Origin of the sequence: Flavobacterium azizsancarii (assembly GCF_027980145.1) — a bacterium.
GTDB classification, from domain to species: Bacteria; Bacteroidota; Bacteroidia; order Flavobacteriales; family Flavobacteriaceae; genus Flavobacterium; species Flavobacterium azizsancarii.
The window spans coordinates 1-49618 of the sequence record NZ_JAMZNK010000043.1 but is presented as its reverse complement, the minus strand read 5'-3'; the positions used below and the strand labels follow the sequence as shown (position 1 = coordinate 49618).

Below are 49618 nucleotides of genomic sequence, written 5' to 3'. Positions count from 1 at the left end.
ATGAGAAAAGCAAATTTTTAAACTGAACAAACTTTTTTGTATTATTGTAATCTCTTTCAAAGTGGCACCATTTCAACCGAAATGGGTGGCACGGTCCGACCGAAATACCCAATATAAAGTAAATTATTTTTATTAGCAATAAAATCAGAATCGGACAGCAACACATTTAAATTTCTTTTCAAATATCATATATGATCTTACAAATTAAATTTAGATCGGAATTGAAATGTTAAAATTTTATTAAATTAATACGTACTTGATTTTTACAAATCATTATATCGATAAAATAGTACTTTTAATCGATATTTTTAATCATTAGGTAAAAATAATATAAGCATAATATTACATTTGTTTTTTCTCTTTATTTGTAAGCAATAAACAACCGTTTAAATAATTTACAATATGAAGAATCTTTTCTCTCTCCTCTTTTTAGGATATATTTCTTTATCACACGCACAGGATAAAATCAAATTCTCTTACGATGCTTTTACTGGGAGCCAAGTAAATAGAACTCTTTGCATCAACTGCTTATCTTCAAAAACTTCAAAAAACACTGAAGAAATTGAAGCTATCGAAGAAGAGGATTTATTGAAATTTTCTCCCACCGATGTTATTTCATACTATCCAAACCCTGTTAAGGAAGAGCTTTATTTAAAATGGGATCTAATCAATGAAAACTTCGTTACATCAATAGTAGTAACTGGTATTAATGGTCAGTCATTACTGTCTTATAAAAATCAAAAAGAAGTTAATTCTCAAAATATTCCTTTTCAAAATTTACCAACAGGTGTTTACATTGTATCGCTGACATACAATAATGGAGAACAAAAAACAATCAAAATTATTAAGCAATAGCATATGAAACAGTTTTACTTTTCAATCTTATTTTTTATCAGTTTAAGCTCTTTTGTTTCAGCACAGGTAAACCCAACTGGAAGTTCTACTGATGTTGGAATTACGGATGGAAATCTTTCCGTTAACCTTTCAGGAGGAGCATCTTATTCGATACCAATTCTTGCCCCCCCCGGGGATTAATGGTGTGGAACCGCAGATAAGCATTTCTTATAATAGTCAAGGCAGCGTTGGAGCTGCCGGATATGGATGGAATATTTCGGGGATATCTTCTATATCTAGAATACCAGCCACAAAATCTCATGACGGAATAATTGATGGGGTTGATTTTAATGCAGTAGATCGTTTCGCTATTGATGGCCAAAGACTTGTTTTAAAAAATATTTCTCAAACCTACGGAGCAGATGGCACTGAATATGAAACAGAAATATTTTCTAATATAAAAGTCAAATCTTATGGAGTTCATCCAAACGGTGCAAGTTATGGACCAGCTTTCTTCTTAGTCGAATATCCTGACGGATCAAAAGCATACTATGGCAATTCAACTGATTCAAGATCTGTAACCGAATGGTCCATTACATCCTGGGAAAATGTTCAAGGGATTAAAATTATTTACAACTACAATTCCACAAATAATCTGCTAGAAATTACTTCAATAAAATATGGCTTTACTGGCTCAACAGTTCCTATAAATGAGATAAAATTTATTTATGAATCCATCTCTCGTCCCGAAAGTTATTATGTTGGCGGGCAGAATATTACAAGAAACAAAAGATTGCTTGAAATCAACACCCTAAGCAATAATATCGGATTTAGAAATTATTTTCTTGAATATTTAACGACATCTCAAAGTTACAACCTACTGTGGAAGATAACAGAAAAAAACGGAGATAAAACTAAAAGTTTAAATCCAACTGTTTTTTCTTATGAGAATACTGATACTGCAATTAATTATATTTCAAATCCTACGATTTTAAATGTAGACAACCTTTCTTCACTCAATGCTTCTACAGTCACAGGAGATTTTGATGGCGATGGCAGTATGGATTTCATATTATATCCTCTAACAGGTGCCAGCGCTAAGAAAAAAATGTGGATGTTCTCAGGAATATCACCTAATACGAGTGCTCAGACTATGCCTAATTTCGGAGCTCCGCTATCTTTTTCCAATACATTTGATGAGATTTTTGCTGTAAACTATATCAATTATCAGGATTATCTAATGCCTCTTCAAGGTTGGACTGTGGTTCAGGGAAGTACTTTTACGACATACGCTTATTCTCCCTCATCTTCATTTGTTCAGCAAGATCAAAAAACATATACATTCCCTAGATTTATTCTGGACTATAACAATGAATGTGGAGGCGAGTCTCCGGATATTGTTAACCCAAATACGGCAAAAATACAGGCAAAAAATCTAACAACTAACGGAGCAGGGTCTATTCATTATCATTATGAAAGTGATATTCCACACGCCTACATCAGTGGAGATTTTAATGGGGACGGCTTAACAGATATTGTCGCTTACGAAAAATCATTTACCTATCCGTTTACTTCAGGATGTTCAACTTATGAATATACTTATCATGGTGGACAGCTTTTCTTTATAAACTTGGATAAAAGATTAACTACTAATTATACAAATACAGCGGGCAATCTATATCTTAGCTTTAGCAGCAAAATTTTTGTTGCTGACTTTAATGGCGATGGGAAATCAGATATTTACGTTTTCGATTCTGGATCTGTAAATGTATATACATTAGATTCTAACAATCAATTTACTATATTAGCTCAAGCTCAATTATACGATTCCTCCATTAATATCAACAGACCAATTATTATTGGCGATTATAATGGTGATGGAAAATCTGACTTCATGCTCCCAGTTGAGCAAAACGATGCATGGTATTTGTATAAATCTACTGGTACTGTTTTTATTAAAGAATATAAAATTATGGGAAACTTTATACTCAATGACCCATACAATTCATATAACTACTTTGCATCAGATTACGATAATGATGGAAAATCTGACTTGACAATAGTGCAAAACAGCCGGAACAGCAGTACAGGAACAGGCACGATAAAAATAACCGCAGTATCGGAAACCCAACTTTACACCTATACTACAAAAAGTGCAATAACTACACCGCAGTCAAGCATAGACATATATGCATTGCCAATATTTCTTCCATCAACCGATAAAAAAAATCCTCATTTTGAAATCGCTTTTATCAACAATAATAAACTTCATTTCTTTAATTCCCCTAAAAACACCAATAAGGATCGCTTGTTAAAAACGATAACCTATGGAAATGGCGTCCAGGAATTTATTACATACCAATCATTAGATCCAATTTATGAATACAGCTATAACAGTATTTATAACTCAAGTTTGACAACAGAAAAATATCCTTATTTTGATATAGTTTCTTCTCCTGATTTTCAAATTGTAACGTTATTGGAAAAAAAGAGTGCTTCTGTATCTAAGATGAAACGTTATGGCTATTATGGCGCTGTGACAAATTTAGAAGGCTTAGGATTTCAAGGGTTTAGATCTATTATGGAAACCAACTGGTATGATAACTCAAATCCCGTAACCTGTACTATTTCAAGTTCAAATATTAGGCTAAGAGGAGCAGAAACTGATAGTTACTTCTTGCCTTATTTAGCTTATCCATACCGTAATTTTTCCCCTTCAAGTTATACTACAAAATCAACCTTATCGTACACACCCGCAACTGCTGATCTTGCATTACAGGGAAATAAGGTTTTTAAAATACAAAATACAGGTTCAATTACAGTAAACACCTTAGATAACACAAGTGCTGAAACTACCAACATTTTTGACTCTTATAGTAATATTACTTATTCCAAAACGGAGACCAAGGAAGGATCGTCCAGTCTTCAAACCAATGAGACCAGTATGGTATATGAAACCCCAGTTTCAAATCCCCTCTATATACTAGGCAGGCCATCCAGTAAAACGCGAAGTAGTGTAGTGTCCGGGCATACCATGACAAGTAATGAATCATACACATACAATTCCAGTTACCTATTATCTGATATATCCAAAAGCGCAACTGGTACATCCACCATCACAGAACACTTTGATTATGACTCTTTTGGAAATATAACGAAAAGAATGATTTCCTCTGCATTATCAGGGGCAAGAAGTACCTGGTTTGAGTATGATACATCGGGAAGATTCATGACAAAAAAAACTGATAACGATGCATTAATATCAACATTTGAGTATTATTTAGATAGCGGTTTGTTAAAGAAAGAAACAAATCCATATGCCCAGTCAGTATCATATACCTATGATTCATGGTTTAAAAGGTTAACCGCTACAGACGATCTGTTAAATAAAACAGTGACGACAACATACTCCAAGTCATATAGTGCACAAAATGGATCGCAAACAACAATTGCAACCACAACTGACGTACTAGACGGCAGTTCTTCTGAGGATATATTTGATGATCTGGGCAGAAAGATCAGGGTAGGTACAAAAGATATAAATGGCACATTTTCTTACGTGTCGTTCGTATATGATATTTACGATCGAAATTATAAAATTAGTGAACCGTATTTTGGAGCAAGTGCATCTCAATGGAATGAAACCAAATTTGATATTTACAGTAGACCAATTGAAAATACATTATTCAATGGGAGGACTACAACTGCCCTATATGAAGGACTTGCTACTACTATTACAGATGGAGCAAACTCCAAAAAAATAACAAAAAATGCCATTGGGAATATAATTTCCTCATATGAGCCAACAGGAGGAACGATTGCCTATTCCTATTTTGCGAATGGGAATTTAAGGCAGACTAATTACAATGGCGTCAATATTGTAATGGAACAGGATGGCTGGGGGCGAAAAACAAAACTTACCGATCCTTCTGCAGGTGTTTTCAATTATAAGTACAATGATTTTAATGAGCTTACAGAAGAAAAATCACAAAATGGAAATGTAATTACTTCCATTATCCGCGATACAAGCGGCAGACCCTTAACCAAGACAATCGCAGGAGGTGGATCGAGCAGTGAAACTACATATGAGTATGATGGATCAAAATTACCAGTAACTATCACGTACGAGGATAAAAATGAACCTGCAGGGTCCAATAAAATTGTTACTACAATAATTTACGATAATGCCACTAAAAGAGCAACGTCTATTACTGAAGAAAAAGCCGGCATATCAAAATTTACACGTTCATTCGAATATGATGCACTAGGAAGGATTTCTATTGAAACAAAAACCGCTCAGGTAGGGGGGAAAACCAGTGCTATTGTTACTAAAAATGAGTATAAAAATGGTGAACTATATAAAATTTTAGATGCAAACAATAATGTACTTTGGCAAGTAAATACCTTTACTGCTAAAGGGCAAATAAAAGAAAGTGTATTAGGTAATGGAATAAAAGTGACCAATAATTACGATTCTAATGGCTATTTATCGTCTATACAACATGATAAAACGACAACTCCAACAGGGAATATTCTAACCCTTACGACCCTTTTTGACAAAAACACGGATAATCTAGACAATCGTGTTAATAGTGCTTTTGGAAATTATACCGAAACATTTAAATACGATGACATAAACAGATTAAAGAAGTTCACTAATAAATTGGGTATCGAAGAAACTCAAAACTATGATGCTTCAGGAAAAATAAGCAGTAATAACCTAGGTAGCTATGAATATGAGCCATCAAAACCCTACCAAAATACCTCTATCACACTGGCGCCGGAAGGTGTTGGCTATTATGCAAACCGAGAAGGGATTTTTAATGACAGTATGGAAGACAAAAATACATGGGGACCGGCAGCTTATCCAGACAATTCGTTTTATACATATGATAATTCCAATGCATATACGGGTGCAACATCACTAAAGATGACAAATAGTACTTCCACGGAGCAGTATGTACATAATGATAAATGGATTGCCATAGATAATGAAGTTCCGACAGAATACACATATTCGGCTTGGGTTTATTCTGAAGGCCCACAGGCAGAGATTTTTTTAATTATGAGAACACCGTCAGAAGCAGGATATTTTACCGATATCAGCAACCAAATAACAAATGTCACAAATCAATGGTATAAAATCGAAAAGACAGTTTTAATCCAGCCTAATATCAAAAAATTAAACATTCGCCTGGATAACAACGGTTATGGAAACATGTGGTATGATGATGTACAGATTCGTAAAACAAGTGATACACCAACACCAGACAGAAAATTAAACATAACTTATAACGCTTTTAAAAGCCCAATTCTAATTGACGAAACTGGTGTAGATAAAATAAATTTCCTCTACAATGACAACAATCAGCGCAGCATGATGTTTTATGGAAGTCAGCAAGTGGAAAAAATGGACAGACCATTACGAAAATACTATTCTGCTGACGGAAGTATGGAAGTTAAGCAGAATACAGCTACTGGTAATATCGAGTTTCTAACGTATATTGGGGGTGACGGGTATAGTGCCCCTATTGCAGTAAAAAGTGATGGCATAAATTCTCCAGAATATTTATATTTACATCGAGATTATCAAGGGAGTATTTTAGCTGTCACTGATTCAAACGGATCAATTGTTGAAAAACGTTTATTTGATGCTTCGGGAAGTGTTATACAAGTGCAGGATGGAGCAGGAAATCATCTTGCCGGATTAACAATTTTGGACAGAGGCTATACAGGTCATGAACACTTGCAGAGCATTGCACTTATAAATATGAATGCAAGATTGTACGACCCTATGATTCATAGGTTCTTACAGGTTGATAATATTATACAAGATCCTACTAATACGCAAAATTATAATCAGTATGGATATGTATTGAACAATCCGCTTTTATATACAGATCCAAGTGGTAATTTAGCACAAGGAAGTGGACCAGGCAAAGATTGTGTAGATTGCGGCTGGTTTGCAGCTATTGCTAATGGGGTCGCAACTATAGCCCAAAATTGGGATAATTGGCGAATTAAAGACTGGGCAAACAGAAATTTAAATTTCAATAAATGGGATGAATGGCGTAGGGAGAAACTTAGCCTTAGAAATATATTTGGCGGAGGTCATAAAAACTCTGGCCCTCCCCCACCTCCGCCTAATATGAGTAATTATGTGAGTTTGCCCAACAATATTTCTTACACATCAACACATCAAACTGGTAAAAAAGGACAGTGGAACTCTAATTTAGGCGATCAATTTAAATTAAAAACTTACGTGTCTTTGAGAATTGGTACGCAAAAAATGTTTGATGTGAATGACACTTTCTTCAATGGTAAAGATGAGGGACGAAACTATCAATTTAATTTAGGAAGATATAATTTAAATTTTAGACCTAAAGATAATAGATTAAGATTTATGTGGCCATCTGACCAATATTCTTCACAAGGTACCAGTTTCGGTATGGATGGAATAGGTTATCACTATAACGTTAGAGGACTAAAAGGAAAAAGTGCTGGCTTTGATGCTGCTTTTAGGCCAGGTGGCCATACTGTTTTGCTCGTAGGTAAATTTATTTTGGGATTAGTACAACCCCAGACGATACCTTTATTAGCTGAAGAAACGACAGTAGAAGCAGCAGCAGTAATTATTTATACTTATGCATTTTAATCACATGAAATTAAATAACTTCGCTTTAAATAAATTTTATATGAAAATTATATGTGTTATATTATTGCTTCTCATTTTTTTAGGTTGCAAAAAAGATCTAATTGAAAAAGAAATGAATTTAATGAACGAAATGAATTTTGTTCCAAGCAAAAGCATGAAAATTAAAAATTTGTTACCTTTTAAAAACGACCATGTTTGTATTGGTACCTATGTATTAAAAAATGACTCAATTATCTCACAATACGAAATTGAGTCAAAGTATTCATTAATAGTAATAAAACTTAAGAATGTTTCTAAGAATTGTGCTTTCAATAATCATCAATCAGCTAATTATCCGACACCGGGTTATTTTTCTACTATTAACGAAGGGTTGTACGAAGTCAATTTAAGTCCAGAAATACTTAAAGACGACTATAAAATTAATAGCATAACTTTTTTTTCAGATAATGAGATAAATTACCAAATAAATAATGACACTATAAAAAGCTTTAATCTTAATTTTAGTAAATATGTCATCAAAATTAATAATGAGGATGCAAAAGTAATATATAGTAAAATAGAATATTATGGACTAAAAAATATAAATGCTAACATAGTAATTTATCAAATTGAAGATGAAGCATATATTTTCATTATGACACCTTTGAAAAAAAACATTCACATGGACAAAAACAAATTGAATGAACATCTGTTCGGTAATAATTCATTAAAACAAAAGATTTAATTTGCAAAATCAAATTTCAAGATGCAAATGAAATAATTTTATGGAATCTCCCGTAAAGTGGTTAGAAAATTGTATGCTTCCCAAAACAACGAAAAAGTTTTAGGTTTCTCCGAAGCTTTTTTAGTTTATTTCGGAATTGTAAGATTAGAAATCTGCTCTATTATTTGCTAAATAATGTATTATTACACAGTACATCTTCTCAACTGATGGAGATTGAACAAGAATTTATGCAGCGATTTAGAAAATCAATTGTGATCCAAATTTTCTCTTTTTTATAGTGAACTTAAAAATATTTGTAATTCTCATGCTGAATCAACGAAAAGTATCAATATAGTCAATGACTTAAAAGGATATTGTGATTTAAATAAAATTCAGAAATATTTAAATTATTAAAAACTATTGATCTAGTGAAATTTGATCTGTGGGAATTTATAAATAATCTTAAATTGGTTAAAATAAAATTGTTCACGAAAATTCAACAATCAAAATTACAGATGGTGATTATGCATCAATTAAAGAATTTTCGAAAAATTATTTCTCGCTTAAATCAGAAAACCAAAATTCAGAGTTTTATACAATCATATTGGATAATCATAATTTTTTTATAGGATTGTCTAAGTATGGTTGAATCACAAATTCAAGATGTCATGAAAAATTACAGTCACAAATATAATTAAGATGTTTACAGCTATGCTATCTTAAAATTCTATTTCAAAGTGATTCTTAATTGTTTGATTTGGATCAATAATTTAATATTGAGGGGTATTTATTCTTTTTAAGTCTTCTTGAAAATGGTTCGAGAATTGTCTCGTTAGGGCTACTAAGACAAAGCTTCAGAGAAATCTGGAGCTTTTTTTGTTATGATCAAGATTGCAAGTGCGAAGTCAGGAGACATTCGCACAACGCTAATAAGAACTACTCTGCGGAGAGCAAGTTGATGTCCTTCATTATCTATTGTTAAAACACACATTTTCAACATATTTATAATCATACAACCAAGTTCATAATAATTAATCTTAATTTGAGGTGTATAGAATTCTGATCTGTCTGACCTTGGATTATTAAAATACTTCTCAATTATTTTTTTAAGATTCTCCAATTTTTCAATCTCATTAGTTTCCATAATATCTTATTATTTTTATTTGCATAGGTCAGGAAGTTTTTACAATAAAACAGGAACATATATGACTGGATTTATACGTTCCTGCATTTATGACTGTCTATTCATAAATATCAATAATCAATCTACTAAAACAAAAGAGTAGAAAAAATAATTAAGATTGTTGGAAATAATATAAAGGAGATTATAAAAGAAAAAAATCTTAAAGTAAGACATATTGCTCACGATTCAGATTTAGATATTGAAGCGTTAAGAAGATATATGTTAGGCAAACAAATTATGGGAATCGACAAGCTTATTCGAATCAGTAAAGCTTTAAATGTAGAGATATCAGAATTATTCCGAGAAATATAACCCGCTACTAAGACAAAGCTTCAGAGAAATCTGGCGCTTTTTTTTTATATACCATTTCTAAACTCCGCGAATTTTGATTTTTTGAGTTAAACACAAATTTTACAAGTACAAAACTATCTGTAAATTCAGCCTAAAATCCCAATCTCCCCAAAACACCCTAGCCATTCGTTGTTTATATTCTTTCGTTTATTCGTCAGTTTTTAGGCTTTAATAATTGTCTAATTGATGCTAAATGGCCAAATAAAACAATAGGTACTATAAATGTTGGCAACCAACTAAAGGGAAAATTTAAAATCGCAATATTGGGTTGCTCAAAAGCAAATTTTTGAATTGGTGACGGTGTCGAAAAGAGTGCGTTCACAACAATACTTATTAAAAGCCCAAGACAAATAAAATTCCATATTAAAATTACTTTTCGGCTTAGTTTTGCTTTTGTCAATCCAAAATATGCGACTAATGGCGCAGAAATCCCCGCTAGAATGTCAAAGTTTCGACCTTCAAAAGTCATCAACTCCGGAATTGCTTTGTTGAGAAAAAGCCAAAACAAAACTATTTCAACTGGTATTCTGACAACGTTTAGATATGTCAAATTCTTAAGAGGTAAACTGTCAATAAATTGCCTGCCTTTTGAAGTTGCAAACAATAAAATAATTATCAAAAGTGTCGGCAAAATTCCTATCAACATTATTTTTGGCGGAAAAGAATTTGTGTCAGAGTTGTAAATATTTTTGAATGTCAAAACCAACTGTATTGTCAACCAAATTGCCAAACCTATAAAAACTGTCGTTGCTTTTTTTCGTGTCTCTTCAGAATTTGAGCTTCTAATTGTCCAAATAAAAAGCAATAAAGTCGCAACTGTTGTCAGTCCGAAAGTCAACGAAATATATGTTGGTAAATTATCAATCATTGTCTATTTTTTCAATGTCTGCGGTGTCGTTTTACAATGACAGCTAACTTTCATATGTGCGATAAAACCATCTAAATTTGGATATATTCGATAACCAATAATTTACGAATCTAAAAACACTCAATAATGAAGAGATAGAAAAGCACCCAGGTTCCAATAAAAAAGAATCCAAGGTACATGTTATTTAAATTTTTCTTTAAATCCCTTTTAACTATAAGTCGATATAAAATCCATACCAAGAAAGTAATCGTCAAACCTATTACCATTACAATTCTTCCCATAATTCATTTTTTTTTGACAACACCTAATTTCAGTCGTCTGTTAGCTTTTTTTTATGTTGCCACTAAATTCTGGTATGATAAAGCTTAGTGAATCTTAAGTAAATATAATAATTTAAGATAACATTCACAAATACAAAGCGCAAAGCACAATACTAAAACAAAGGAATATTCTTTCAAAATAAAAATATTTTCAATCTTTATAAAAATTATTTTTTTAATAAAACAAGAGAAAAATCCTCGTTATCCTTTTTTTAATGTAAAAACAATCAATTATTAATCAAATAAATACACAACAGTTAACTTGATTTATTTATGATTAATTGTTTCTAAATGTGATATTTTTAAAATATCAATTCAAAAAAAAACCTAAAATCTGTTTGTATAATCTTAAAATTAGTTGCATTTTTGCACCCACATTAGAGAAGTAGGCCCGTTCGTCTATCGGTTAGGACGCATGGTTTTCATCCATGTAAGAGCGGTTCGATTCCGCTACGGGCTACTAAAAAAAAGCTCCAGAGAAATCTGGAGCTTTTTACTTTTACAGGATATAGCAAAATTTAAAATTCAGGTAAAATACAAATGGAAAAAGAAATAAAATTATATCGAAATTCAAAGAAAACAAAAAAATTATTACTTACTTCTTTAGGAGTCTGTCTTATTTTGCTCCTTGTTATTCTTTACAGTGCGGGAATATTTGATAATGAATTAAAAACCAAACCGCTTGTGTTTTCTATTGGAGCATTTTTAATCATGCTTATACTTTTATTAAAAAGCGTTCTGAGCCTAAAAGACAAAAGCCCGTTAATTGAATTAAACAATCAAAACTTTTACGGAAAAACAACACCAATGTCAAAATCTTTTGGAATCGTGAATTGGATTGATGTAGACAACATCGAATTAGAAAAAACCGGAGGAGATAATCTCGTTGTTGTTACGATTAACAATCCTGAAAAATACGAAGGAAGGCTTTCGAAAATGATGTGGAATATCGCCCATAACAAAAACACTAATCAGTTGACATTAATGTATTCAGCTTCTGAAATTGATATTGATGCTGATGCACTTTTTACCTCATTTAATACCTTATGGAAAGAAAGTACTTCATCAAATAATTAAAACTAAAATGAATGTTTTGCTAATTTGAAAAAATTCGAAGAGGTGAAACACTACTACAATAAAATTAAAAACAAAAAAAGACTATTCAATCGAACAGTCTTTTTTTTGTTTTAGTCAAATTAATAAGCTTAAGCCATGAATAAAGCTCCTTTATTATAATTGTATAAAACCAAATCGTAAGGCACTAAAAGTGGTGCTATTTTTTCTGAAGCTGCATCAAATTCTATCCCGTTATGTTTTCTGAATAAATAAATTTCTTTCAAACAATTTGATAAACTCTGATGAATCGATGTTGTAAAAGTTGGCAATTGCTTATCTCCTACCAATAAATCAATTTGATAATTAGAGCTGCTTTTAGACAAATTATTGCCTATGATTTTTATCGTAAATGTTGTTGCTTTTCCGTGTTGTTCACCTTGATATTGTATTACCATAATTTTATTATTAAAAAGGTTAGATTATTTTATACTTCTATTTATTTTTATGCAAATTGAAGAATTAAAGTTATGAAAAAAAAGCAAAAGTGTAAAAAATACAGTCTAAATTAAATGTTATTTTTTTTTTATGCTACATCAGCACTTCTACCCCAATTTTATCTTTATTCAGATTCTCATTTTTTTATTTTAATTTTGATTAACTAATCACAAAAACCTCATATTATGGAAATTAAACCTATTGCACTATTTTTATCTGCTCTTGTAACGCTTGTAGTTGGATTTATCTGGTACAACCCAAAAGTGTTTGGGACAATCTGGATGCGGGAAAATAATCTGACGCAGGAAGAACTTCGAAAAGGAAATATGCTCAAAATATTCGGATTGACTTATATTTTCTCTTTAATGATTACTGTTACGCTAATGTCATTAACCATTCATCAAACCGGTGCTATTGGTATGGTTGGCGGACCGCCGTTAATCGATAGCGCAAAACCATCCTTTGCTGCTTTTATGGCAGATTACGGAATGGCATATCGCACGTTTAAACATGGAGCGCTTCACGGATTCATGTCCGGATTATTATTTGCTTTTCCGATCATTGGAATTAATGGCTTATTCGAAAGAAAATCATGGAAATACATATTTATTCACGCCGGGTTCTGGGTGATAACACTAACTTTAATGGGCGGAATTATTTGCGCATATGCATAAATTCAAAAAAAATAAAAAATAAAAAAAGCCCGTTTGAAATAAAATCAAACGGGTTTTTCTTAATAATAACTTAAACAAAGTGAGTTGTTATAAATATTATCTAATTTTGAAAAAATTAGCTCACACTTTTGAATACAACTTATTCTTTTCAAATCTACAACAGTGCATCATTACTACCTTTAGAATGGAATTCACTGGCGGCAGATAATATTTTTTTGACCAGGGAATATCTCGAGGTACTGGAAAACTCTTCTCCGGTAAATATGATTTGTCATTTTATTGGGATTTTCAACGAAGATAAACTCGCAGGAATTGCCTTAACTCAATTTTTATTCGCAGAAAAGCTGGATTCTTTTGGAGAACGGGATCAATGTTTAAAAACATCTGTACGCAATTTTGCATTCAAAAACTTTGCTTCACATGTTTTATTCGTTGGTAACAATATGCTCACGGGACAAAATGCTTTTGCATTTGCTCAAGACATAAAGCAGCCTAAGGCCGTTAAAACACTTCACAAAGCAATTAACCAGCTTAAAAAAGACCTGAAAGCAAACGGAAGAAAGGTTCATATAACAAGCATAAAAGATTTTACAGAAAAGGAAATTGAGCCGCTACAAGCTGAATTTAAAAACAATTATACGTTTTCGACCCAACCCAATATGATTTTCGAAATCAACAAAAATTGGACAACTGAACAAGACTACATTGATGCTTTATCAAAAAAGTATCGCGACCAATACAAACGTGCCCGAAAAAAAGCGGAAGGAATTGTAAAGAAAAAAATGGCTCTGGATGACATTAAGAATTATGAAGATGTTATTTATGATTTGTATTTTCATGTGGCTAAGAACGCGCCTTTCAATACTTTTTTCTTAGCACGAAATCACTTTAGTTTTTTTAAAGAAATCATGAAGGATAATTTTTTGTTTTATGGCTATTTTCTAGACGAAAAACTAATTGGTTTCAATACGCTAATTAAAAATGGAACCGCGATGGATACCTATTTTTTAGGTTATGATGAAACGATTCAGCGTGAAAAAATGTTGTACTTAAACATGTTGTACGATATGATTGCCTGTTCGATCAATCAGGGTTTTTCAGAAATTGTTTTTGCACGAACTGCTTTGGAAATCAAAAGTTCTGTTGGAGCAAAACCGGTAAAAATGTATGGATTGATTACGCACAGCAACGCTTTGATCAATCATAACATTGCTAAACTTTTCAATTACCTTGAACCCAAGACCGATTGGCAGGAACGAAATCCGTTTAAATAAATAGCTTTTGCAAAGTTGGTTTGCGCATTTTTCTCATTTCGATAATAAAACCATTTTTTTTCAGGAGCTAATCCCGCTCCCGAAGCCCAATGTCATTTAATTTAAAGAAAATTTATAATGCTTTTGCCGAATGGATCTCGCGCAAAGTCGCAAAGCCGCCAAGTTGACATCCGTTTTCTTTGCGACTTTGCGACTTTTCGCGAATTTTTTTAGCCATAATTGTCCTTAAAAAAGCTTAACTTAATGACATTGACCAAAGCCTCGGGACCGGCACAAAAGGATTCCCACTTCTATCCTACCGTCTGGACGCAAATATTGTTAATCAGTTTTGAACATGAATTTGCTTCGCCTGTTCGACTTTCAGCCTCGGGTCACGAATTTGCACAAATTTTAACAGGTTAATTTAGTTTGTGAAATTCGTGTTTGTTTTATACTTGTATCCACACGGTAGACTTCTATCGGGGCTAGGGCAATCATTTTCATAATAATATTTTCGTATAGTTTGTCATCTCGACTGAAAGGAGAGATCACACGCAGAACTCGACAAAGATTGGTAACTTTTTTTATGGAATTACTTGTGTGATCTCTCCTCCGTCGAGATGACAAGATTGTGGTAACTTTCTGGAACGTAAATCTTTGTCAACTTTGTCGAAAGTGAAATTACTTTTTAAGGAATTGCAATTTTCATTTGTTTGTGCAAAATATGAATTTCTAAAGAAGTCTGTGCACCGCAATACTCACCGTCAATCTGAAAATTTACAGGATAATCTGTTTTTATCGTGGCTTTGTCTGTCGAAATAATCACTATATCATCAGAATCAATTGGCATATTACCAGTAATAATTTTTCCGATTAGTAATAAATCAAGATTCTTGAGGATCACCAATTCAAACTTCCCGTCATTCATAACGCCATGCGGATTGATAACAACTCCTGTTCCGTATTTTTGAGAATTCGCAATGACAATCATTCTTGCGGTATGCTCAACCGTTTTATTATTTGCCGAAATAGTTGCTACAAAAGGTTCTTCTGACTCTTTCAATGCCGAATAAGCCTGCAAGGCATATCCCCAAAAACCGCGTAAATTACTTTCTTCGTAATTCTTAACCAGATTGGCATTAACACCAATATCGCTTAAATGAATACTTTTTTTACCGTTGATACAGATCATATCCATTTCGATATAACGATTCAGAAAAGCAATTCTCAGATTCTCCTCAATGGTAGTAGGCAAATTCAGGTCGACAGATAAACCATTTGCCGATCCTGCAGGCAAAATACCTATAATTACATCAAACTCTTCCATGGCTTCAGCAACCATTTTTATAGTTCCGTCGCCACCGGCAACAATAATTCGTTCGGGTAAATATTGATTATAACGTTTTTGTATTTCTCTTTGATCATTTTTACCTTTGGTTTCATACACTTCCAGATCAAAATGATTTGTAATTGCAAACTCTTCAACTGCTTCAATCAAATCTGATTTATCCAAGTCTCCGGAAATAGGGTTTACAACAAATATGATATTCTTTTTCAAAATTTTATTTTTAAAGTCAATTAAAATAATTAATTTACAGCATCTATCTATAAATATACGTAATTAATGAAACCAATTTTACAATTATATCGAGGTTATGCCAATGAAGAGGAATTAATTGTAATGGGCCATGTTTTTAAAAGAACGTATGATTATGATTTCCAGAAGAAAAACCTAAAAAATGCACGTTCAATCATTAATCAGTTTAGGATAAAAACACTTGAAAATTTTGATATTTATCTAAAGTGCGGCAATCAGGAAATTCATACTAAAACATTAGACGACGGCTATTTTAAGTTTTGTATTCCACTTGAAACAGAAACTTCTTTTGGATGGATGGAATATGAAGTTAGCATTAAAGATGAAAATGAAACCATCACTGAAAAAGGCAGTTTTATTAGACCTCACAAAGGAAAATTAGGAATAATATCTGATATTGACGATACCTTTTTGATTTCGCATACTCAAAATTTCTTCAAAAAAATCTATATTCTTTTATTTAAAAATGTAAATGATCGTAAAGTCTTTACAGATGTTGTATCTCATTATCAGGCTTTGAGCTCAGCCGGAAGAAACAATAAAGAAGAAGAAAATGCCTTTTTTTATGTTTCAAGCAGTGAATGGAATTTGTACCGGTTTATCGTGAAATTTACTAAAATACATAAATTACCAAGAGCTGTTATTTTATTGAAAGATATTAGAAGAGGCATCACGGATTTTTTCATGAGCGGACGCGGAAATCACGATCATAAGTTTGATAAAATAAAACATGTTCTGGAGTTCTATCCTAATCTTAAATATGTTTTACTGGGTGATGATTCACAACACGATCCTATTCTCTATGAACGAATCTGCAAAATATTCCCTGTGACTGTAAAGGCGGTTTACATCAGGCAAACGGGGAAACATCAAAAAAAAGCAACTCAGGTTGTTTTGAAAAACTTAGAGAATTTAGAAGTCTCTGTTTGTTATTATAAAGACAGCAGCGAAGCGATTATGCATTCTAAATCTATTGGCCTAATTCAGTAGATTTTTTTGTTCCAAGTTTTAAGTTTCAGGTTTCACATCTGAAACCCTTCTTACAGCCCAGATTGAAGAGGAAAACCGGATTAGATCCAGAAAACAAAAAAAGCCTTTGTCAAAGCTCGAAACTTTAACAAAGACTTATTTAAACTATATGATTTAAGCTCAGAAACTGAAAACTGCCACTGAGACTAAAAACTAAATTAACCTTTAAAATTATCAATCTCTTCCTGAACAATTTCCCAGTCAAGAAGCAATTGATCTAAATCTTTTTTCTTCTTTTTGTATGCAGTAAAAAAAGAAGCATCTTCGATATGTTTGTTATAATTAGAAGCCAACAACTTATCATCGTGCTGAATGTCTCGCTCTAATTGCTTGATTTGACTTTCAACTTTACTCAATTTATTTTGTAATGCTTTCCCTTTTTTCTGATCTTCGTACGAAGTTTTATTGCTTTCTTTTGGAGCAGCAGCTTTAGCAATATCTTTTTTCTCGACTTCACGCATGTTTTCAAGATTGCGCTGTTCTAAGAAATAATTGATATCTCCTAAATATTGTTTGATTTTTTGATCTTTGAATTCGTAAACAATATTTGACATTCCCTGCAAGAAATCCCTATCGTGAGAAACTAATAATAAGGTTCCTCCAAATTTTTGAAGTGCGGCTTTTAGAACGTTTTTAGATTTGATATCCAAGTGATTCGTAGGCTCATCCATCAGCAAAACATTGATGGGTTGTAATAATAGCTTACAAAGTGCCAAACGGTTACGTTCACCTCCTGAAAGTACTTTTACTTTTTTCTCTACATCATCGCCACGAAATAAGAAAGATCCCAACATGTCACGCACTTTTGATCGGTTCGTGTCTGTAGCAGCATCTTCCATGGTTTGCAGCAGCGTGATTTCGCCATCAAGATATTCGGCTTGATTTTGAGCGAAATAACCCAATTGTACATTGTGTCCTAATTTGATATTTCCGTCGTATTCAAACTCGTTTACAATCGCTTTGATAAATGTTGATTTTCCCTGACCATTTTGACCAACAAAAGCAATTTTACTACCGCGTTCTACTAATAAATCAATGTCTTTTAAGATCACATTATCTCCGTAAGCTTTCGTTACATGCTCAGCTTCGACTACTACTTTACCCGGTTCTTTTGAAACAGGAAACGTAATATTCATTACTGAATTGTCATCTTCATCAACTTCGATTCTTTCTACTTTATCTAACTTTTTAATCAATGATTGCGCCATTGAAGCTTTTGAAGCTTTTGCACGGAATTTTTCGATTAATTTTTCTGTTTCTTCAATTTTCTTAGCCTGATTCTTCTGAGTCGCTAATTGTTTTTCACGAATTTCATGACGCAGTTCTAAATACTGTGAATATGGTTTATTAAAATCGTATGCTTTTCCTAAAGAAATTTCGATTGTACGGTTGGTAACATTATCCAGGAACATTTTATCGTGCGATACGATTACTACAACTCCGGGATAATTACGCAAGAAACTTTCTAACCAGATGATACTTTCGATATCAAGGTGATTCGTAGGCTCATCCAGAAGTAATACATCATTTGCCTGCAATAATAGTTTAGCAAGCTCAATACGCATTCTCCAACCTCCTGAAAAAGTTTCAGTCTGATTGTTAAACACTTCTCTTTTGAAACCTAATCCCAAAAGGATTTTTTCTGTATCTCCTACATAATTGTAACCTCCCAATAGTTCAAAACGATGGGTATAATCAGACAAGTCTTCAATAATCTGTCCGTATTCTTCACTCTCATAGTCAGTTCTGGTAACCAATTGATGATTGATTTCTTCTAATTTCTTCTCTACAATTTTAATTTCAGTAAAGGCTTCGTAAGCTTCTTCTAAAACTGTTCTTCCGCGTTCAAAATCAATATCCTGACGTAAAAACCCCATTCGGATATCTTTTTCCTGAGAAATAACTCCGGAATCAGGAGCAAAATCTCTTGCTAACATTTTTAGCATTGTCGATTTACCGGCTCCGTTTTTACCAACAAGACCTACGCGGTCACCGGCACCTAAACGAAAAGTAACTTCTTCAAATAAATATGTTCCTCCAAAAGAAACCGAAAGATTGTGTATATTAAGCATAATTTTGTGACTATTGTTACAGGCAGTAAAGGTTTTAAGTACTTTTTTTACTTTACTTTTTGAAAGTGCAAAAGTAAGACAATTAATTGAAGTTTCGACCCCGGTTTTAAAAACATATCTTTAGGACTCTTTCTGCTCTCCTATCTTATTTTGCGACCTTGATCTTGCTATTTCATTAGATAGTGACCCTAAAAAAACGGATGAAAGATCAATTAAGATCCTCCATCCGTTTTTTATTATATTATGATTTTTGCTTATTCTGCTTCTTTTGGCTCTGGCATCAAAATAGATAACACTACTGAGATCACCAAAATTCCTCCGATAACGATCAATGAATAAATTGATTCGATATGATAAAATGGAGCAATGATCATTTTAACACCAATAAACGAAAGGATAATTGCCAATCCGTATTGTAGTTTGCTGAACAAGTGAATGAAGTTATCTAATAAGAAAAACAATGCTCTTAATCCTAAAATTGCAAAAATGTTAGAGGTATAAAGGATAAACGGGTCATTTGAAATCGCGAAAATTGCAGGAATAGAGTCAACTGCAAATAGTAAATCTGTAAACTCAATTACCGCTACAACTACTAAAAGCGGTGTTGCTAATTTTTTTCCGTTTTCGTATGTAAAGAATTTATCGCCATCGTATTTATCAGAAACACTAAAAAACTTTCTGATCAATCTTGCCCCTCTTGTATTGTTGTAATCTTCATCATCGTCTTCATCACCAGCTGACCAGGATTTAATTCCGGCATAAACAAGGAACAATCCAAAAGCAGTCATGATTAAATTGATATCATATTTAAATCCTTCTAATCCGGCAAGGCTCAATAATTTGTTTAAGTATGTAAGCTCGATTAAGAATGCTCCTGAGAATATAAAAATAGCTCTTAGAACTAAAGCTCCTATAATTCCCCAAAATAAAACTTTATGCTTGTTTTCGTTTTGTACATCAAAAAATTTAAAGACTAATATAAAAACAAATAGATTATCTACAGAAAGTGCTTTCTCAATCCAATAGGCTGATTGAAACTCATAAAATTTGGCAGCGCCTGCAAAGTGATAAATTAAACCACTAAAAATCATTGCTAAACTTATCCAAACTAATGACCAGGTTATCGCTTCTTTATTAGTTACGACATGGCTTTTCTTATTGAAAATTCCTAAATCCAACAACAGCATGATTACTACCGCGACTGCAAATACTATTATTAAACCTGGGTGTTCTGAAAAAATAGGGTGTTGATTCATTTTTAAATATTAATTAAATTAGATTTGAAATTATTTATTAGCCATTGTAACTACTATCACTCTGCCGCCTTCTTCTTTTGAAAGCAATATTTTTTTACCATCTGTCAGCTCCAGCATTGTCCCAATAGGAATTTCTTTGTCTTCGGTAACATCTTTTAATGAGGTTAGTTTTTGATTGACAAATACCCATTTATCATTAAAAAATGTAAAGTAACCAACAGGAACTTTTTGCGCTGCGGTCAGTTTTTCATTTCTGGCAATATTACGATTAACGTGCCATTGAAACAAGTATTGATCATTATAAACCATCAATCTGTGATTTTCAGGTTTCCAGGTAGTTTCCTGAAATTGATAATACAAATCTAATACAGGGAGCGTGCCTTTGTGCGCCGTATTACAAAACGGGCATCTTGGTGTATTGGTGTTATCAAAAACATACCATTTTTGCTCGCAGGAAACATTATGGTATTTCTGCATTAAGTCTGTAGTTTTCAGCAACGCTATTTCCCATTCTTCGGCATTAGGCCTTTGCATCGGGTTGTGTAATCCGTCAATAAAAACTTTATCAAATAAGGTTTTTAAATAAGGGCCCGTGATGGTGTACGGCAATTTTGTAATACCTGCCCAAGGCAAATCCCATTTAGAGACCTGATTGAGTTTGGGTCTGTTTGCCGGATCTGTGGGATGTTCTATAAACATCGCTTTTTCGCCCATCGACAGCAAGTCATCTTTTTCTGTATCAAGATCATGCACCTTCCCGCCTTTTAACGGATGTCTATGCAATAAAAACATATAAATTAAAACCGGTAATGCATGCAAATCGGTTAATCTGTTTGGTAATTTTCTATTTGGGTCTGTTTTATTCAGATGTTTTGTCAGTTACTTTATTGTGATGTGCTACTAAAACCTGATCGAATTCTTTTAGATGTTCAGCATTTAAATTTTCTTCAAAATACTAAATTACAGAATCGCATGCTATTTTAGAACCTTTACTTGATACTTTTGCCGAACCTGCGCCATCAGAAACCGCTAAAACACTCCAGCCAATTTCCTTGAAATTTTTAAACGCTAAATCATCTTCTCTAACAAATTGCTGATATCAGGCAAAAAAAACTACCGAAATGACAAAAACTCTAATACTTTTTTCCAAGTAGAGTTGCAACAAAATAGGTATATTTGCAACTTATCTGCTTTGTAAGATTAATAAATAATAAATCTATCAATATTCGAAAGAATTATTATTCAAAAAAAGAAAAAAATCTTCGATACTACATCAAATAACACTTAGAAGAATGTTTAAAAAAGGATCAAAATTAAATAGTATTTTAACGGGAAGTTGTCCAAAATGCCAAAAAGAAAGCATGTATACAGACAGCAATCCGCTTCATTTGACTAAAGTTTTAAAAATGAATGACCATTGCAGTCATTGCGGATTTAAATATCAAATTGAACCTTCATTTTTTTATGGTGCGATGTATGTAAGCTACGGATTAAATGTTGCGGTTGGGATTGCGGCTTTTATAATTTCCTTTGTATTTTTCAAAGCTTCAATCGAAGAATCCTTTATCGCAATAGTTATTAGCTTAATTGTATTGTTTCCGTTTGTTTTAAGACTTTCAAGGAATTTATACATTAACATGTTTGTCTCTTATGATCCTAAGGCCGGTCAAAAATAAGAGTCTTTAAATATCTTTTATGAAATCGCTGAATATCAATTTCACGATCTAGAGGAACTTCATTTTCAATTTTATCAAATAAAGCTTTTGCCATTGCAGGCCCAAGCATTACGCCTCTTGTCCCTAATCCGTTTAGAATATGCAGCGATTGATGCTCATGGTGTGTACCAATCAAAGGCCTTCTGTCTTTAACAGTTGGGCGAACTCCACCAAAATGTTTTACAATTTCAAAATCGCAGGTTATAATTTCTTTTATACGCTCAAGAAGTTCTTGTTTCCCTTCTTCTGTAGGTAAATCTGTTTTATCCTGCCAGTTATATGTAGCACCAACTTTAAATAAATCATTACCCATAGGCAATATAAAAACGCTTGTATTTACTATAACATCAAGATCTAAATCCGGCGCTTTTATTACAAACAATTCTCCCTTTGTACCGTCTAATGGCAAATAATTAAAGAAAGGGTTTTTATGCAGACCAAAACCTTCTGCAAAAATAATATGACGGGCCCGGATATTTTTATATTGAATTCCGTTATCTAAAAACTCTACACAACTACTATCAAAAGACTCTTCTAATAACAAATTATTTTCTTGCAAATACTTTTTGTAATTATCCAGCAACAAAGCTGTATCTACATAACCTGTATGCAAAACTTCGCCATAATCGTATGGAGAATCAATACTATTATATTTTTTGGTAATTAATTTAGTAGATAGAAAAGGCGCCAGATTTATTTTGTCTGAAGCAGCAAACCAATTATTCTGTTCTTCGATCGAAAAGAATTTTCTTAAAATAGGGAGTTTAAAATTAAATTTCACCTGCAATTTATCTTCTATCTGACGGTAGAAATCGCTCATCAGTATTAATTGTTCTTGCGCTTTCCAAACCTCACTAAAACGTTTCAAAATAACAGGATTATATAAACCGCCAGCGACTTTTGATGAATTTTGAGATTCATTGTCAACAACTAAAATAGTGCTATTGTTTTTAAGGGCAACTTCTGCAAAAGAAATTCCTGCTAATCCAGATCCAACAATTAAATAATCTAACATGTATAAAAAGATAAAAATAAAAAAAACTCTCACTACAAAGGTAGTAAGAGTTTCTGTTATAATACAACCAAATATTTAGTAGGTCCACATATCTTGCTCGAAATTACGAATCTTCTCTTTTACTCTTTCTGCTTCCAACAGCTGACTTTGCGCATCATCTTTCATATACGCTTTGATCTCACGATCTCCATACATATTTTCTTCTTTATAAATTACCGCATTAAAATACCTCGAATTTAAAATTTGATCAAATGAAATTGGACGCGCTGAATTTTTATCATTAAATGCTTTTGCTTCATAAAGCACTTCTCTGGCATCTGGAAAGAAAATCCAAAATAGCTCAATATAATCTTTCTCGTCGCTATTCATTGTATAAACATCAGGAGTTACGGGACAAATTCCCAGTAAACGATATTTCAGTTCACTATGGCGTTTATCAAAATACCAATATCCTTTTATTTTATATTGTGTAACATCTGCAGCAGTTAAATCCTGTTTCAAAATGTATTCTGCCGGCACTGATCTTGTTGCCCCTACAGTTTCTTCAACATAAGAAACGGATTTCTTTTTCCCGGTACCTGTAATTACTTTTTTCTTGACTACACGCGATTTGTAGTCGTCCGGATATTGGTTGATTAATTCTCTTCCCGCATCTGTTGTATCAACACGGGATAACGCACCCTGAATATCTTTCAAAGATTTTTTTGTATTGAAATAGCTATCACTGTATACTTCAGTTATTTTACCACTTTTCATCCCTTTGATTAACACATCATAAAGAGAACGTCTGTCTGAACCAATATTAGCAGTATCTACAGGAAAATATAAAGGGAAATTAATTTTCTCATTTAAATCAATAATTTCCCAGACCGTTTTTCCCATCAATACATCCCGATCATCTACATAGCCATAAGATAATGGCTTGTCATTGTCTGAAATTCGTTGTGCAGCAGTCTTTAATCCTATCTGCGCAGGCGTTTTTGCATTTAGCAAATTTGATTGTGCGTGGCAGCAAAAACTTCCCGTAGCAACAACAATAACAATTAAAAAAAGTCTTATTTTCATCATGATATTAGTATAAAACATTGAACGTAGCTTTATCAGATTTATTGTAATTTTCTTACATAATAGCAGGGTAAAAAATTAAAAACACTAAAAAAATCTTTTTTTTGCGCTAAATAATACCTACAAAATAAGAGTAATCAGTACAACAAAACGCCAAATAACTGACTAACAACAAACTAAGTTACATTTTTTTATTCTATCAACGTTTTAATATTACTTTAAAAATGCGATTATCTACATTTGTACTAAAATGAATTAAATCTAAGGAATTCAGAAATACTTATTATTTTGCTAAAAAAACAAATTTCATCAAATCAATATCAGTTAATATAATCTTATATACTTGAATAATTGAGCTTAATTAAAGACAAAAAAAAACTCTTACTGCATGGCGCAGTAAGAGTTTTTTTATTATGTAATGAGATACTTAGTAATTCCACATATCTTGTTCGAAGTTACGAATCTTCTCTTTTACTCTTTCAGATTCTAACAATTGGTTTTGGGCATTATCTTTCATGTAATCTTTGATCTCACGATCTCCGTACAAGTTTTCTTCTTTGTAGATAACTGCATTAAAACGTCTTGAATTTAATATCTGATCAAATGAAATTGGAAGCGCAGAGTTATTATCGTTAAAAGCTTTTGCTTCATGCAAAGCTTCTCTCGCATTAGGGAAGAAAACCCAAAATAACTCAATATAATCTTTCTCGTCACTATTCATTGTATAAACATCTGGAGTTACAGGACAAATTCCCAGCAAACGATATTTCAGTTCACTCTGACGTTTGTCAAAATACCAGTATCCTTTAACTTTATATTGTGTAACATCTGCAGCAGTTAAATCCTGTTTAAGGATATACTCTGCCGGTACTGATCTTGTTGGTCCTACTGTTTCTTCAACATAAGAAACAGATTTCTTTTTGCCGGTACCGGTAACTACTTTTTTCTTCACTACACGTGATTTGTAGTCATCCGGATATTGGTTGATCAATTCTCTTCCTGCATCTGTTGTATCAATACGAGATAACGCACCCTGAATATCTTTCAAAGATTTTTTAGTATTGAAATAACTGTCGCTATACACTTCAGTTATTTTGCCATTTTTAACAGCCTTCGTCAAAACGTCATAAAGAGAGCGTCTGTCAGAACCAATATTAGCCGTATCTACCGGAAAATATAATGGAAAGTTGATTTTTTCATTTAAATCAATGATTTCCCAAGTAGTTTTCCCCATCAATATATCTCTATCATCTACATAACCATAAGCCAAAGGCTTATCGTTATCTGAGATAAGTTGAGCAGGAGTTTTAAGTCCTATCTGAGCAGGTGTTTTCGCATTTAGCAAATTAGATTGCGCATAAGAAGAAAAACCTCCAGCGATAGAAACAATAGCTATTAAAAAATTTCTTACTTTCATCATGATACCATTATAAGATATTGAACGTAGTTTTACCTACTTTTTATTATTGTATTTCGTAAATTACCGGAGCAGTTCTTGGTAATAAATAACTACCAGCTCCAACAAGTTTAGTTTTAATTTCAGAAATAGTAACCTGATCTCCTTTTCCAGCTCTTGAAAGTATTGTTTTACACTGAGCATTCAATTTATTTCCAGAAACAACAACAGTAGGCTGTCCTGCAATTTTCAAATTAAATCCAACAACATCTAAACCAACTTCAAAATCGAAGTCAAGTAATTTAGCACCAATAGTAGCAATCTCTAAGTTAGATTTAGGTCCTCTTACAACACCCACTTCTCCTCTAATTGTACCAGTTGGTCCAGGAATACCTTTAATTCTGAATGTTTTCTTATCTGTAACTTTATCTCCGTTTGGCAACGTACCAGTAACAGCAATTGTAGCTTCATTACCAGAACCCGGGTTCATGTTATATTTACCTGGTTTACCAGCAGAAGATAATCCCGGAGCACTAGCAACAACTTTGTTGTCAGCAACACCAGCAAAAGATACAGAGATTGGATTAACAACACCTCTATAAACAACATTCATTTTATCAGCAGAAATTGTGGCAGAATTTGGTCTTGGAACTACAACATAAGTTCCATTAAAAGGAAGAACAATTGGCTTACCATTCTCAACAAAATTAAAAGAACCTCCAATTTTTTGCTCTCCTACTCCACCAGCAGTCATTTCCAGAACAGCCTGACCATTAACTAATCTTCCAGGTCCTTTAAAATCCGTAAATTGAGCATTTGGATCGTATTTACCCAAAACTACTTTACCTGTAACTTTTTCTCCTTGAAAATAAGCATTTTTATCTAATACAACAATGGCTTCAAATTTACTGTAAGAAGCCTCATCAACTGCTGCTTTTCCTAAAGCACGATTGTAAACATCGGCTTCTATTTTCTGTACATCATTCTGCCAAGCTGAAAGTTTTGCAGCGGTTGCAATTGCGGGAAATCCTTTAAAATGATATGCTAAATATTTTTCTTTAATACCATCTTTATTTTTGACATCAGAAACATCAAATTTCTTGTTAACTTCAGTAGATATATCAGCATACTTAGCACCAAGAGCAGCTTTCATATCTGCTTTGTATTTTTCAATCTTAGCAATAATTTCATTACCTTTTTTAGTGTAACCATCACCTGTAAACCAGTCGTCGATGTTATCACCTCTGTCCATAGACTCGTAAGGTAACTTTCCAGTTTCTTTATCTATTTCAAAACCATTTACAGCTTGCGCCTTTAAACTTCCAATAAAAGTATAAAAATCTTTTGAAATAGCTTCCACCTTATGGGCAACTACAGCTGCATCAGCAAATTCTCCTTTTGCCTCAGAAGCTTTTAGATTTAAAGTTTCTAATAACTTTGCGTTTGTTGTAACCGAAGAAACGTTTGCATCTTCAAATTTTTCATTCATCAAACCAAAAGCAGATATAACTTCTTTTGATACGTTCATTGCCAACATTGCGATGAAAACCAGATACATCAGGTTAATCATCTTCTGTCTAGGGGTTAATTTTCCTCCTGCCATTTTTTCTAATTAGTTCTTATTAATAAATTTAATATAATAGTCAAAAACTAATTATCCTTTGTTACTCATTGCAGAAAGCATACCACCGTAAACACTGTTTAAAGAAGCAATGTTTGCAGTCATTGATTGCATTTGTTCTTTCAATTTAGTTGCATTTTCAGCGATTTCACTGTTTGCTTGTGCATTTCTTGTAGCACTTTCTAATTGAACTTTGTATAAGCTGTTTAATGATTCCATTTGTGCAGCAGCCATAGACATTTCTTCAGCATATTTCTTTTGTCCTGCAATAGAATCTACTGTTGGAGAAATTGCTTTTGCAGCTCCTTCGAAATTTTTGATAGAGTTTCCTAAACTTGACATTAATTCTCCGTCAATTTTAGCTTCTTTCAACATTACGTCTAATTTTTGAGACAACAATCCTTGGGCATCAGATGGAGTTTCAACTTTATTACCTTTTTTCACTGCTTGACCGTTAGCTAATTCAGGATAAACAAGAGTCCAGTCCAACTCTTCATCAACTGGTTCAAAAGCAGAAAGTGCAAAGATTAACGCTTCCGTTACCAATCCAATTGATAACATCAAAGTTCCTGTTAATGGTCCAATCTCAAAGTGAGTAATTTTGAATAAAGCTCCAATAATTACTACTGCCGCTCCCATACCATAAGCGAAATTCATTGCTTTTTTACTTAATAATGCCATAATACTTTTTTTTAGGTTTTAATTTAAAATAGATTTGATTTGGTTATTTGAATTTAATTATTACTTACTTTTCTTTTTTCCGCTTCCGGTTGCTTGAGTTCCCATGTAATCTTGTACTGTTCTGAAACCAATATAACTTCTTGCAGAATCTGCATATTCGTGGTCACGTGTGCTTACCTGTAGGAAATAAGCAACATCTTTCCAAGAACCTCCACGAACTACTTTTCTTTGATTGTTTCCATCAATTACGTTAGGGTTCATTGTAGAAACATATTCATATGCATTTGGATTATAAGCTGAATCTGTCCACTCTGAAACGTTTCCTGCCATATTATATAATCCGTAACCATTTACATCATATGATTTAGCCTCAACAGTATACAAAGCTTCGTCAGCTGCATAATCACCTCTGCTTGGTTTAAAGTTTGCCATAAAACAACCTCTGTCAGTTTTAGTATAAGGACCTCCCCAAGGATATGTAGCTGATTCCAGACCACCTCTTGCAGCATACTCCCATTCTGCCTCTGTTGGCAATCTGAATGAGTTTACTAAATCACGTCCTTTTTTCTTTGATTTAATATAACTGTTTTTATTTAAAGTTCTCCATGCACAAAATGCTTTAGCTTGTTTCCAGGTTACACCAACTACAGGATAATCTCCGTAAGCTTTGTGCCAGAAATAGTCATTATGCATTGGCTCATTATAAGAATAAGCAAAATCTTTAATCCAAACTGTTGTATCAGGATAAACACTAACTTGTTCTGTTTTAACGAAATCTTTTCTTTTACCAACTTTAGCTTTTGCAGCAGCCTGAATGTCCATCCAAGAATAACGGAATTTCAATTTGTTTACATCAATTGTTCTCAAACCATTATATGATTCTTCAATTGGCAAATACATAGAATCCATTACCTCAGCATAATATTCATCCGGATATGCTTTAGTATCTTTGATTAACTTTACTTTTTTGTTCAGTTTTCTTCCAGCATAAGGATCATCTTTTGTTCCTACACTGTAGTAATTATCATACATGTATTTATCATATGCCGTCATTTTGTCCGGCTCTGAATCATTAAATGCATAATCTGCAATACTTCCACCTTTTTTTCCTTTGTCACCAGTAGATTTTTGTCCTGTTTCATCAGCAAGAATTGCCAAACGAACTCTCATTGTAGAATCTTTTACCCATTCTACAAATTGACGGTACTCACTATTTGTAATCTCAGTTTCATCCATATAAAATGCACGAACTGTAACTGTTTTAGTTGGAGCATCTTCCACATTAGCTAAATCAGCATCTGATTTACCCATAATAAAAGACCCACCTGGAACTAAAGTCATTCCATAAGGTTTCTCCGGATGCCATTTCCCTCCTGAAACACCAACCAACTCACCTTTGTCTCCTGACTTACCACAGCCAATTACCAGTGTTAACATTGCTGCAAATGCAATAAACTTCTTCATATAAATTTGGGATTATCTATTCATTATTATAAGTCCGTAAACGTATTTATTATTTATCTAAAAAACAATACAAGTTGCGAAATTTATTTTATCGCTCAAAAATAATGTTAAATAAAATAAAAAAAAAATATTTCATCGATAAACTAACGCAAAAAATCGACGTAACACGTTAAATTTTATATTTTGCATTTATTTCCCTACTAATATTTGTTAACGATTTTTTAAAATTTAAAAAAAATTGAAAATTTCAACAAAATTTCCAATTATAAAGCGTTTTTTCGTTGGGCTTTCCACCATCTTTCCGGCAATTCTTGATTACAAGCGCTTAGATATTCGTCGTACGAACAGGGTAATAACGTATTTCTCTTCAACTTATTGTGACCATTTGACTCAAACGGAATTTCAATCCACCATCGCTCTGTTTTATCACTCTTATAAAAAACTAATTCTTCTTCTTCAAGCGGAACAATATATTTTAAATACGTTGCTCTACTACCAAATGGATATTCTTTAGATCGATAATGATATCCTTCTATAAAATACCAAACCATTTGCGCAATAATAACTGATTCCGGTGCTGTACTATTATGATTAAAAATCCCTAAACAGGATACTTTATCACTAATTCCTGCATATCTGGCTAACGAACATATTTCTTTTCCGTTGAAACCATTTGGTTCAAAAGAGATTAGATTTCCTGATTCTGAAGATTTTACTGAATTCAAATCTATACTTACCAAATCAGCATCTCTGAAAACAGGTTCAGCCAGTGCAATATTATTTGAGATTTCACCCAAACGATAGGCATCAAAAAATAACTTTTCGATCAAATCAATTTCTTCCTGCGAATTGTAATACGTCTGATAACCAATATTGCAATAGTTAAACAGATTATTAGGCTCATCGATAATAATTTTAGTAAGATAAGAATTAGCCGAAACTGTTTCGTTTTCTTTTCCAAAATCAAATTTATTATCTACGGCTACCATATTTACCATTTGCTCTAAATCATCGTAAGCACGATACAAAGCATAGGTCAAATCCTGTGAACCTCCCAGAACTATAGGAATCACTTTATTCCTGATTAATCTTGATGTAACCTTTTTTAAAGCGAAATAAGTATCCTCTACAGAATTCCCTGCACGAATATCACCTAAGTCTGCAATAGATGCATCCCAGTTACCAGGAAACATACTGTACAGTCTCTTACGAACCGCATTTAAATCAACCTCATTAATCACATTACTATTACGTCGGTCTTCTAAAACACCAACTATTGCAATCGTAATTTTGCTTATATCAGGAAACTGATCTTGTGTATGCAAAACAATTTTGCTACCCAATTCTTGTGAAGACAATGAACTAATGAATTTTAAAATTCCTTCATTAACTGGTTCTAGAAAATCAAACTCCATTTATTATTTCTTTTTAGCAGCTGGTTTTTTAGCTGGCGCTTTTTTAGCGGTTGTTGCTTTTTTGGCCGGTGTCTTTTTTGCCGGTGTTTTTTTGGCGATCATTTCCTGAACTTCGGCCAATGTTAATTTTGTTGCATCAACATCTTTACTTAATTCAATTTTGATTTTACCTTTTGTAATAACCGAACGTCCCCAACGAGCTTTTTCAACCAAAATTCCTTCATCCTCCCAATTGTGGAGCACTTTATCTATATTTTTCTGTAATTTATCTTCAATTAGTTCTTCAACTTCTTGTTGTGATAAATTATCGAAATTGTATTTTTTACTAACATTAATAAAAATTCCATTCCATTTGATGAACGGACCAAAACGCCCCACACCTTTTTGAACACCTTCACCTTTATAAACTGCAATTGGAGCATCGGCAATTGCTTTTTCATCAATTAATTCCTGTGCTCTTTCTTTAGAAAGACTTAACGGATCTTCTCCTTTTGGCAAAGAAATAAATACGCTTCCGTGACGAACATAAGGACCGTAACGCCCATTACTTACTTCTACTTCTTCTCCTTTATATTCTCCTAAGTTTTTAGGTAATAAAAACAAGTTTAAAGCTTCTTCAAGTGTAATATTTCCAATATTCTGATCAGACATTAAACTGGCGAATTTTTTATCTTCATCGTCTGCTTCTCCAATTTGAGCCATTGGTCCAAATTTTCCTAAACGAACAGAAACTTGTCTTCCGTCAGCATCTTTTCCTAAGATTCTTTCTCCGCTTTCGCGTTCTGCGTTCGCTTCAACCTCTTTTACATTCGGGTGAAATTTATCGTAGAACTCTTTCATCATCACTGCCCAGTCAATATTTCCTTCGGCAATTTCATCAAAATCCTGTTCTACTTTTGCAGTAAAGTTATAATCAAGAATATTCCCGAAGTTCTTTACTAAGAAATCCGTAACAATTGTACCAATATCTGTTGGCACTAATTTTCCTTTATCTGAACCTGTATTTTCTTTTAGCAGTTTCTCACCTACTTTATTAGCTTGCAAAGTAAGTTGGGTATAATTACGTTCTTGACCTTCAAGAGTTCCTTTCTCAACATAATTTCTATTGATGATAGTCGAAATAGTTGGTGCGTACGTAGACGGACGACCAATTCCTAATTCTTCTAATTTTTTCACCAAAGAAGCCTCTGTATAACGAGCCGGTGGTCTTGAATATCTCTCTGTAGCTGTAATATAATTGTTAACTAATTTTTCGTTTACTTTTAATGCAGGCAACATTCCTTCTTGCTCTTCCTCATCATCATCATGACCTTCTAAATAAACTTTTAGAAAACCTTCGAAAAGCAAAACTTCTCCAGAAGCTGTAAATATTTCGCTGTGATTATTTGCTTCAATTTTTACGTTTGTTCTTTCTAATTGCGCATCGCTCATTTGAGACGCCAATGTTCTTTTCCAGATCAAATCATACAAACGAGCCTGGTCACGATCGATATTTACCGTGTGACGTGACATATCTGTCGGACGAATTGCTTCGTGCGCCTCTTGTGCTCCTTTGCTTTTGTTTGCGAAAGTTCGGGGTCTTGAGAACTCTTTTCCGTATGATTTAATAATTTCCGCTTCAGCAGCATCCATTGCATCTTTAGAAAGATTCACACTATCAGTTCTCATATAGGTAATAAGTCCCGCTTCGTACAAACGTTGTGCAAGCTGCATGGTGATCCCAACTGGCAAATACAATTTTCTCGCTGCCTCTTGTTGCAATGTCGAAGTTGTAAAAGGTGCTGTTGGTGATTTTTTGGTAGGTTTAGTTTCTAAATCTGCTACCTTATATTGTGATCCGATATTTTTATTTAAAAAATCTTCGGCTTCTTTTTTAGTATTGAAGTTTTTTGGCAATTTGGCTTTGAAAGATTTCCCAGCCTCATTTACAAATTCTGCTACGATAGAATAACTCGCAACTGCATTAAAATTTTGAATTTCGCGTTCTCTCTCTACAATCAAACGAACTGATACTGATTGTACACGACCAGCTGATAATCCTCCTTTAATTTTTCTCCATAAAACCGGAGATAATTCATAACCCACTAAACGATCTAAAACACGACGTGCTTGTTGTGCGTTTACTAAATTATAATCTATTTCTCTTGGATTATCAATCGCTTTAAGAATCGCAGATTTTGTAATTTCGTGAAAAACAATTCGCTTAGTTTTTTTTGTATCCAGTTTCAGTTCTTCCGCAAGATGCCATGAAATAGCCTCCCCTTCGCGGTCCTCATCACTTGCTAACCAGACCATTTCGGCATTCTTAGATAGTGTTTTCAATTTGCTTACTAAGGCTTTTTTATCCGGAGAAACTTCGTATTTAGGTTTAAAACCATTCTCTACATCTACTCCTATTTCCTTTGATGGTAAGTCTGCGATATGTCCGTAACTTGATTCTACTTGAAAATCACTTCCCAGAAATTTCTCGATCGTTTTCGCCTTTGCAGGTGACTCCACTATTACTAAATTCTTTGCCATTGCTCTATTTTTCTGCAACAAAAGTATCTATTTTTTTTAAATATCAACCTCGCTAATTGATTTTTGAGGTATTTTAATGTTATGTTTCTTAAAAATGAATATTTAAGGGCATTGTTCCTTATTATATATATAGGTATAAATTTTAAAGCTTTATGACCAAGAAATGTTCTTTTTTTTAATATTGATACTTTAAATTGATTCGATATTCTTGCATTGCTTAAAAAAAAACAAAGCAGAAAAACATAAATAACGTCAGGAAAATAGTCTCGTTTTTTTAACAAAATTTTTATAATATTTTGCTTTACGGAAAACCGTAGCGTAAACAATTCTAAAAGCTCTAATTTTCAACCATCAATTTTTATAGTCTCTTACTAAGATATTCTTTTGATAAAACCATAAAAATTATTGCTAGAAAAACAGCTCATGATAAAACTTTACAAGATTATATTTTTATTGATTTTAATTAATTGCGGAAATACCTTAACGGCGAAAAACTCTATTTTTATTAACAAAAAAGAGTTTCCAAATAGTGTTACAAAAAAAAACGTTATTCTTCCTACAGCAACCATTAGCGGAACAACTATTGTTTGCCAAAACGCTACGAATCCAAAAATAACGTTTAAAATTACTGATGGTGTTGGACCTTATAAATTTGTATATCAAATAAATGATGAAACTAAACAGACCATTGAATCCGCAAGCAATATTGTAACTGTAGATGTTTTAACTGAAAATCCAGGAGTTTTCACTTACAAATTTATCAGTTTCAGCGAGGCATCAGGAGACCAAACACTGAATGATGTTACTGCAACCGTTACGATCAAAACTTCTCCTGATGGTACATTGGGAGGAACTGGGTCAGGTAGCAACTTTAATGGAGTTCCGGTTTTTAGAATTTGTAGTAATACCATTTCTTCATTTACATTTACAAATGCGTCAAACACGCCCACTTTAAACACAAATTACACAATTAACTGGGGTGATGGCTCACCTGACTTTAACTCCTCATCTTGGTTAAGCACAACACATACCTATTCTATCGGTCTTTGGAATTTAACTTATATTATCCAAGGAAATAACGGTTGTAATACGATTGCAAAATACATTGTTTTTGTTGGTTCTAATCCTGCCGTTTCTTTAGGAAATCCTGGAAACACAGATATTTGCAATTCAAGCTCTCTTATTTTTCCTATTACTGGCACAACAAATAATCCACCAGGAACAACTTATACAGTATCTTTTAATGATGGTTCTGCTCCACAAACTTTCAATCATCCTCCTCCAGCAAGTATTACTCATACTTTTTTAAAAACTTCTTGTGGCACAAATAGTGTCAGTGGAAGCGGCACAACATATAGCAATTCCTTTTCAGCAAACATAAAAGCTGAAAATCCTTGTGGTGCTTCTGAAGTTGGTGTTGTTCCAATATATGTATCAACTCCACCAACAGCTAATTTCACATTACCAACGAAAAGCTGTATTAACACACAGGTATGTATGACAAATACATCAACTGGCGCCTATGAAAACAATGGTAACAATTGTAATACCTCTCCCAAAATAATTTGGTCTATTTCACCCTCAACAGGATTTTCTGTAGTTAGCGGAAGTTTAGGAAATGATTTTAATTCTACTGACCCCGCTTTATGGCTAAGTGGATCAAACGCACCATGCCTAAATTTCTCACAATCAGGAACATATACAATCACAATAAAAACAGGAAATAGATGTGGTTTTGACACAGTATTTAAAACAATTTGCGTTGAACCTAAACTAACTCCAACCTTCACACTCGATAATACATCCGGATGCTCCTCTAAAACTATAACAGCCACCAATACCACAGACACAACAAATTCTTGCAGCCCTCTGAGTTACCTCTGGAGTGTAAACTACTCTCCAACTATTAATTGCGGAACAAACATACCTCCTATTACAAGCCAAACTACTACAGATGCATCTTTTACTTTTACTGAATCCGGAACCTACACTATTAAACTAACGGCAACAAACTCATGTTTACCTGCAACAACTTCAACACAAACTGTAATTATAAAAAAACCACCAACTGTAACCATTAATCCAATTGTCAATATTTGCCCGGTTTTACCAACAAATACAATTAGTCCAAAGGCAGTTATCACGAATTGCGGCACTCAATCTCCGTTGACGTACGAATGGAGTTTTCCGGGAGGAACGCCATCATCCTCAAATTTAGAAATACCCGGTGATATCACTTATAGTAGTACAGGGACATTTACCTATTCTTTAAAAGTAACTAATGAATGTGGTCCAAGTACTGCAAGCGGCTCTTTTACAATCAATCCCACGCCAGTAATAAGTGGTGATTTGTTTTCTTGTGCGGGAAGTAAATCACAACTAACAGGCTCACCAACTGCTGCAACGACATTGCTTTGGGTATCTTCATCTCCAAACATTGCTACCGTAAGCAACTCCGGTTTAGTCACTGGATTATTAGCAGGAACGACCAACATTACTTATACAAATACCTTCGGATGTAAAACCACAGTTTCATTTATTGTAAATCAAGCTCCAGTAATAACAAGCCAACCCACTCCTGCTACAGCTTGTCAAGGAGGAATTGTTCCTGCATTATCTTTTACTACAAGTGGCATAAATGGAACAGCTGCTTATCAATGGTATTCTAATACCAGCAATAATACTTTGGGTACAGCAATACCCGGTGAAACCACTGCGACGTATAATCCGCCATCTGCCACAGCAGGAATATTTTATTATTATTGTATCATTACTTTGCCTACAGGAGGGTGTAATGCAATTACAACAACCCCAGTCAAAGTAACAATTCTAACCAATATATCAATCACAACACAGCCAACGGATTCTCAAAATCTGTGTATTGGCGGCACAATTGCAACACCTCTAACAATCACAACTTCAGGAGGAACAGGAAACTATTCTTATCAATGGTATAGTAACACCACAAATTCAAATACAGGTGGAACACTAATTACGGGAGCTGCCTCGATAAAATTTACCCCTGATGTTTTTACAATCCCTGGTACTTATTACTATTATGCAACGGTTTCTCCAAACGGAAATGGCTGTATACCCATAACTAGTAATACAGCCGTAATTATTGTTTATCCAGATCCAACAATAACTACACAACCTGTCGCAACTCAAACTTTATGTCAAAATACAACTTCTACCAACTTAGAAGTTAATGCCATTGGAGGCAACGTAGCTTTTTCGTACCAATGGTATAGCAATAGTTCTAATGTGAATACAGGCGGAACAATTATTTTCGGGGCAACCAATAACACGTATACACCACCATCGAATATAGTTGGTACAAAATATTATTATAGTGTAGCATCTCAAAATAGCACTTCGGGCTGCAACGTCACAAGTGCAACATCTCAAGTTATCGTAATTGCGACGCCAACAATAAATAACCACCCTGTTTCAAGTGCTATCTGTCTTGGCGGAACCCCAACTATCTTATCTGTATCTTACATTAATGGAGTTGGTTTACCTGGCTATCAATGGTTTTCAAATGTAAATACCAGCAATTCCGGCGGAGTTTTAATTCCTGGCGAAACTAATTCAACTTTTAATCCGCCAAATACAACTGCTGGAACCTTTTATTATTATTGCATCATTACTTTATCCTCTGGGGGATGCTCAAACATAACTTCAAATACAGCCACTGTGATAATTAACACATTGCCTAGTATTGATTTACAACCCATATCGACACAAACTCTATGTGTTGGAGCTGCTTTGTCAACTCCTTTAAAAATACACTATACCGGTGGCGAGGGAAATCCAACTTATAAGTGGTACACCAATAGCTCAAATTCAAATATTGGTGGAATATTAATTTCCGGAGCAACAAATGCCAGCTATTTGCCTCCTGTTTTTACTTTAACTGGAAATTATTACTATTATGCAGAGGTCTCTTTAAATGGTAATGGTTGTGGAACACTCCTTAGTAATCCTGCCGAAATTGCGATTATACCTGATCCTGTAATCACATCGCAGCCTTTACCATCTCAAACTCTTTGTCAAAATGCATTGGCAACGGACCTAACTGTGAGCGCTTCAGGCGGAATTGGCACAACTTATTCTTATCAGTGGTTTTCAAATACGCTCAATAATAATACAACAGGAACACCAATTTCTGGGGCAACGCTCGACTCTTATTTACCACCAACCTCCAGCAATGGAACTTATTATTATTACTGTGTCATTTCTCAATCTACAGGATCGGGTTGCAACGTAACCAGTAATACTGCAACTGTTATTGTAAATTTAGCACCCTCATTTACTTCACAGCCAATTTCTAATACTATTTGTATTGGACAAACATTAAACGCATTAAGCGTAAGCTACATTAACGGGGTCGGAACAGCACAATACCAATGGTATTCCAACGGTACTAATACAATTATAGGAGGCACATCTATTTCTGGCGCTGTAAATTCTTCTTATAACGCTCCAAATTCAGTTGTGGGTACATTTTATTATTACTGTATTATCACTTTACCTTCTGGAGGATGTTCTAGCTTAACATCAAATATTGCAAACGTTACTATCAATCAAAAACCTGTTATTGCAAATAAAACCGCCCAAATTTGTAGTGGTGATGCCTTTACAATTTTGCCAAACAACTCAGGAAGCGATATTGTTCCGCTGGAAACAACTTATACTTGGGCGTTACCAACTATTTCTCCTTCTAGCTCAATAACCGGCACATCAGCACAAAATACACAACAAAACGCTATTAGTCAGAGATTAATAAATACGACTACTGGTCCAGCAACCGTAACTTATGTTGTGACTCCAATTTCTGGAAATTGTACAGGAACATCTTTTACAGTAGTCATTACTGTAAATCCGGCTATTACTTTGAACGATACAAAATCTAACAGCACATGTTTTGGCATCAATAACGGTTCTATTCAAGTGGCAATTTCGGGAGGGGTGCCTTTTAGTTCCGGAGACTCTTATCAAATTGATTGGTCGGGACCAAACGGATTTACTTCGAACATCTCAAACATTGCTAATTTAGCACCTGGCGATTATACCATTTCTGTCAGAGACCAGCAAAATTGCTCAACAACAAAAAAATATACGATTATCGAACCCAATGAAATTGTAATTAGCTCCATTTTAGAAAAAGACATCACATGCTTTAATGATGCTGATGGAAAAATTACAATTGCCATTACTGGTGGTTCTCCAACTTATATCATTAATTGGACAAAAAATGGAATTCCTTTTTCAAACATACAAAACTTATCAAATTTAGGCCCTGGAACATATACAGTTACTGTTTCTGATATTTATAATTGTGGTCCCAAAACTGCACTATTTACTATAACTGAGCCTCCGTTATTAGCAGTTTCATTAGCTGGAAAAACAGATGTTTTATGTAATGGAGATGCAACTGGCGCAATAACAATAAATAATACAGGAGGAACGCTTCCGTATACTTATGCATGGAAGGGACCAAATGGTTTCTCAAGCACAAATCAAAATTTAACTCATCTTATTGCAGGAACTTACAATTTAATTATAACAGATCATTCTGGCTGTACTCAAAATTTAACCGAAACAATTACTCAAAATTCAGCAATTATTATCACAGCCACTTCAACGCCAATTATTTGTTATAATGACAATAATGCTTCTATAAATATCGCCATTTCTGGTGGAATTGGTCCTTATCAAATTTCCTGGAGTAATCTAGGCAACGGTACTTTTATGGATAATCTTTCTGCTGGAGATTATCTCGTTACCGTTACAGATGCTCTTAATTGCGTTAAAACATTAAATGTAAATATTCCGGAAGCCCCTATTTTTACAATTCGTCCCGTTGTTAAAAACATTTCCTGTTTTGGTGCTAAAAACGGAAGTATTAAACTAAATCTTATAGGTGGAATCGCTCCAATAAAATTAACATGGAGTGATAATTCTTCCTCCGGAACAGAAAGAAATAATTTAGCACCTGGAACATATGCAGTGACTATTGTTGATGCAAAACCTTGTACAATAACCAAAACTTTTATTATAATAGAACCGCAACTTCTCGCTCTTTCAGCCAATGTAACTAATGCCTTTGATTGTAATAATGCTAAAAGCGGTTCGATAAACTTATTAGTATCAGGCGGTACACCACCATTTACTTATAACTGGTCAAACGGAGCCACAAGTGAAGATTTAACAAATCTTTCTTCTGGAAACTATTTGGTTACGGTTACCGATTTTAATGGCTGCTCTGAACAGGCGCAATACAACATAAACAGACCTCCGGCAATTGTAACTAAAGTAGATACAAAAACTGATTTTGATTGTGAGACTAAATATGTAAAACAAACATTTGCAGCGAATGTAACTGGCGGAATGCCTCCTTATCAACTGGATTGGTCCAGCGGTAAGGTAAGTGGTGCAAACAATGAAATAATGAATACTTCCCAAAACGGAACCGTAATTCTTAATGTTACGGATAACCTTGGGTGTAAATCAAATTACACTTTTAATGTTGACATACCCATACTTGGAGATCCATCATTCGATACCACTTCTTTTGCTTTAACTACTTATGGAATTTATTCTGTAAATGACCCAATAGTATTCACAAATACATCTACAGGAAGTTATATTAGTTCATATTGGGATTTTGGCGACGGCGCTGCTTCAAATGAAATAAATCCTACTCATACTTTTGTAAAAGAAGGCACTTATCTCATTACTCAAACTGTAACTTATCCTTTCGGATGTATTTATAAATATACAAGCTCCCTAAAAATTGAAAAAGGATATGACTTGATTACTCCAAATGGTTTTACTCCAAACGGTGACGGAATCAATGATACTTTCAAACCTACATTCAAAGGATTCAAAACAGTCGATTTGAGTGTTTACGATACGTGGGGTGAATTAATTTATTCTGAAAAAGGAAATAACCTGCGTGGTTGGGATGGAAAAATAAAAGGTACTGAATCTGAAAATGGCAACTATTATTTTAAAATTAGCGGCGTTACTTTCTACGGAACTACAATCAATACTAATGGGCCATTTACTCTTATAAAATAAGTACACCAAAATGAAAATAAAATTAATTGCACTACTAGCCTTTCTCTTTCTTTCTTCATCCATAAAAGCACAAGATCCTATTTTTACTCAATATTATATGGTTCCTCAAACCTTGAATCCTGGTTTTACAGGTTTTACAGAAACCACTACGGCTGGAATTTTACATAGAACTCAGTGGCCAGATTTGAATTTCAGAGTCGATTCTGATTATGCTTTCATGGACACTTGGCTGCCTAAAGCCAACAGCGGTGTAGGTATCAGCATTTTAAATCAAAGAGAAAAATTTACTAATTATAACTTTACTTCCATTAATTTAAAATATGCCTACCGAGTTCAACTTAATGACTATTGGTACTTTAGACCTGCAATAGAAATTGGTTACGGAATAAAATCATATGCGTTTCAGAATATTGTTTTAGAAGATCAAATCAATATTGGCCAAGGAACTATAAATCCCTCAAGCATAGATCCACTACTCCTCAATGACAAGGCTAATTTCTTTGATTTCTCTGCAGGAATGCTTTTTAATACTGAACAGGCTTGGTTTGGCGCTTCTTTAAAACACATCAACAAACCAAATATTTCCTTTACCACCAATGGAAATGTTCCTTTAGATATGTTTTTTTCGGCCAATGCCGGTTATGAATTTAAAATTGCGGATTATATCGATGTAACTCTTTTTCCGTTTGAAACAAAAATGCTCTTAACAACTAATTATATGAGTCAAGGCGAATACAGCCGTTTAGATATTGGAACAGGATTGGTCTTCGATCGCTTTTTTTTCGGAATAAGTGCCGCTACAAATCCTGGAAAAAAAGCTAACAATAGCCATTTTATGACTTCGGTAAATGCTTTTGGCGGACTTCAATATGAGCATTTAAAATTCGGCTATTCCTATGATTTTAGTATCTCAAGAATTGGTAATACAGGCGGTATCTATGAACTATCTGTTATTTACCAATTTGATTTGAAAGCAAATTGCTTTGGCTGCCCAAATTATCAATGATATGACAGATATTTAATGATATTATCTATTTTGAAACGAAATGCAGAAATCGCGTATTCTTAAAAAATAATTTCCAAAAGATTGTTAATTCTTTCTCTGCCATCTTGTCATATTGATCGCATTTGCGTTATCTTTGCACTTTGAAATTATACAATGGAAAAGATTATTGAAGAAAGCAAACAGGGCGAAAGTCTTGTTTTAGAAAATAAACCTGAGAATACTAAAAAACTTTTTATAGAAAGTTACGGTTGTGCGATGAATTTTTCGGACAGTGAAATCGTAGCTTCCATTTTATCGATAAACGGATACAATACTACAAAAACTCTTGAAGACGCTGATTTAGTTCTGGTAAATACCTGCTCGATTCGGGATAAGGCTGAACAGACTATTCGCAAACGTTTAGAAAAATACAATGCGGTGAAACGCATTAATCCGAAGATGAAAGTAGGCGTTTTGGGCTGTATGGCGGAACGTTTGAAAAATCAGTTTTTGGAGGAAGAAAAAATCGTCGACCTTGTTGTTGGTCCTGATGCTTACAAAGACTTACCTAATTTATTGGCAGAAGTTGAAGAAGGCCGTGATGCCATTAATGTAATTTTATCTAAAGAGGAAACCTACGGAGATATTTCGCCGGTTCGTTTGATGAGTAACGGAATTACAGCTTTGGTTTCGATCACCCGTGGTTGCGATAATATGTGTACGTTTTGTGTTGTGCCTTTTACTCGCGGTCGTGAACGTAGTCGTGAACCTCAAAGTATCATGAAGGAAATTCAGGATTTATGGGACAAAGGCTTTAAGGAAATTACGCTGCTAGGACAAAATGTCGACAGTTACCTATGGTACGGTGGTGGTTTGAAAAAGGATTTCGAAAATGCTTCTGACATGCAAAAAGCAACGGCGGTAGACTTTGATCAATTGCTTGAAATGGTTGCTGTTGGTTTTCCTAAAATGCGTATTCGATTCTCGACTTCTAATCCTCAGGATATGCACGAAAGTGTTTTGCACGTTATTGCAAAACATCCAAATATCTGTAAACACATTCACTTACCGGTTCAGTCCGGAAGTAACAGAATTCTAAAAGAGATGAATCGTTTGCATACACGTGAAGAATACATGACTTTGATTGATAAGATCAGAGCGATTATTCCGAATGCTTCGATTTCGCAGGATATGATTGCTGGTTTCCCAACAGAAACCGAAGAAGATCACAAAGATACAATGAGTTTAATGGAGTACGTAAAGTATAATTTCGGTTATATGTATTCGTACTCTGAGCGTCCGGGAACTTTGGCAGGAAGAAAAATGGAAGATGATGTTACCGACGAAACCAAAGCAAGAAGATTACAGGAAATTGTGGACCTACAACAAAAACATGCCTGGTTCAGAAGTGAAGAATTCGTTGGACAAATAGTTGAAGTTCTTGTCGAAAAAGTTTCTAAAAAATCAACTGAAGAATTCTCAGGAAGAAACTCTCAAAGTATTACGGTAGTTTTCCCGAAAGAAGATTATAAAATTGGAGATTTTGTAAATGTAAAAATCACAAGCTGTACTTCAGGAACATTAAAAGGTACAGCTGTTGGGCTAAGTAGTATGAATTAATTTTTTCGCCACAGATCAATAGGATTAAAATAATTTAATTATATTGTTTTTCTTACTTTTATGGATTGTGCAAATAAATTAAATTATGCATTATTACAGAGAAATTGAGACTTATAAGATTATAGGAATTTGTATGGAAGTACATCGAAATCTTGGTCCAGGTCTATTAGAAGTAGTTTACAAAGATGCTTTTAGAAATAGAATTTAAAGAAAAAAATATTCCTTTCGAGAGAGAAAAAGAATATTCTATTGAATACAAGGGCAAAATTTTGCCTCATAAATTTTATGCCGACATTATTATTAATGAAGATATCGTTTTAGAGGTAAAAGCAATAAAAGAATTTTCAAATGAACATATTGCTCAGATTCTAAATTATATAAAGTTATCGAATTCAGAAGTTGGATTGCTTGTTAATTTTCAAACAAAATCACTCCAACATAAAAGATATGTTTTATAAAAATTTAAAAGAATCTTTGTTAATCTTTTTAATCTGTGGCATAAAAAAAAATTATTATCTGTAATTTTTAAGACTCGTGTACATTGCGTAACTTGAAACAAATAAAAACTTGAAACAAAATTTTACATGGAAACAGTTCAAGCAATAAAACAGCGATTTGAAATTATTGGAAATGATCCGAAATTAAATCGTGCTATCGAAAAAGCCATTCAGGTTGCTCCTACTGATATTTCGGTAATGGTAACTGGGGAAAGTGGTGTTGGTAAAGAAAATATTCCAAGAATAATACATTCACTTTCGCATAGAAAGCATGGTAAATATATTGCGGTAAACTGTGGTGCAATTCCGGAAGGAACTATTGACAGTGAGCTTTTTGGACACGAAAAAGGTGCATTTACAGGTGCTACAAGCACTCGTGAAGGTTATTTTGAAGTGGCCGATGGCGGAACAATTTTCCTGGATGAAGTGGGCGAATTGCCACTAACAACCCAGGTTCGTTTGCTTCGTGTACTTGAAAATGGTGAATTTATCAAAGTAGGTTCATCTCAGGTTCAGAAAACAAATGTTAGAATTGTAGCAGCTACAAACGTAAACTTATTCAATGCTATTGAAAAAGGAAAATTCCGCGAGGATTTGTATTATCGTTTGACTACTGTTGAAATTACTTTGCCTCCTTTACGCGAAAGAAACGAAGACATCCATTTATTATTCAGAAAATTTGTTGCTGATTTTGCGCACAAATACAAAATGCCACCGTTGAAACTAGATGATGATGCGGTTCAGCTTTTACAAAAATTCAGATGGAACGGAAATATTCGCCAATTGCGAAATGTAGCAGAACAAATCTCTGTTCTGGAAACCAACCGCGATATTACATTAGCGACTCTAAAATCGTATTTACCTACTGAAGGAAGCAATTTGCCTTCTGTAATTAATGAGAAGAAAAAAGAAAGTGATTTTAGCACAGAAAGAGATATTTTATATAAAGTTCTTTTTGATATGAAAAGCGATCTGAATGATTTGAAGAAACTTACCCTTGAATTGATGAAGAATGGTACAAAAGTACAAGACATCAACCCAAATTTGATTCAGAAAATATATGGTTCTCAGGAAAATGAAAGTGAAATAGATTTTGAAGAAGAACCAAGAACTGCTGTCATGACTCCTGCAACGCGCGAGGATAATTATCAGATGCAGGATGACAATTATCTGTTTGCCGAAACCATTGAGGAGGAAGAAGTTTTACGTTTAGAACAAAAAGAAATCGAAATGATCAAAAAATCATTAGAAAAAAATAAAGGAAAACGAAAAGCTGCCGCAGATGAATTAGGTATTTCTGAACGTACTTTATACCGAAAAATTAAACAATTCGATTTATAAAAATAAAAAAATCCAACCATTTAAATTCTAAAAAATAAATCCCAAATCCCAAATTAGTATATTTGAAAAAAATTGAGATTCTCGCAAGAATTGGAATTTGGAGTTTACAAAAATGGAATTTTTCAAGGAATTGGAATTTCACACCTATATTGATTTTATGAAAAAAATATATTCTTTATTAGCCTTAATGAGCCTCTTTATGTTAAGCGGGTGCTCAGTTTACAACTTTACAGGAACAGGGAAAATTGATGCCAAAACTTTTCAGGTCAACTTTTTTCAGAACAATGCTGATTTGATCGAGCCCGGAATTGACAGACAATTTACATTGGCATTACAGGATTTAATCCAGAATCAGACCAATCTAAACTTAGTAAGTAATAGTGGTGACTTGGTTTATGAAGGAGAAATTGTAGATTACAGAACAACACCAATGACTGCTACTGCTGATCAGCAGGCGGCTCAAAACCGTTTGACAATTAGGGTTAATGTTAGATTTACAAATAAAAAGAAGGAAACTGATGATTTCGAGAAACCATTCGAATTCTATTATGACTATCCGGGTGCAACATTGCCAACGAGTGCTGTTTTAAATACAGCAATTCAAACTATATTCGAGAGAATCACACAAGATATCTTTAATGATTCTTTGGCAAAATGGTAGTTTTTTTGTTTAACTGGTAAATCGTTAAGTCGCAGAAACGATTAAACAATTTTAGATTAAACATAAACAATTAAACGATTAAACAAATAAAAGAATGAATGTAACTGATTATACCTACTTAATGAACAAACCCGATGCTATTACAGAAAAGCAAGCGGACGCATTAGGAAGTGTTTTGAATGAATTTCCCTATTTTCAAAGTGCCAGAGCATTGCGATTAAAAGGTCTTTACAATCAAAATAGCTTTAAGTATAATTATGCATTAAAAGTTACGGCTGCTCATACAACTGATCGAGCTGTTTTATTCGATTTTATCACTTCAGAAACTTTCACCTCTATTCAGAACGAATATTATGATCAAAAACTGAGAGACCTTTTAGAAATTAAAGTTTTCGACAGCGAAGTTGTTTCTTTTGAAGAAATCAAAAAAGCAACTGAAGTTCGAATTGATCCAATTGAACAATCTATTCTGAATTCTATAAGAGAAGCAACAAACGTTACTTTTAAAGAGCCTTTAAAAACAGAAGACGAAGCGAGTGAACCAGTTATTGAACGCTCTATTTCAGATACTTTTAAAGAAGCAACACCAGAAACTTTTGAAGAACCGGTAAAAATCGAAGAAATCAAAATTGAGCCAATCATTACTGAGCAATCAATTTTAGACACTTTTAAAGAAGTAATACCAAACACTTTTGAAGAACCGGTAAAAATCGAGGAAGTCAAAATTGAACCTGTCATTACAGAAGAATCAATTTTAGATACTTTTAAAGAGGTGCTGCCAAATTCTCCAGACGAACCGGTGAAATTTGAAGAGAAACCAATTGATCCAATTATTGAACAATCTATTTTAGATTCTATCAAAGAAGCATCAAATATAACTTTTGAAGCAGCTGCAAAAACAGAAGAACCAAAAGAACCAATTGCAGAGCAAACTGTCTTACCTTCTAATAAAGAAACGATGCCAACATTTTTTGAGGAAATAGTAGATGATGAAATTCCGGAAGTAAGAATCGATCCGATCGAAAAATCTATTTTAATTTCTATCAAAGAAGCAGCAAAAGTAGTTTTTGAAGAACCAAAAATAACTAAAGAACCGAAGGTAACTGAAGTTCCGGAAATCGTAAAAATTGCCGAAGAAAATCTGGAAATTGGAAAACCATTGGATTTCTCTACTAATGAAAAGCATTCTTTTCAGGAATGGCTGCAATTAGCGCGAACTGAACCAATTGACAGAACAGAAGAAGGTCCTCAGAAAGCAAAAGAAGTCGAAAAAACAGTAAAACCAAAGATTGAAGCTGAAATAGTTGACGATGAGAAAAAGAAAAAGGCTGAAATAATCGATAAATTCATCGAAACAAACCCAAAAATATCTCCTATAAAACAGACTGCAATAGTCCCAGCGGTACAATTTGACCTTAATACAGGTGATAATTCTTACTTAATGACTGAGACTTTAGCGAGAGTATATTTGGAACAAAAAAAATATACAAAAGCAATACAAGCATATGAAATATTAATTTTGAAATATCCAGAAAAAATTAGTTTCTTTGCAGACCGTATTTCGGATATAAAGATTTTACAACAAAATAACAATAATAATTAAACAATGAGCACATTTTCAATTTTTTTAGTTTTAATCACAATAGTTTGCTTTCTATTGATCGTAGTAATCATGGTTCAAAATCCTAAAGGTGGCGGATTGTCTTCTACTATTAGTGGAACTCAAATGTTAGGTGGAGTACAAAAAACAACTGACTTTTTAGATAAAAGTACTTGGACACTTGCTACTATTTTGATTGCTTTAATCTTACTTTCGAGCTTAAGCTTTACAGGATCATTAAACGATACAGGATCTAAAATTATTGATAAATCTGAGATTCCTGCGGCTAGTACACCAGCTGCTCCGGCTCAACAAACTCCTGCTCCTGCAACAAAATAATAATTTTGATATAAATATAAAAATGCCAGCCTGTCAAAGCTGGCATTTTTTTTAGGAAATAATGTCAGTTTTACGAGCATGGCATAATTTCTGAAAGTTATTTAAGCATTAAAAAAATATAAACTATTAATAATATAAAATCATGACTTTAAACATTAAACCGCTTTCAGACCGCGTACTTATTGAGCCTGTTGCAGCTGAGACTAAAACTGCGTCAGGGATTTTTATTCCAGATACTGCCAAAGAGAAACCACAAAAAGGAACTGTAGTTGCAGTAGGAAATGGATCTAAAGATCATACTATGACCGTAAAAGTTGGCGATACTGTTCTTTATGGTAAATATGCAGGAACAGAATTAAAACTTGAAGGAACTGATTATTTGATTATGCGTGAAGACGATATCTTAGCGATAATCTAAAAAAACATAGGTCTCAAGAATTAAGTATTAGGGGAAACCTGAAACAAATAAAACATTAAACAAAAAAGAAAATGGCAAAAGATATAAAATTTGATATTGAAGCACGTGACGGATTAAAACGTGGTGTTGATGCATTAGCAAATGCTGTAAAAGTAACTCTTGGACCAAAAGGTCGTAATGTAATTATCGGGAAATCATTTGGTGGACCAACTGTTACTAAAGATGGTGTTTCTGTTGCAAAAGAAATCGAATTAAAAGACCCATTAGAAAACATGGGCGCGCAAATGGTTAAAGAAGTTGCTTCTAAAACTAATGATTTAGCGGGTGACGGAACTACAACTGCTACAGTTTTAGCTCAGGCAATCGTAAAAGAAGGTCTTAAAAACGTTGCTGCAGGTGCAAATCCAATGGATTTGAAACGTGGTATCGATAAAGCTGTTGAAGCTATCGTTGCTGATCTTGCAAAACAAGCTAAAGTAGTTGGAAGTGATTCTGATAAAATCAAACAAATTGCTTCTATCTCTGCAAATAATGACGAAGTGATTGGGGAACTAATCGCTACTGCTTTTGCAAAAGTCGGTAAAGAAGGTGTTATTACTGTTGAAGAAGCTAAAGGAACTGATACTTTCGTAGATGTTGTTGAAGGTATGCAGTTTGACAGAGGATATCTTTCTCCTTACTTCGTAACAAATCCTGAGAAAATGGAAGTTGAATTAGACTCTCCATACATCTTATTATACGACAAAAAAGTATCTTCTCTTAAAGAATTACTACCTGTTTTAGAGCCAGTTGCTCAATCAGGAAAACCATTATTGATTATTGCTGAAGATGTTGACGGAGAAGCTCTTTCTACTCTTGTAGTTAATAAATTAAGAGGTGCTCTTAAAATTGCTGCTGTAAAAGCTCCTGGTTTTGGAGACAGAAGAAAAGCAATGTTAGAAGATATCGCAATCTTAACTGGTGGAACTGTAATTTCTGAAGAAAGAGGTTATACTTTAGAAAATACAACTATCGAAATGTTAGGAACTGCAAAAAGAGTTTCTATCGATAAAGATAACACTACTATTGTAAGTGGTGCTGGTGAAGCTGACATGATCAAAAATCGTGTAAACCAAATTAAAGGTCAAATGGAAGCTACAACTTCTGATTATGACAAAGAAAAATTGCAAGAACGTTTGGCTAAATTAGCTGGTGGTGTTGCTGTTCTTTATGTTGGTGCTGCATCTGAAGTTGAAATGAAAGAGAAAAAAGACAGAGTTGACGATGCTTTACATGCAACTCGTGCTGCTGTTGAAGAAGGTATTGTTGCTGGTGGTGGTGTTGCTTTATTAAGAGCAAAAGCTGCATTAGCTGATATTAAAGCAGATAACGCTGACGAAGCAACGGGAATTCAGATTGTAGCTCGTGCTGTTGAATCTCCATTAAGAACTATTGTTGAAAATGCAGGTCTTGAAGGCTCTGTAGTTGTAGCAAAAGTTGGTGAAGGTTCTGGTGACTTTGGTTACAATGCTAAAACTGACGAATATGTAGACATGCTTAAAGCTGGAATTATCGATCCTAAAAAAGTAACTCGTGTAGCATTAGAAAATGCTGCGTCTGTTGCCGGAATGATCCTTACTACAGAATGTGCATTAATTGATATTAAAGAAGAAAACGGAGGCGGAATGCCAATGGGTGGCGGTATGCCAGGAATGATGTAATCGTTCTAACTTCTTAAACTTTAAAGAGGCTGTCCGAAAAGTAATTTCGGGCAGTTTTTTTTTGTTTTACACATTGATTTTTCTTATATTTAAGTACTAAAATCAATGATTATGCAGCCAGTTTTTAAGCCTC

At 33.6% G+C, this 49618-nt stretch carries 36 protein-coding genes, 1 tRNA gene and 1 pseudogene; 22 read left to right on the top strand and 16 right to left on the bottom strand.

Annotated elements, in window-relative coordinates; all coding sequences use genetic code 11:
* The first annotated feature begins 402 nt into the window (after positions 1 to 402).
* From NJT12_RS19750 to NJT12_RS19735, 4 genes are read left to right on the top strand one after another with little or no spacing between them, the layout of a single operon-like run.
* Positions 403 to 855 (top strand): T9SS type A sorting domain-containing protein, encoded by a 453-nt coding sequence (locus NJT12_RS19750; RefSeq protein WP_271337644.1) that lies wholly within the window; start codon positions 403 to 405, stop codon positions 853 to 855.
* Between the two features lie 3 nt (positions 856 to 858).
* On the top strand, positions 859 to 1035 hold the full coding sequence (locus tag NJT12_RS19745; RefSeq protein ID WP_271337643.1) for a hypothetical protein: 177 nt from the start codon (positions 859 to 861) through the stop codon (positions 1033 to 1035).
* Positions 1036 to 1039: 4 nt separating this feature from the next.
* Complete coding sequence (locus NJT12_RS19740; RefSeq protein WP_271337642.1) at positions 1040 to 7489, top strand: FG-GAP-like repeat-containing protein; 6450 nt, start codon at positions 1040 to 1042, stop codon at positions 7487 to 7489.
* 40 nt (positions 7490 to 7529) lie between these two features.
* A complete protein-coding gene (locus NJT12_RS19735) occupies positions 7530 to 8213 on the top strand; it encodes a hypothetical protein (RefSeq protein ID WP_271337641.1) in 684 nt (227 codons plus the stop codon).
* An 820-nt stretch (positions 8214 to 9033) separates the two neighbouring features.
* Here NJT12_RS19735 and NJT12_RS19730 read toward each other — a convergent pair.
* Positions 9034 to 9336, bottom strand: coding sequence for a hypothetical protein (locus NJT12_RS19730; protein ID WP_271337640.1), 303 nt, complete (start codon positions 9334 to 9336; stop codon positions 9034 to 9036).
* A 147-nt stretch (positions 9337 to 9483) separates the two neighbouring features.
* Between NJT12_RS19730 and NJT12_RS25190 the strand changes: the two genes are divergently transcribed.
* Positions 9484 to 9687: a helix-turn-helix domain-containing protein gene (locus NJT12_RS25190; RefSeq protein ID WP_414655401.1), complete on the top strand. Its 204-nt coding sequence runs from the start codon at positions 9484 to 9486 to the stop codon at positions 9685 to 9687.
* Between the two features lie 193 nt (positions 9688 to 9880).
* On the opposite strand, the gene NJT12_RS19725 is transcribed toward NJT12_RS25190, so the two are convergent.
* Entirely contained in the window at positions 9881 to 10594 is a 714-nt protein-coding gene (locus tag NJT12_RS19725; protein ID WP_271337639.1) for a hypothetical protein, read from the bottom strand.
* Between the two features lie 708 nt (positions 10595 to 11302).
* On the opposite strand from NJT12_RS19725, the gene NJT12_RS19720 reads away from it, so the two are divergent.
* A tRNA-Glu gene (locus NJT12_RS19720) sits at positions 11303 to 11374 on the top strand.
* A gap of 80 nt (positions 11375 to 11454) precedes the next feature.
* Positions 11455 to 11991 (top strand): STM3941 family protein, encoded by a 537-nt coding sequence (locus NJT12_RS19715; protein ID WP_271337638.1) that lies wholly within the window; start codon positions 11455 to 11457, stop codon positions 11989 to 11991.
* A gap of 128 nt (positions 11992 to 12119) precedes the next feature.
* Here NJT12_RS19715 and NJT12_RS19710 read toward each other — a convergent pair whose 3' ends face one another.
* Positions 12120 to 12425 (bottom strand): hypothetical protein, encoded by a 306-nt coding sequence (locus NJT12_RS19710; protein ID WP_271337637.1) that lies wholly within the window; start codon positions 12423 to 12425, stop codon positions 12120 to 12122.
* Between the two features lie 225 nt (positions 12426 to 12650).
* Between NJT12_RS19710 and NJT12_RS19705 the strand changes: the two genes are divergently transcribed.
* Both NJT12_RS19705 and NJT12_RS19700 read left to right on the top strand, forming a co-directional pair.
* Positions 12651 to 13139, top strand: a complete 489-nt coding sequence (locus NJT12_RS19705) for a DUF1761 domain-containing protein (RefSeq protein WP_271337636.1) — start codon at positions 12651 to 12653, stop codon at positions 13137 to 13139.
* A 128-nt stretch (positions 13140 to 13267) separates the two neighbouring features.
* Complete coding sequence (locus tag NJT12_RS19700) at positions 13268 to 14413, top strand: peptidogalycan biosysnthesis protein (RefSeq protein WP_271337635.1); 1146 nt, start codon at positions 13268 to 13270, stop codon at positions 14411 to 14413.
* A gap of 667 nt (positions 14414 to 15080) precedes the next feature.
* On the opposite strand, the gene NJT12_RS19695 is transcribed toward NJT12_RS19700, so the two are convergent.
* Complete coding sequence (locus NJT12_RS19695; protein WP_271337634.1) at positions 15081 to 15950, bottom strand: diacylglycerol/lipid kinase family protein; 870 nt, start codon at positions 15948 to 15950, stop codon at positions 15081 to 15083.
* A 66-nt stretch (positions 15951 to 16016) separates the two neighbouring features.
* Here NJT12_RS19695 and NJT12_RS19690 point away from each other — a divergent pair, with 66 nt between their 5' ends.
* Positions 16017 to 16979 carry an App1 family protein gene (locus NJT12_RS19690; protein WP_271337633.1) on the top strand — a complete coding sequence of 321 codons (963 nt, stop codon included), beginning with the start codon at positions 16017 to 16019 and terminating at the stop codon, positions 16977 to 16979.
* Between the two features lie 197 nt (positions 16980 to 17176).
* Here NJT12_RS19690 and abc-f read toward each other — a convergent pair whose 3' ends face one another.
* From abc-f to NJT12_RS19670, 4 genes and pseudogenes are all read right to left on the bottom strand, one after another.
* The gene (gene abc-f / locus NJT12_RS19685; protein WP_271337632.1) at positions 17177 to 19090 is read right to left on the bottom strand and encodes a ribosomal protection-like ABC-F family protein; all 1914 of its coding nucleotides are present in this window, start codon (positions 19088 to 19090) and stop codon (positions 17177 to 17179) included.
* 254 nt (positions 19091 to 19344) lie between these two features.
* A complete protein-coding gene (locus NJT12_RS19680) occupies positions 19345 to 20346 on the bottom strand; it encodes a TerC/Alx family metal homeostasis membrane protein (RefSeq protein WP_271337631.1) in 1002 nt (333 codons plus the stop codon).
* A gap of 30 nt (positions 20347 to 20376) precedes the next feature.
* Positions 20377 to 21138 carry a hypothetical protein gene (locus NJT12_RS19675; RefSeq protein ID WP_271337629.1) on the bottom strand — a complete coding sequence of 254 codons (762 nt, stop codon included), beginning with the start codon at positions 21136 to 21138 and terminating at the stop codon, positions 20377 to 20379.
* Positions 21139 to 21301: 163 nt separating this feature from the next.
* A pseudogene (locus NJT12_RS19670) lies at positions 21302 to 21424 on the bottom strand (protein phosphatase 2C domain-containing protein); the annotation flags it as partial.
* Positions 21425 to 21638: 214 nt separating this feature from the next.
* On the opposite strand from NJT12_RS19670, the gene NJT12_RS19665 reads away from it, so the two are divergent.
* A complete protein-coding gene (locus tag NJT12_RS19665; RefSeq protein WP_271337628.1) occupies positions 21639 to 22022 on the top strand; it encodes a DUF983 domain-containing protein in 384 nt (127 codons plus the stop codon).
* Here the strand turns inward: NJT12_RS19665 and NJT12_RS19660 are convergent.
* The 8 genes from NJT12_RS19660 to topA form a co-directional block, all read right to left on the bottom strand.
* Positions 22003 to 23076 (bottom strand): NAD(P)/FAD-dependent oxidoreductase, encoded by a 1074-nt coding sequence (locus NJT12_RS19660; RefSeq protein WP_271337627.1) that lies wholly within the window; start codon positions 23074 to 23076, stop codon positions 22003 to 22005. The genes NJT12_RS19665 and NJT12_RS19660 overlap by 20 nt on opposite strands.
* Before the next feature lie 75 nt (positions 23077 to 23151).
* A complete protein-coding gene (porN, locus tag NJT12_RS19655; RefSeq protein WP_271337645.1) occupies positions 23152 to 24141 on the bottom strand; it encodes a type IX secretion system ring subunit PorN/GldN in 990 nt (329 codons plus the stop codon).
* Positions 24142 to 24568: 427 nt separating this feature from the next.
* Positions 24569 to 25558: a type IX secretion system ring subunit PorN/GldN gene (porN, locus tag NJT12_RS19650; RefSeq protein ID WP_072959658.1), complete on the bottom strand. Its 990-nt coding sequence runs from the start codon at positions 25556 to 25558 to the stop codon at positions 24569 to 24571.
* A 46-nt stretch (positions 25559 to 25604) separates the two neighbouring features.
* The gene (gene porM / locus NJT12_RS19645) at positions 25605 to 27140 is read right to left on the bottom strand and encodes a type IX secretion system motor protein PorM/GldM (protein ID WP_271337626.1); all 1536 of its coding nucleotides are present in this window, start codon (positions 27138 to 27140) and stop codon (positions 25605 to 25607) included.
* A gap of 51 nt (positions 27141 to 27191) precedes the next feature.
* On the bottom strand, positions 27192 to 27839 hold the full coding sequence (gene porL / locus NJT12_RS19640; RefSeq protein ID WP_271337625.1) for a type IX secretion system motor protein PorL/GldL: 648 nt from the start codon (positions 27837 to 27839) through the stop codon (positions 27192 to 27194).
* Positions 27840 to 27899: 60 nt separating this feature from the next.
* A complete protein-coding gene (gene porK, locus NJT12_RS19635) occupies positions 27900 to 29303 on the bottom strand; it encodes a T9SS ring complex lipoprotein PorK/GldK (RefSeq protein WP_271337624.1) in 1404 nt (467 codons plus the stop codon).
* 263 nt (positions 29304 to 29566) lie between these two features.
* A complete protein-coding gene (locus NJT12_RS19630) occupies positions 29567 to 30718 on the bottom strand; it encodes a formimidoylglutamase (protein ID WP_271337623.1) in 1152 nt (383 codons plus the stop codon).
* A gap of 3 nt (positions 30719 to 30721) precedes the next feature.
* On the bottom strand, positions 30722 to 33238 hold the full coding sequence (gene topA / locus NJT12_RS19625) for a type I DNA topoisomerase (RefSeq protein WP_271337622.1): 2517 nt from the start codon (positions 33236 to 33238) through the stop codon (positions 30722 to 30724).
* Positions 33239 to 33661: 423 nt separating this feature from the next.
* On the opposite strand from topA, the gene NJT12_RS19620 reads away from it, so the two are divergent.
* From NJT12_RS19620 to groL, 11 genes are all read left to right on the top strand, one after another.
* Positions 33662 to 40324 (top strand): PKD domain-containing protein, encoded by a 6663-nt coding sequence (locus tag NJT12_RS19620; RefSeq protein ID WP_271337621.1) that lies wholly within the window; start codon positions 33662 to 33664, stop codon positions 40322 to 40324.
* 10 nt (positions 40325 to 40334) lie between these two features.
* Positions 40335 to 41330, top strand: coding sequence for a PorP/SprF family type IX secretion system membrane protein (locus NJT12_RS19615; protein WP_271337620.1), 996 nt, complete (start codon positions 40335 to 40337; stop codon positions 41328 to 41330).
* 153 nt (positions 41331 to 41483) lie between these two features.
* Complete coding sequence (gene miaB / locus NJT12_RS19610) at positions 41484 to 42929, top strand: tRNA (N6-isopentenyl adenosine(37)-C2)-methylthiotransferase MiaB (protein ID WP_271337619.1); 1446 nt, start codon at positions 41484 to 41486, stop codon at positions 42927 to 42929.
* A gap of 85 nt (positions 42930 to 43014) precedes the next feature.
* Positions 43015 to 43137, top strand: coding sequence for a GxxExxY protein (locus NJT12_RS25110; RefSeq protein ID WP_338083395.1), 123 nt, complete (start codon positions 43015 to 43017; stop codon positions 43135 to 43137).
* Positions 43115 to 43387 (top strand): GxxExxY protein, encoded by a 273-nt coding sequence (locus NJT12_RS19605; protein ID WP_338083394.1) that lies wholly within the window; start codon positions 43115 to 43117, stop codon positions 43385 to 43387. Before NJT12_RS25110 ends, NJT12_RS19605 begins: the two co-directional genes overlap by 23 nt.
* Before the next feature lie 126 nt (positions 43388 to 43513).
* Positions 43514 to 44767 carry a sigma-54 interaction domain-containing protein gene (locus NJT12_RS19600; protein ID WP_271337618.1) on the top strand — a complete coding sequence of 418 codons (1254 nt, stop codon included), beginning with the start codon at positions 43514 to 43516 and terminating at the stop codon, positions 44765 to 44767.
* A gap of 157 nt (positions 44768 to 44924) precedes the next feature.
* Complete coding sequence (locus NJT12_RS19595; RefSeq protein WP_271337617.1) at positions 44925 to 45428, top strand: LptE family protein; 504 nt, start codon at positions 44925 to 44927, stop codon at positions 45426 to 45428.
* A gap of 94 nt (positions 45429 to 45522) precedes the next feature.
* Positions 45523 to 47031, top strand: coding sequence for a tetratricopeptide repeat protein (locus tag NJT12_RS19590; RefSeq protein WP_271337616.1), 1509 nt, complete (start codon positions 45523 to 45525; stop codon positions 47029 to 47031).
* Between the two features lie 3 nt (positions 47032 to 47034).
* Entirely contained in the window at positions 47035 to 47367 is a 333-nt protein-coding gene (secG, locus tag NJT12_RS19585; protein WP_271337615.1) for a preprotein translocase subunit SecG, read from the top strand.
* Positions 47368 to 47509: 142 nt separating this feature from the next.
* Positions 47510 to 47785 (top strand): co-chaperone GroES, encoded by a 276-nt coding sequence (locus tag NJT12_RS19580; protein WP_007806577.1) that lies wholly within the window; start codon positions 47510 to 47512, stop codon positions 47783 to 47785.
* Between the two features lie 71 nt (positions 47786 to 47856).
* Positions 47857 to 49485 carry a chaperonin GroEL gene (gene groL, locus NJT12_RS19575; protein ID WP_271337614.1) on the top strand — a complete coding sequence of 543 codons (1629 nt, stop codon included), beginning with the start codon at positions 47857 to 47859 and terminating at the stop codon, positions 49483 to 49485.
* Positions 49486 to 49618: the final 133 nt, after the last annotated feature.

What these genes read in the sequence shown, in the direction of transcription:
- NJT12_RS19750 (WP_271337644.1), top strand. Translation starts at nt 403, where the DNA reads ATGAAGAATCTTTTCTCTCTCCTCTTTTTAGGATATATTTCTTTATCA.
- NJT12_RS19745 (WP_271337643.1), top strand. Translation starts at nt 859, where the DNA reads ATGAAACAGTTTTACTTTTCAATCTTATTTTTTATCAGTTTAAGCTCT.
- NJT12_RS19735 (WP_271337641.1), top strand. Translation starts at nt 7,530, where the DNA reads ATGAAAATTATATGTGTTATATTATTGCTTCTCATTTTTTTAGGTTGC.
- NJT12_RS19730 (WP_271337640.1), bottom strand. Translation starts at nt 9,336, where the DNA reads ATGGAAACTAATGAGATTGAAAAATTGGAGAATCTTAAAAAAATAATT.
- NJT12_RS19725 (WP_271337639.1), bottom strand. Translation starts at nt 10,594, where the DNA reads ATGATTGATAATTTACCAACATATATTTCGTTGACTTTCGGACTGACA.
- NJT12_RS19715 (WP_271337638.1), top strand. Translation starts at nt 11,455, where the DNA reads ATGGAAAAAGAAATAAAATTATATCGAAATTCAAAGAAAACAAAAAAA.
- NJT12_RS19710 (WP_271337637.1), bottom strand. Translation starts at nt 12,425, where the DNA reads ATGGTAATACAATATCAAGGTGAACAACACGGAAAAGCAACAACATTT.
- NJT12_RS19705 (WP_271337636.1), top strand. Translation starts at nt 12,651, where the DNA reads ATGGAAATTAAACCTATTGCACTATTTTTATCTGCTCTTGTAACGCTT.
- NJT12_RS19690 (WP_271337633.1), top strand. Translation starts at nt 16,017, where the DNA reads ATGAAACCAATTTTACAATTATATCGAGGTTATGCCAATGAAGAGGAA.
- abc-f (WP_271337632.1), bottom strand. Translation starts at nt 19,090, where the DNA reads ATGCTTAATATACACAATCTTTCGGTTTCTTTTGGAGGAACATATTTA.
- NJT12_RS19680 (WP_271337631.1), bottom strand. Translation starts at nt 20,346, where the DNA reads ATGAATCAACACCCTATTTTTTCAGAACACCCAGGTTTAATAATAGTA.
- NJT12_RS19675 (WP_271337629.1), bottom strand. Translation starts at nt 21,138, where the DNA reads ATGTTTTTATTGCATAGACATCCGTTAAAAGGCGGGAAGGTGCATGAT.
- NJT12_RS19665 (WP_271337628.1), top strand. Translation starts at nt 21,639, where the DNA reads ATGTTTAAAAAAGGATCAAAATTAAATAGTATTTTAACGGGAAGTTGT.
- NJT12_RS19660 (WP_271337627.1), bottom strand. Translation starts at nt 23,076, where the DNA reads ATGTTAGATTATTTAATTGTTGGATCTGGATTAGCAGGAATTTCTTTT.
- porN (WP_271337645.1), bottom strand. Translation starts at nt 24,141, where the DNA reads ATGAAAATAAGACTTTTTTTAATTGTTATTGTTGTTGCTACGGGAAGT.
- porN (WP_072959658.1), bottom strand. Translation starts at nt 25,558, where the DNA reads ATGAAAGTAAGAAATTTTTTAATAGCTATTGTTTCTATCGCTGGAGGT.
- porM (WP_271337626.1), bottom strand. Translation starts at nt 27,140, where the DNA reads ATGGCAGGAGGAAAATTAACCCCTAGACAGAAGATGATTAACCTGATG.
- porL (WP_271337625.1), bottom strand. Translation starts at nt 27,839, where the DNA reads ATGGCATTATTAAGTAAAAAAGCAATGAATTTCGCTTATGGTATGGGA.
- porK (WP_271337624.1), bottom strand. Translation starts at nt 29,303, where the DNA reads ATGAAGAAGTTTATTGCATTTGCAGCAATGTTAACACTGGTAATTGGC.
- NJT12_RS19630 (WP_271337623.1), bottom strand. Translation starts at nt 30,718, where the DNA reads ATGGAGTTTGATTTTCTAGAACCAGTTAATGAAGGAATTTTAAAATTC.
- topA (WP_271337622.1), bottom strand. Translation starts at nt 33,238, where the DNA reads ATGGCAAAGAATTTAGTAATAGTGGAGTCACCTGCAAAGGCGAAAACG.
- NJT12_RS19620 (WP_271337621.1), top strand. Translation starts at nt 33,662, where the DNA reads ATGATAAAACTTTACAAGATTATATTTTTATTGATTTTAATTAATTGC.
- NJT12_RS19615 (WP_271337620.1), top strand. Translation starts at nt 40,335, where the DNA reads ATGAAAATAAAATTAATTGCACTACTAGCCTTTCTCTTTCTTTCTTCA.
- miaB (WP_271337619.1), top strand. Translation starts at nt 41,484, where the DNA reads ATGGAAAAGATTATTGAAGAAAGCAAACAGGGCGAAAGTCTTGTTTTA.
- NJT12_RS25110 (WP_338083395.1), top strand. Translation starts at nt 43,015, where the DNA reads ATGCATTATTACAGAGAAATTGAGACTTATAAGATTATAGGAATTTGT.
- NJT12_RS19605 (WP_338083394.1), top strand. Translation starts at nt 43,115, where the DNA reads ATGCTTTTAGAAATAGAATTTAAAGAAAAAAATATTCCTTTCGAGAGA.
- NJT12_RS19600 (WP_271337618.1), top strand. Translation starts at nt 43,514, where the DNA reads ATGGAAACAGTTCAAGCAATAAAACAGCGATTTGAAATTATTGGAAAT.
- NJT12_RS19595 (WP_271337617.1), top strand. Translation starts at nt 44,925, where the DNA reads ATGAAAAAAATATATTCTTTATTAGCCTTAATGAGCCTCTTTATGTTA.
- NJT12_RS19590 (WP_271337616.1), top strand. Translation starts at nt 45,523, where the DNA reads ATGAATGTAACTGATTATACCTACTTAATGAACAAACCCGATGCTATT.
- secG (WP_271337615.1), top strand. Translation starts at nt 47,035, where the DNA reads ATGAGCACATTTTCAATTTTTTTAGTTTTAATCACAATAGTTTGCTTT.
- NJT12_RS19580 (WP_007806577.1), top strand. Translation starts at nt 47,510, where the DNA reads ATGACTTTAAACATTAAACCGCTTTCAGACCGCGTACTTATTGAGCCT.
- groL (WP_271337614.1), top strand. Translation starts at nt 47,857, where the DNA reads ATGGCAAAAGATATAAAATTTGATATTGAAGCACGTGACGGATTAAAA.